This window comes from Streptomyces sp. NPDC022910, assembly GCF_055561075.1.
Genome location: NZ_JBVHHL010000035.1, coordinates 1 through 57,671 on the forward strand (window position 1 = coordinate 1; position 57,671 = coordinate 57,671).

Consider the following 57,671-nt stretch of genomic DNA (forward strand, 5'->3'; position numbering starts at 1 on the left):
GAACAAGAGGCCGCCCACTACCTCGCGGCCGAACCTCCTGCGTCACTCCAGAAAGCCAGCTAACTCAGTCTCCACGAAACCCAGGGCTTGACACTGCTCGCCACGTTGCCGGCCAAGGTGCTCTCCAAGACACGCCTCAGCGTTCCCCCTCTAGGCGTTGACGTCTTCGACGGCTCTCTGCGGGGCCTGATCCTTGCCGAGGCCGAGTTCCCCACCGATCAGGAGGCGCAGGCGTTCGTTCCTCCGCCGGAGTGCGTGGCAGAGGTAACCGACGATGACCGCTTCACAGGCGGGCGCCTGGCGGGGACCTCGCGCCGGCACCTCCTCGGGTGGCTGGCCGAATTCGGGCTCCGCCCTTGAGCGTGATCAACGCGGTGCGGCCTGGTGCAGGTGACTGAGAGCTACCTGCCGAACGGTCGTATCGGTACTTGCCGGACCGTGAAAGCCGTCCAGGTGACCACCTGCCGCCGCATGTGGGTACTCGGACTGCCGAGGCATTGAATCGGCGATTTTGCGGCTCGGTGCCCGGGGCTCGTCTTCCGGAGTGAACCTCCGTCCGGGTGAATTGTTGCTCACCCTAACGAAGTAGGAGGCAGGCAAATACCGGCACATTGGACGGCACCGTCGGGTCACTACGATCCGCTCCGAGTGGCAAGCTGACGGTCGCCGAATCAAACTGGAGCGCGTGGTTTCGTGATCACATATGAGGGCACGACCTCGTGGCTTCTCTGGATTCTCGACTCTCGGGAATTTCCGAGCTCGGGGCACCGGACCGGCCACCGGAGCTGGTTGTCGAATTTTTTCGAGGAGCTTGAATGGTGGAGAAGTCTGCCGAGGTCACGATAAGAGGCCCCGACAAGCCGGCGGCAGCCGGGTCCGGCATCCCCGACCCGGCGGCACAGGACATGGCGGCACAGGACACCGAGAGGAAACTCGCCGAAGTACTGGCTGACGTTGTGTCCCTCGAACAGGTTTCGGCCGAAAGTCACTTCTTCAACGACCTGGGCGCCAATTCCTTGGTCATGGCTCAGTTCTGCGCACGCATCAGGAAGCGGTCGGATCTGCCGTCCGCGTCCATGAAGGACATCTACCGCCACCCGACGATCCGGAGTCTGGCAGCGGGTCTCGCGGCGGCCACTCGCGCTCCTGTCGAGGCATCGCAGCCGGTGTCCACGCCGGTACCGGTGACACCGTCGGCGCAAGTGAACTCGAGGGGCACGCTCGACTACGTTCTGTGCGGAACGCTCCAGTTGCTGGCGTTCCTGACCTATTCCTTCGTCACTGGACTTGTCGCCGCCCAGGGCTACGAGTGGGTCTCCGACGGCCCAGGTCTTGTCGACATCTATCTGCGGTCCTTCGTGTTCGGCGGCAGTGCATTCATCGTGATGGTCACGTTCCCGGTCGCGGCCAAATGGATCCTCATCGGGCGCTGGAAGCCCCACGAGTTCGCGATCTGGAGTCCCGCCTATCTGCGCTTCTGGATCGTCAAGGTGCTGCTCCACGCCAATCCGATGGTCTTCTTCATCGGGAATCCGCTGTACGTGCTGTACCTGCGGGCACTCGGCGCGCGGATCGGCAAGGGAGTAACGATCCTTTCGCGCCACGTCCCGGTCTGCACCGATCTCCTCACGATCGGCGCCGGTACGGTCATCCGCAAGGACTCGTACTTCCTCTGCTACCGCGCGCACGCCGGACGTATCCAGACCGGTCGGGTCACCCTCGGCCGGGACGTGTTCATCGGCGAGAAGACCGTGCTCGACATCGGAACCACGATGGGCGACGGGTCTCAGCTCGGACACGCATCCGCCCTGTACCGCGGCCAGGTGGTCCCGAACGGCGAGCGCCATCACGGGGTCCCGGCAGAGCCCACGGAGATCGACTACGTGCGGGTCGCACCGGCCCGGTGCGGCACACTGCGCCGGACCGGCTTCGGGGTCGCCACCCTGCTTCAGCTGTTCCTCCTGTACATTCCGCTGGGCGTCGGCGGCACGTACATGCTGTTCACCGCGATTCCGGCGCTGGGCGCCCGGCTGGACCCGGACACGGCCGACATCACGGCGTCGGGCTACCTCATCGATGCCCTGGTGGTGTCCGCCGTGCTGTTCTTCGGCTTCGTCGTCGTGGGCCTCGCCGCTCTGTACACCCTTCCGCGTCTGGCGGGTGTCGCCATCAAGCCCGACAAGACCTATCCGCTCTACGGCTTCCATTACGGCGCGCACCAAGCAATCGCGCGCTTCACGAACATCAAGTTCTTCGCCTGGCTCTTCGGTGACAGCTCGTATATCGTCCACTACCTTCGCGGTCTGGGATACGACTTGTCCCGGGTCGAGCAGACCGGGTCCAACTTCGGCACGGATGTGCACCATGAATCCCCGTACCTGGTTTCCGTGGGGAGTGGAACGATGGTGGCCGACGGGCTGTCCATCGTCAATGCGGACTACTCGAGTACGTCCTTCAAGGTGTCCCGTGTGACTATCGGCTCGCGCAACTTCCTCGGCAACCACATCGCCTATCCCGCGGGCGGCAGGACCGGTAAGAACTGCCTGCTGGCGACAAAGGTGATGATTCCCCTCGACGGTGAGATCCGCGAAGGGGTAGGGCTGCTGGGCTCGCCGCCCTTCGAGATTCCCCGAACGGTGGAGCGCGACTCCCGCTTCGACCATTTGAGGACCGGGGACGAACTACGCCGCAACCTGTCCGCGAAAAACCGCTACAACCTCCGCTCGATGGCCTTCCATCTGTTCCTGAGGTGGCTGCACACCTTCGCCCTCACGACCTTGGGCCTGGTTTCTATCGGCCTGTACGGCGTCATCGGACATGTGGTGATTGCCGCATACCTGGCACTCACTCTCGGGTTCACCGCTGTCTACTTCGTCCTGGTGGAGCGCTGCATCATGTCGTTCCGCGCGTTGCGCCCTCAGTTGTGCTCCATCTACGACCCGTACTTCTGGTGGCACGAGCGTCTGTGGAAGGTGCCGGACGAATACCTCAACGTTTTCAACGGCACGCCCTTCAAGAACGTCATCTGGCGGCTGCTCGGTGTGCGTATCGGCCGCAGAGTCTTCGACGACGGCTGCTATGTGACCGAGCGGACGCTCACCACCATCGGCGACGACTGCACGCTCAATGCCGGCACCAAGATCCAGTCCCACTCGCAGGAGGACGGCACCTTCAAGTCCGACCACAGCACGCTCGGTGCCGGCTGCACCCTAGGAGTCGGCGCGCTTGTGCACTACGGGGTGACGGTGGGTGACGGCGCCGTGCTGGCACCCGATTCCTTCCTCATGAAGGGCGAGGAAGTCCCCTCGAACGCGCGGTGGGGCGGAAACCCCGCAGCGGAGATGCCGGATGCCCCCGGGAAGACCCGCCGCATCGGCTCGGCATCGGCAGCAGTCACGTCCTCGGCGGACGACGCCGCGGTGACGGGGAAGTGAGGGAGGCCATCCGATGGGAGCGCACGTGCAGACGGACCGGGAGTTTTGGAGCGGTGTGCTGACCGCCGGCGGCTTCACCGCGGTTCCCCGGTGGGTGCGGGAGCCGGTGGCGGGCGTGGCCGAGTACGAGGCGGCCGTGCCGGATGCCGTGGCGGCCAAGGTGCGTGGCCTGGCACACGATGTGGGGGTGCCGCTGAGCGCGGTACTCCTGGCCGCACATGCCAAGGTGCTCGCCGCACTGTCGGGTGAGCAGGAGGTGGTGACGGGTTACGTCGCCGGGATGAAGCGCGGGCCGCTGCCCTGCCGACTGACCGTCCCACCCGAGTCGTGGCGCCTGCTGGTGCTGAGCGTTCATCGCATCGAGGCGGACTTGCTGACACACCGTGAGTTTCCGGTGGACGAGCTGCGGCGGGAGTTGGGGGTGACCGGGCCGTCGTACGAGGTCGTGTTCGACCCCGCGGGAAGCGAGGGCGGGCTGGTCGACGACGCGGCGCTGAGCGTGGGCTGGTGTGATCGGGACGGACGGCTGGTGGTGCGGCTGCGGTATCGCACGCAGGTGTTGGACGCCGAGTCCGCGGCCCGGATCGGCGGCTATCACCTGACCGCGGTGGCATTGATGACGGCCGATGCGGATGCCGAGCACGCCCGGCAGAGTCTGCTGTCGTCCGAGGAGGTGCGTTACCAGCTCGAGGGGCTCGCGGGACCGCGCCGGAGGCTGCCGGAAGTCCGGGCGCATGAGCTGTTCGAGCAGCGGGTGCGGGAGCATCCGGAGACCGTGGCGGCCGTGCATGGCGATCGGGTGTGGACGTACGGGGAACTCAATGCGCGCGCGAACCGCCTGGCTCGGGCGCTGCTGGCGCGGGGGCTGGACCGCGAAGCCGTGGTGGCGGTGGTCACCGAACGTAATCTCGACTGGCTGGCCGCGGTGTTGGCGGTGTTCAAGGCCGGAGGTGTGTACCTGCCGATCGAGCCGCAGTTCCCCGCCGGTCGTATCGCGGCGACACTGTCGCGTGCCGGGTGCCGGCTGGTGCTGACCGAGCCCGGCAGCACACAGGCCCTTGATCAGGCCCTGGCCACGCTGCCGGGAGTCGAGGGGCTGCTGGTCGAGGCGGCGTACGCGGAGCAGCATTCCGACGGTGATGTCGGGGTGAAGGTCGAGGCCGATCAGCTCGCCTACATCTACTTCACCTCCGGCTCGACAGGCGAGCCGAAGGGGGCGATGTGCGAGCACGCGGGCATGCTCAACCACCTCTACGCCAAGATCGACGATTTGGGGATCGATCGGGGGCAGGTGGTCGCCCAGACGGCTCCGCAGTGTTTCGACATCTCACTGTGGCAGTTGCTGTCCGCGCTGCTCGTGGGCGGGCGGACACTGCTCGTGAAGCAGGAAATGATCCTGGATGTCGAGCGGTTCGTCGACACTCTCGCCCGTGGCCGGGCCGCTGTGGTGCAGGTCGTGCCCTCCTACCTGGAGGTCGTGGCGTCGTACCTGGAACAGCATCCCCGCGCCCTGCCCGACCTGAGGTGTGTTTCGGTCACCGGTGAGGCGTTGAAACGGGAGCTGGTCCAGCGCTGGTTCAGCATCCAGCCGGGGATCAAACTGGTCAACGCCTACGGGCTCACCGAGACCTCGGACGACACCAACCACGAGATCATGGACGGGGTGCCCGAGGGCGACCGGGTGCTGCTGGGCCGTGCGGTCAACAACGTGCACGTCTACGTCGTCGATGAGCATCTGTCGCTGGTGCCGCTGGGCGCCCCCGGAGTGATCGCCTTCTCCGGCGTGTGCGTGGGGCGAGGGTACGTCAATGACCCCGAGCGTACCCGCGCCGCCTACCTGGACGATCCCTACCGTCCGGGTGAGCGGCTCTACCTGGGTGGTGACTGGGGACGCTGGCACCCCGGTGGCAAGCTGGAGTTCCTCGGCCGCCGGGACAACCAGGTCAAGATCCGCGGTTTCCGTATCGAGATCGGTGAGATCGAGAACACCCTGTTGAGGGTTCCCGGGGTACGCGACGGTGCGGTGGTCGTCGCCGAGCGGGCCGGCGACAGCAAGCACCTGATCGCCTTCTACACCGGGCGTGACCAAGAGGTGGAGGTACTGCGCCAGGCACTGGGTGCAGCGCTGCCCACCTACATGGTCCCCTCCGCCTTTCACTGGCAGCACAGCCTGCCGCTGACCGGCAACGGCAAGATCGACAGGAAGGCCCTCACCGCGCTGGCCGAACAGGCCACGCCGACCGCGGGCGCCGGCACCGCCGGGGAACAGCACCACGCCCCCCGCACCCCGACCGAGCGGAAGCTTGCGGCCGCCTGGGCCGAACTGCTGGGCGTCCCCGAGCACCACATCGGCCGGCAGGACCACTTCTTCGACTCCGGCGGCACATCGCTGTCGGCAGTGAAACTCACCATTGCCCTGAACCGTGCGGTGTCACTGAAGGACATCACCCGCCACCCGGTGCTCGCCGACCTCGCCGCGCTGCTCGACGGCACGACCCAACAGCGAGCGGAGCTGCTTCAGCCCCTGTCGGAGAGGAGGGACGGCGCACCGGAATGTGCCCTGGTGTGCTTCCCCTACGCAGGCGGCAACGCGGTCAACTACCAGCCGATGGCCGGCGCCCTGGCGGGCAGCGGTCCCGCCGTCTACGCCGTGGACCTACCAGGGCACGACCTGGCCGCCCGCGGCGAGCCGTTCGCGCCGCTGGCGCAGGTCGCCGAGCAGGTCGTCGCCGAGATCACCGGGCGTGGTCTGACCAGGGTCATGCTGTGGGGCCACTCCTCGGGAGCCGCGTTGGCCGTGGAGACGGCGCGGAGGCTGCGGGGGTGTGGAGTCGACGTCCCGCGGGTGTTCCTGGGCGCGCAGTTGCTCGGCACCGTCATCGACCGGCGGGCCGCCCTCGCCGAGCTGACGGCGCAGAGCAACGCCGAGATCGCCGCGAGGCTGACCGCGGACAGCGGCTACACCGAGCTCGGTGACCTCAGTCCACAGCATGCCGAGCATGTCGGTGCCGCCTACCGGCACGACTGCGTGTCCGCCCACCGCTATTTCGCGGAAGCGCTCGAGACACCGCCGACCGTGAAGCTGTCCGCGCCGGTCACCGTGGTAATCGCCGCCGACGATCCCAACACGGCCGGATTCCGCGACCGGTACTGCGAATGGCAGCTCCTGGCCGAGCACGTGGACCTGCACGAACTCACCGAAGGCGGTCACTACTTCCCGCGTACCCGTCCGGCCGAAGCAGCACAGGCCGTCCAGGGCGCAGCCGAACTACTCGCTTCCCCATGAGCCCCTCCGGCTTCCTGCGCAGCAATTGAAAGGAAACCCAGATGTCTTCCTCCTCACCCCTCGCCTCACTGCTCGAGGTGGAGCTGGAGCCGGACAAGCCTCCGATCCTGCATGTCGAGGCACCTGGCGATGCCGTCGGCTGGACGGCCGAGCACCGCAATGCCCTACGGGCGCAGGTGACCGAGCACGGCGCAGTCCTCGTCCGCGGGCTGGCACTGCGGGACCCGGATCAGGTCCGTGCCGTCTTCACCGCTCTCGCCGGCGATCTGATGACGGAGAAGGAGGCTTTCGCCCCCCGCAAGACCTATGGCCCTGGGCTGTACTCCTCCGCCACCTGGCCGGCCAACCAGCCGATGTGCATGCACCATGAGCTGAGCTACGCGCTGGAGATTCCCGGCCTGATGCTGTTCGCGTGTCTCACCGCGCCCGGTGAGGGCGGGGCGACCGCGGTGGCCGACGCGGAACGTGTACTCCAGGCACTGCCGGCCGCGCTGACGGAGCGGTTCGAGCGCGAGGGCTGGCTGCTCACCCGCTGTTACAACGAGGAGATCGGGGCGTCCCTGGAGGAGTCGTTCGGCACCGAGAACCCCGTTGCCATCGAGCGTTACTGCCGCGCCCACGCCATCGACTTCGAGTGGCAGCCCGACGGGTCCTTGCGCACCCGGCAGCTCCGCGGCGCCGTGGTGCGGCACCCGCTCACCGGGCGGCGCTGCTGGTTCAACCAGATCGCCTTCCTCAACGAGTGGACCCTGGCCGACGAGGTGCGCGAGTACCTCGTGGACGTGTACGGCGAGGACGGACTGCCGTTCAACACCCGCTTCGGCGACGGCACCCCCATCGGCGAGGACGTCGTCCAGTTGCTCAACACCACCTACGAGGAGCACACCCGACGTGAGCCCTGGCAGGCCGGCGACCTGATGCTCGTCGACAACGTACGCACCGCACACAGCAGAGAAGCCTTCAGCGGAGAACGCGAAGTGCTGGTCGCCATGGCCGAGCCTCAGCGACTGGCCGACGGAAACCCGACCCCGGAGGCAAGCGAACGATGACGCCCACACCCTTCCCCACCACCGAGCCCGCCGCCTCGCGCCCGGCTCCGCCCCCGACCTTCGCGGTGATCTCCGGCGCCCAGGTGCACCAGGCCCTCCGTGGGCGCGAGAAACAGATCATGGAACTGGTCGAGACCACCTACCGGCTGCACGGCGCAGGGGACTCGGTCAACCCGCCGTCGTACTTCCTGCGCTTCCCGGACCGCCCCACGGCCCGGATCATCGCCCTGCCGGCCTCCATCGGCGGCTCGGTACACGTGGACGGCCTGAAATGGATCTCCAGCTTCCCGGCCAACGTGGAAGCCGGCCTGCCCCGGGCCTCCGCCGTTCTCATCCTCAACGACCACGACACCGGCTACCCCTTCGCCTGCCTGGAAAGCTCCATCATCAGCGCCACCAGAACCGCTGCGTCCGCCGCGCTGGCGGCCGACTGGCTCAGCCGCGGCAGGCCCCGCCCCACGCGGGTCGGATTCTTCGGCACGGGCCTGATCGCCCGCTACATCCACACCTTCCTGGCCGGCACCGGCTGGACGTTCGAGTCCATCGGCGTACACGACGTGTCCGCCGACAGCGCCGCCGGCTTCCGTGGCTATCTGCGGCAGTCCGGCACGGGACACGCCGGACAGGTCGTCGTGCACGACAGCGCCGAGGAGCTGATCCGCTCCAGCGACCTGGTGGTCTTCGCAACCATCGCCGGCAAGCCCCACGTCACCGACCCGGCCTGGTTCGCACACCACCCTCTGGTCCTGCACGTCTCCCTGCGCGACCTCGCCCCCGAGATCCTGCTCGCCTCGGCCAACTTCGTCGACGACGTCGAACACTGCCTCAAAGCCGACACCTCTCCGCACCTGGCCGAGCAGCTCACCGGAAACCGCGACTTCCTGGACGGCACCCTCAACGACGTCATGACCGGACGTGTGACTTCACCGACCGACCGGCCAGTGATCTTCTCGCCCTTCGGACTGGGCGTCCTCGACCTCGCCGTCGGCAAATACGTCTACGACGAGGTCGCCCTGGCCGGAAACCTCCACGTCATCGACCACTTCTTCCACGAGCTGCGGCGATACGGCTGAACGCCCTCTCCCACGGCTCTGGCACCAGGAGGCCCCCGTGCCCGTCATCTCCGCTCCCTACGCCTTCAACGAAAGCCAGCTGTATGTCGACCTCCAGTCGATTTTCGGGCGGTCCCTCTACCTGAAGTGCGAGGGCTTCAACTTCGCCGGCTCGATCAAGTTGAAGGCCGCGATCGAGATGGTGGAGACCGCCGAGCGGGACGGACTGCTGAAGCCGGATTCGGTACTGGTGGAGTCCTCGTCCGGAAACCTCGGCGTGGCGCTCAGCATGATCGCCGCGAGCAAGGGTTACCGGTTCCTGTGCGTGACGGACTCCCGTTGCAACCTGTCCACCAGACTGCTGATGGAGGCCCTGGGCAGCGAGGTGCACATCATCGCCGACCTGGACGCCAACGGCGGCTTCCTCGGCGCGCGGATCGACTATGTACGCGCGCTGTGCGAATCGGACGACCGATACGTCTGGCTCAGCCAGTACACGAACCCGGGCAACTGGCGGGCGCACTACCGCAAGACGGCGCCGGAGATCGCCCGGCAGTTCCCGCAGCTGGACGTGCTGTTCATCGGGGCAGGTACCGCAGGGACCCTGATGGGCTGCGCCCGTTACTTCCGGCAATGGCACCGGCCGGTGCGAATCGTCGCGGTGGACAGTGTCGGCTCGGTGAGCTTCGGTGGCGAGCCGGGCCGACGGATGATTCCCGGCTTGGGCATGAGTATGCGACCGCCCCTGCTCGACGAGTCCTATGTGGATGAGGTGATCAAGGTCGAAGAGGCGGACACCATCCGTGCCTGCCACCGTCTGGCCCGACACGGGTTCCTGTTCGGCGGCTCCACCGGGACGGTGGTCAGCGGCGCGCTCGACTGGCTGGCCCGGCACGAGACGCGTCACCTCACCGGCGTGGCCATCGCCCCGGACCTCGGCGAGCGCTATCTCGACACCATCTACCAGGCCAACTGGCTGCAGGACCTGTACGGCGATCAGATACTGGACTCCGAGGACATCAGCGCCTGTTCCCGCAGACCCGAGCCCAGATCACGGGCGACGGGCAGGCCGCGGAAGCCGTAGGGGCGGGAGCTTCTTGGTGTGCGGGGTCCGCCGGGAACTCAGCACCAGCGCCGTGCGTAGCCGTCCCCCGCCGCCACCAGCGCGTCCACCACGCCGGACGCTGCCATCGTGTGCCCGGCGTCGTCCACCACGGTCAACTCGCTGCCCGGCCAGGCCCGATGGAGCCGCCACACCGTGCCGAGCAGATTGCCGAAGTCGAGGGTGCCCTGGACGAGGGTGCCGGGGATGCCCTTGAGGAGGTGCGCGTCCCGCAGCACGACGCCCTCGTCGTTGCCGTCGCCGAGGAAGTGGTCGTTGCCGAAGTAGTGGGTGACGGTCCGGGCGAATCCCATGCGGAACACGCGGTCCTCGTAACGCTCGACCGACCGCGGCGGCGCCGGAACGATCGCCGTCTCCCAGTCCGTCCAGGCCCGCGCCGCCCGGGCCCGCACCTGCGGGTCGGGGGACTCGATCAGGCGGTTGTAGGCGGCCGCGAGATTTCCGTCGCGCTCGTCCTCGGGCAGTACGGCCAGGAACCGCTCGAAGGCCTCGGGGAAGATCCGACCGAGTCCCCTGGTCAGCAGGGCCACTTCGGGATTCGATCCGGTCGCGACCGCCGTGAGGACCAGCTCGGACACCGCTTCCGGATGGGTCTGCGCGTACCGCAGACCGAGCACGGACCCCCATGACACGCCCCACACCAGCCACCGCTCGATCCCCAGGTGCCGGCGCAGCAGCTCCAGATCGGCGACGAGGTGGGCCGTCGTATTGACGTTCATGTCGGTGTCGTAGGCGCTCGCGTGCGGCGTCGACCGTCCGCAGCCGCGCTGATCGAGCAGCACGATGCGGTACGCCGCCGGGTCGCAGTACCGCCGGAATCCTGTACCGCACCCCGAACCCGGCCCTCCGTGCAGCATGACCGCGGGCTTGCCCTCCGGGTTCCCGCAGACCTCCCAGTAGACGCGGTTGCCGTCACCGACATCGAGCATTCCGTGGTCGTACGGTTCTGTCTCCGGGTAGAGGCCCATCCCGGCACTCTAACGTCGCACGACGCCGCGGCCCCCTGGATTTTTTGGGGCGCTGCCGCGTCGGTCGGCCATTCGGGGAACCGGCCTGTCCGCGACACACCCAGGACGCCGCCTTCTACAGCTGCAAGCTCGCGCTGATCCCGCCGAGCGTCAGGGCTGTCGGTATGGAGCTCAGCGGCGACCTGCGGTGCGAGACCGCTCGGCTCCGCCGGAACGAGCCGTGGTTCCCGGGCGCGTTCGCGGCATTGGAGGCGCCGTGGCGGGCATGGCAACCGACGACAACTGGCAGGCCGTCGCACCGTTCTCCCACGGCCGCTGGGGCGAGGCGGCTCCAGCCCACCAGACTGCCGAGGACGAGCGGAGGAACCTGGAGTTCGTGGCTGTCTTCGATGCCGCAGGCGATTTCGACCCGGACGCCACCCGCCTGGCGCTCGCGCGATTCGAACCGCCGGTGCTCCTGCTGGTCGGCGAGGTCGATCCGGGAACCCCTCCTCGCACGATGGCAGCGTTCGCCGGGCTGTTCCCGAACGCCGAGCTCCTCGTCCAGCCCGAGGCGGGCCAATTCCCGGAGCCCGACAACTCCGACCTGTCCGTGGCGACCACCGCGGCGTTCCTGGGGTCGGCAGCAGCTCAGGTGGCCGCGCGCTGGGGCCATCGGCGTTTCCGGGGCGTGAAGGCCGGGCCGACAGGACCTCTCGGGGCCGACAGGACCCGTCGATTCAATTCGTCCAGCGCCGATTCCGGCGGCGGCGTCTGCCGGTGTCGCAGTGGGCGCGTGTGTCAGGTTGGGAGGGAGCCGAGCCAGTCCGTCAGCAACCGGTTGATCTCATCGGGACGTTCCTGATGGATCCAGTGGCCGCAGCCGTCAAGGATGTGGGACGCGGCCAAGCCCGGCAGGGTGCGCGGGAATTCCTTGATCGCGTCGGCCAGCCACGTCGTGGAGGCATCGGCGGCTCCACCGATGAACAGCGATGGCCGGGATACGGGCGCCCCGTCGAATGCGGCAAGGTCCTCCCAGTCCCGGTCCATGTTCCGATAGCGGTTCAGTGCCCCGGTCAATCCCGTCCGCTCGAACTCCCCGGCATAGACGTCGAGATCATGCTCGCCCAGCCAGGACGGCAGGCGGTCGGCCGGGAACCGGTCACGCAGTCTCCCGCCGCGGCTGACGAAGTGCGGGTCCGGCGCGCCCGGAGCCGGCATCGTGTCGGCGGACAGGGCGGCGTAGAAGCCCGCCAGCCAGCCGCGCACGTCGGGTTCGATCTCCGCCTCGGCGCGGCCCGGCTGCTGGAAATAGGAAACGTAGAACTCCTCCGGCCCTCCCATCTGCGCAAAGACGTCACTGGGCCTCGGCCCACCGCGTGGAGCGTACGGCACGCTCAGCAGCCCGACCGCGCGGAACACATCGGGGCGGAGCAGCGCGCAGGCGGCGGCGATGGACGCCCCCCAGTCGTGCCCTACGATCACAGCGTTCCGCTCGCCCAGGCCTTCCACGACGGCCACGTTGTCCTCGACCAGCTCCAGCATCCGGTACGCGTACACTGCCTCGGGCCTGGAGGAGCGGCCGTAGCCGCGAACGTCGATCGCCACGGCTCGGTAGCCGACAGCGGCGAGGGCGGGCAGCTGGTGGCGCCACGAGTACCAGGACTCGGGGAACCCGTGCACCATCACGACCAACGGCCCGCTGCCCTGCTCCACCAGGTGGATCCGACCGGCAGGTGAGGGCACCAGGCGATGGGTGAGTGTGGGCAGTTGCGACATGATTCCTCCCGGACACGGTGCGGACGGTCGGCAACCAGGTGCCGTTCTTCCGTCGTGGGTACCAACAGTGATCGTGCAGAAGTCGGCACGAGGTACGCGACGTCCGTTGCCGTTTCGGCAAAGACAGCGCCGAGCAGTCGAGGATCGACCGTCACCGTGCTCTGAGGGCAGCGAGATCCGTGCCCGGGAGATGGATCCAGCCCTCCTGCCGGGCAGCCTCGACCTGGTCGGCAGAGCGGGGCCACACGGTGTCACCGACCAGGACGGCGCGGGCGACCAATGCGCAGACGAAGGCGTCGAGATGGTCGTGGCTGTCGGCGCACCTGGCGCGGACCGGCTCTGGCAGAGTCAGCCCCAGGCCCGCCTCGACTGCGCGCACGACGTACTCCCGGAGGGCCCGCGACTCGGGCGTGGCGCTCTTGTAGCTGCGGGTGAGGCGGATACCCCACCGCCGCAGCGCGGCCGCCGGGTAGACCTCGGCAACGGGGCCGGACCCGTCCCGCGGCACGACGACGCCGGCCGCCGCCAGCGCGTCCAGCAGATAGGCCGCCCGGAGCGCCACGACGCCCAGAAGATCAGTGGACACGGACAGCGGAGGCCGCGTCGAAGTCGCCTTCCACGTGAGGTCGTCGGTCAGCCGGAAGCGCAGCGCGTCCAGGCCGGGTTTTCCGTCCGCACGCTCCTCGAACCTGACGGGAGGAGGCAGCCGCACGCCCCGGTGGTGGGCCAGGATCGTCGCCACGAAGTCCGAAGGCCAGCCAAGCGGGCAGTCGAGGCCGGTCTTGTCCGCCGACCGAACAACCGCCAGCAGCTGCTCTTCCCCCTCGGGCACCACGAACTCCGCCGTCAAACCGTTCCCGTCGCCCCAGACCACCCGGCACACAGCGGTACGCCGTGTGCTCGCAGCCAGGTCGACGCCGACCGTGACCGCCTGTCGTCGCATCATGCCGTGATCCTTCCGCAGCCCTGGCTCGGCCCACCACACCGGGCGCGACCGGGCGAAAACTTCCGGGGTCAGCCCGGGCGAGACTGCCCTCGCAATGGGCCCTGACAAGGGCGTGCGCGCCGTTCCGCCTCGAGCGCGTGCGGGCGGGCCCTCCGTTCTGCCCCGAGCCCCTCACATGGTCGGCCAGGGCGTCCGGCGACACCCTCTGATCTGGGCTTCTACGCCTGTCGTCCCTAGGATCGCCGGAAAGGGAAGGGGGTTGGATGGACCGCAACATCCGTACCGTGGAGGACGTACTCAAGCTTCTGGACGGTTTCTTCGTACCCGAGGCAGACCGCTGGACGGCCGACGCGGCTTCGTGGTGGGACGGTTTCTACGACGACCGCTCCAAGCCGGTGCCGTTCTTCGTGGCGAAGCCTGACGAAAACCTGGTCTCCTGCCTCGAACGTGGGCTGGTCACACCGGGTCGTGCACTCGACCTGGGGTGCGGCCCGGGCCGCAACGCACTCCACCTCGCCGAATCCGGCTTCGAGGTGGACGCCGTCGACCTCTCCCCCGCGGCCATCGCCTGGGCCGACGAGCGCGCCCGGGAACAGCGGACCTCAGTCAGGTTCCTCTGCGGTGACGCGTTCACGCTCGCGGACGCCGAACTGCGCGGCCCGTACGACCTGATCTACGACTCCGGATGCTTCCACCATCTGCCGCCGCACCGCCGCCTCAGCTACCTCGCCCTCCTCGATCGGGCCCTCGCGCCCGGCGGTCACCTCGCTCTCACCTGTTTCGCGGCGGGCGCGATGGGCTCCGAACTCGGTGACACGGACTTCTACCGCCAGTCCCGCCTCCACGGCGGCCTCGCCTACACCCCGGAGTCCCTGCGCTGGATCTTCTCCGACCTGGAGGAGGTCGAGCTGCGCCGCATGCGTGACGAGTCGCCGCAGTCCCCGCGCTTCGGCGAGTCCTTCCTGTGGACAGCCCTGTTCCGCCGCCCCACACGGCCATGACCATCGCACACGACTGACGGTCCTGCTCATGAGCGGCTGCAGAAGCCGGTCACCTCATACCGGACGGCGGTCAGCGCTCGAGGGCCTCGGCACCGGAGCGGATCTTGTACCGGGCGAGCGCCTGCCTCAGTTCGGCGAGCTCCGCATCCGGGAAAGCGCCGCGCCGGGCGAAGTCCAGGATGTGTTCGGGCGACGGTCTGAGCTGGTGTTGGTGCGCTGCGAGACGTCCCGCAGGACGCGCCGGGCCTCCTTCGGCGGTATGTGGCCCAGAACCACAACGGCGCCGGCGGCATGGGCGACGACGGCATGGGGCGTCACGGCGCGCTCCAGCGGCGCGTTCTCCGCGACGAGCCGCTCGCGCTCCCGAGCCGGGGCGGTGGCGGACAGCAGTCACAGAGGTCGGTGAGACCGAGGCGGGCGCCCGGGGACGCGACGACACGCTGCGCTCGTTCGCCGAAACCCCGTTCAGGCTGCTCATCGTGGTGCGCGGCGGTCACCCTCCCCACGTGCCACACAACCGTGCGGGCCGCCGTTCCCCTGTGCCGGCGGCCCGCACGGATCCTGCTGGGGCGGGCCGAAGCGGCCGCCCATCGCCCCGCGCGGGTTCGAACATGACACCGCGGAACAGCGAGCCGCGATGCCCGCGCGGCCATGCGCTCAGCCTCGACCCGATGCCGGGACACAGAGCCCACAGACATCCCAAACCGCCCGATATCCCCCACTACGGCCGCCGTAACGCCGATGCGCTGAAGTACAGCCGAGATCGTCACCGTTGCGCGGTTGAAGTTTCCAGCAATCAGGTGGTGCGCTGGTATGGGTACAACTGCGTACGCGAACGGGTGGAGAGGGATACGTGGCATACGGGCAGGGCAAGGCCTACGAACACATGCTGTCGGTGGCCGTGGCAGCGCTCCACGAACGTGAACCCGACCGCCTCTGGCCCCTGCTGGCCGCCGCCCTGCCCAAGGTGTGCGGCGGCGAGGCCCTTATCTACAAACTGGACGATTGGAGCGAGAGCAGCGGTACGGTCGGCCACGCGCCGGACGTCGCCGCGGCATTCGACCCGCTCGGGGAGGAGGCCATGGGTCTCCTGCGAGCGGGCTACCCCTTTGCGCGTCATTACGCGACCGGACCTGACCGAGCGCCTCTGACAGCACGTCAGGCGGCCGGACCCGAGTGGTCCGTGAGCCCCACCGCCCGTCTGCTCAGCGAGATCATGAGCGTGGATCACGTCCTGGCGATTCCGCTGCCTCGGACGAACAACCCGGTCACCGGGTGTCTCGTCTACCGCTCCGGTAGGGACTTCAGTGATGACCACGTCCGTATGGCCCGGCAACTGCAGTCCCTCCTGGCGGCCGTCGAGCAACAGCGGCAACTCCTCGAACGCTGGCAGCGTGCCGTCGTGCCGGTGGATGCCGCGGCCCCCCCTGATGAGCTGGCCGCGGACTGCGACCTGACGCCCCGGGAAACCACCGTCCTGCTCCTGCTCACCGACGCCCTGACCGCCGCGGCGATGGGCCGCCGTCTCGGCATTTCCGACCGTACGGTTCACAAGCACATCGAGAACATCTACCGGAAACTCGGCACACGCGACCGCATCAGCACGGTACTTCGCGCTCAGCAGCTGGGCCTTGTCCCCATGCCCGACTCGCCGCACCGTCGTCGACAGAGCGAGAACGCCTCGCGCTGAGCCGTCCTGGCTCACAGGGCGCGGGCCACGAGGAGGGCCACGTCGTCATGGTCGTCGGGGTGGCGCAGGCCGTACAGCAGGAGGTCGCAGGTCTCCTCCAGGGGACGGCTGGGTTCTTCGAGGAGGCCGAGGAGGAGGTTCAGGCGGTCGTCGATGGGGTGGTGGCGGGTCTCGACGAGGCCGTCGGTGTAGAGGATCAGCAGATCGCCGGGGGCGAGGTAGGTGAGGGTGGTCTCGAAGGGGATGCCACCGACACCGAGCGGAGCGCCGGGGGGCAGGTCGAGCAGCGCGGGAGTGTGGCCGGGACCGGCCAGCGCGGGCGGCATGTGTCCGGCGTTGGCCATATGGACCTGCCTCTCGTGCGGGTCGTACACCGCGTAGATGCACGTGACGATGTAGTGCTCCAGGTCGCAGGTGATTTTGTCCAGGTGCCGGAGTACCGCCTCGGGGTCGAGGTCGAGGTCTGCGTAGGCGCAGGTGGCGGTGCGCAGCCGACCCATGGTGGCGGCGGCGTCGATGCCGTTGCCCATGACGTCGCCGACGACCAGCGCGGTCTTGTCGTCGGCCAGCGGGATGACGTCGTACCAGTCACCGCCGACCTCGCTGGTGGCCAGGGCGGGCTGGTAACGGGTGGCGAGCTCCAGGCCGGTGTGGTGCGGCGAATGGTTGGGCAGCAGGCTGCGTTGGAGGGTGAGGGCGGTATTGCGCATGCTCTGGTACCAGCGGGCGTTGTCGATGGCCACGGCTGCGCGGCCGGCCAGCTCACAGGCCAGGACAACGTCGTCATCGTCGAATGGGAGAGGGTTTTGGGTGCGTTTGAGGTCCAGGGCGCCGAGCACTTCACCGTGGGCGATCAGGGGAACCACGAGATAGGAGTGGACGCCGGCGCGGGCCAGCAGCGAGGTGGCCTCCGGGTCGCGGGCGATGCGGCATAGATCTTGGTCGCCGACGTGGCCCACCAGAACCGGCCGACCGGTGTGGACGCACAAGGTGACCAGGCGGTCGCCCTCGTAGGTGGCGAGGTCACCGGGAGGGTCGGCGGCGCGGAGCGCCACGGTGGGATGCGACGCCTTCAGGGCCAGGGCGCGAAAGAGCTCCGGGCCGGTGTCCGGCTTGCTGGTACGGCGGCAGGCGAGGGCCGAGTCGAGGACGTCCACGGCGACCACGTCGGCGAGCACCGGGGCGGCGATCTCGGCCAGTTCACTGGCGGTCCGTTCCACCTCCAAGGTGGTGCCGACGCGGGCGGAGGCGTCGGCGATCAGGGCGAGGCGGCGTCGGGCCCGGTCGGCCTCGGTGGCCGCGCGGTGCCGCTCGGTGACGTCGACGACCGAGAGGGCCGCGCCGAGGACACGTCCGCCGGGGTCCTCCAACCGGTAGAAGGAGAGGGACCAGGCGTGGTCGTTGTCGGGGTCGGCGGGGGTGCGGCCCACGATGTAGTGGTCCAGGAGCGGGGTGCCCGTGGTCAGCACCTGGTGCAGGGCGGACTGGATGGTGTCGATGTCGGGGAAGGGCAGAGTCACCCTCAGGGGGCGGCCGATGTGCTCATGGGCGGGTACGCCGTCGATACGCTCCAGCGCGGGGTTGACCAGAAGGAAGCGCAGGTCGGGGTCCATGAGGGCCAGGCCGATCGGGGACTGGTTGACCAGCCGTTCACACAGCGCGAGGTCCGTTTCGACGCGCTGGACGGTGGTGTGGTCGGCCGCGATGCCCAGGGCGTAGACGTCCCCGACATCGTTCAGCAGCCGCATGTTGCGGAACTCCATCAGGCGGGTATGGCCGTCCTTGTGCCGGATGGGGAAGGCGCCGGCCCAGCTCCGGCCGGTCTCCATCACCTCGGCGAACAGGCCGAGGACCGCCTGCAGGTCCTCCGGGTGGACCAGCAGACGAGCCGCGTACGCGCCGAGGGCCTCTTGCGCCGTGTAGCCGAACAGTTCCTCGGCCTGCGGGCTCCAGAACACGATGCGCCCGCTGGAGTCCAGTACCACGGCGGCCACGCTGAGCAGGTCGAGCAGGCCGGTCGCCCGGAGCGGCCCTGGGCTGGGCTGGTCGTCGTCGACCTGGAAGGATTCGGTTGTCATCCCAGACCTCCCTCCACGCGCCGCGGCGCGACCTGCCGCGCTCTGCCGACACCGCTCCGTACCCGGGCCCTGGCGTCGGGTACTTCCATGCTGCTCCTGGCCGGGTACCCTGCCCAGCCCGAAGCTCGCGGGCTCATGCTCATCCTGGGCACCTCCAGGCAGGAACGGCCGTTGGCTCGCGCCACCTGTCGCAGTCCGACGCGCTGACGGGGCCGGAACGCGGGCTGATGCGGGAATGGCTGGACTGAATCACCGACCCGACTCGCTGATACGTCATGCGGGCGGCCTCACCTCACGCGGAGGGCCTCGAACACGGTCCCGGCGGCCCTGTGCCGCCAACGTCACGCCCGTATCCCGGCACTCTGCGCCACGTCCGCGAAGCGTGCGCCACGACGTACTGGAGCACCCTGCAGAGTGACCCCTATGTCATAGTATCGACACAAATATCCTGACATGGGCTTGCCGGAGCAATGATCGGGTTGACCTGTTGACCGCATCAGGCCGGTTGTCTTGATCACGCCCTGCCAGGAGTCCTCGTGCACAGGCCGAGTGAATGGGTCCGCCAGGACTTGCGTCCGGCGCCGGACCGCACCGTGCGTCCGCCGGGTCCACCGAGGCCTCGGCCGAGGTCGGCCCGCCGCCAGCGGAGCGAGCAGTGAGGTGGCCCGGCCGCCATCGAGCCGAACGGCGCCGTGCAGCGAGGCCGAGCAGCACGGGCCTGGAAGTGCCGGCTCCGCCCGCATGGATGCGCTGGCTGCCCGCCATCTACGTCGCCGGGGTCCTGGCTCTCGAACCGATCACGCCTGTGCAGTGGCCGGTGAGCTTCCTGCTCATCGCCCTCCCCGTGGTCGCCGCCTTCGCCCATGGCCCAGCCGCCGTCGCCGTCGTCACGGTCTGCGCGATCGTGTTGGAAGGCGTCCTGGCCGGCACTCCTTGCTGTGCGGGCCGCTCCGTGGGCTACCTGTGGGAACGGCACTACGTGGCCTCGTACATCTCCACCGGCTTGGTCGGCCTCCTCGGCACGATCGTGGCCGCCCACCGAACCCGCCGGGAGCGCACCCTCGCCACCGTGCGGTCCGTGGCCGAGACCGCACAACGTGTGCTGCTGCGCCCGGTGCCACACCGCCTCGGCCAGGTCTGCGTGGAGACCCTCTACCTGTCCGCCGCCGCGGAGGCACGCATCGGCGGCGACCTGTACGAGGCGGTACCCACCGCGCACGGCGTCCGTCTGCTCATCGGCGACGTACGGGGCAAGGGGCTGGTCGCGGTGGAAACGGCCGCGACCATGCTCGGCGCCTTCCGCGAGGCCGCCCACGACGAGCCGGACCTGGCCGAGGTGGCCCACCGGGTCGAGACCAGCATGACCCGCAGGGCCGCGCAGCTTCCCGGCAGCGAGGTGGCGGAGCGCTTCGTCACGGCGGTGTTCGCCGAGATTCCCGACGACGAACCCGTCGTTCGCCTCGTCAACTGCGGCCACCCGCCGCCCCTGCTCATCAGCCGTGACGAGGTCACCGAGCTGGAGTCGGACGATCCCTCACCGCCCATCAACCTCGGCGTTCTGGTCGGTGACAACTACCACGTGGAGGTGAAGCCCTTCCGCCCCGGTGACCAACTGCTGCTGTACACCGACGGCGTCACCGAGACACGTGACCCCGCTGGAAACTTCTACCCGCTCATCGAGCGCGTCCAGTCATGGTGCACGCTCCCGCCCCGTGACCTCCTCGACCACCTTCATCTGGATCTGCTCGCCTACAGCGGCGCACACCTCGATGACGACACCGCCGCGCTCGCCGCCTACCGCCTCCCCGATCCGACCCAGGACCCGACCACGTGCTAGCGGATTCGGCCGGTGGAACGGCGTCCACCTGGGTACCCGCGCTGCAGATTGCCCTCGGCTCGGTTCGACTGAGGAAAGGGGCAACGCCTTGCGTTTCCACAACCGTCAGCAAGCCGGTCAGGAGCTGGCCGCACGGCTCCTGGAGTGGGCCGGCAGCGGTGATCTCACCAACGCGATCGTGCTCGCCCTGCCGCGCGGCGGTGTTCCTGTCGGGGCGGAGATCGCCCGCGCCCTGAAGGTCCCCCTGGACGTACTGGTCGTCCGCAAGATCGGTGTGCCCGGCGCTCCGGAAATAGATATCGGGGCCATCGCCGACGACGAACCGCCGCTCTTCGACTCCGTGGGGCTGGAAGCGATGCAGCTGGACGAGCACAAGCTCGGTTCGGAGGTGGCCGGGGAACGCGCCGAGCTGTACCGGTGCGAAGGCCTCTACCGAGCAGGGCGCCCCGCTCCACACGTCACCGGACACACGGTGGTGGTCGTGGATGACGGACTGGCGACCGGCATCACGGCATGCGCGGCGCTGCGTCATCTGCGCCGCCAGGATCCAAGACGTCTCATCCTGGCCGTCCCCGTGTGCAGCCCCTATGCCGCCCGGGCGCTGCACGGCGAAGCCGACGACGTGATCTGTCTGCAGCAGCCGGAGCACCCCAGGCCGGTGGGCGAATGGTATTCCGACTTCGAACAGGTCTCCGACCAGGACGTTCTCGAAGCGCTGCGGGAACTCCACCCGGCCTGAGCCCTTCACGGGCCGCGATCCGTTTCCGGCGTGCGCGTGTGTCAGCCGTCTGCGGGTACCCGCAGAAATCGGACATCGGCAAGCCGCGGGGAGATGACCACGATGATCTCCGAGTTGGTGATGGTGCCCACCGAGGAAGCGGTGCTCACGGGTGACCTGGTGGTCCCCGGGAACGTACCGGCGGTGGTGCTGTTCGCACACGGCAGCGGCAGTTCCCGGCTCAGCGTGCGCAACCGCGCGGTCGCGGCGGAACTGCACAAGGCAGGACTGGGCACCTTGCTGCTGGACCTCCTGAGCGAGCGGGAAGAGCGCGAGGACGCCGCGACAGCTCAGCACCGCTTCGACATCCCCCTGCTGAGCCGACGCCTGGTCGCCGCCCTCGGCTGGCTGGCACAGGAGCCCAACACCAGGGACCTTCCGGCGGGCCTGTTCGGAGCCAGTACCGGGGCGGCCGCGGCGCTGGTCGCTGCGGCCGAGCAACCAGAGCGGGTGTATGCGGTCGTCTCCCGTGGCGGTCGGCCGGACCTGGCGGGCGACGTCCTGGAACGAGTCACGGCACCGGTCCTCCTCATCGTCGGAGGCGGCGACGAAGCGGTCCTGGATCTCAACCGGGAGGCCGCCACGAGGCTGTCGGCGCCCCATGAGATCCACGTCATTCCGGGTGCCACGCACCTCTTCCCGGAACCAGGCGCCCTGGAGCAGGTGGCGGAGGCCGCCGGCCAGTGGTTCCTGGCACACCTGCCAGGCCGGGAAGAGTCGGGAGATCATCGAGGCTGACGCGGTCCTCCGGAACACAGCCCCCGAAAGTTCATTTCGTCAACTAACCCGCCTAGCCTGCTGACCCTCGAGAAGGAACAGCTCACCGGCAAGCGATCACTGATGCCGGGAAAGGCGTCGCTTCGTGACCGTGACCGCCCTGGACGACAAGACCGCCCTCGCGCTCATTGACCTCCAGGTCGGCACGCTCGCCGCCCCACACCGAGCCGCATCCGGCCGCTGACGTCGTGACCAAGGCCGCCGCGCTCGCCGACGCGTTCCGGGCGGCCGCCGCGGCGGGGGCCGGCGGCCCCGTCCGTCCGCACGACTTTGGACCCTGTCGTCGAACAAGTGACCGACCACCCCGGGGACATCCTGGTGACCAAGCGGAACTGGGGCGCATTCCACGGCACCGACCTACCTCGACCTGCAAATGCTCGACGGCTCGCCAAGGTACGTTCTTGTTCGCCAAGGTACGTTCCTGAAGGGGCGTTTCGCCCGGTCCGGCGCAGCAGGTCGTCACGGTGGGCGGCCATCGACCTCACCGGCTCAAGCAGGCGGAGGGCCTGGGCATCCGGCTCTGCTGTGACCTGATCTGGCGGGTCAACTGATCCCCAAAATAGACGAGTTGACCGTCAAGTGGTACCCGGTCGTGGCCGGCTCCGGGATTCCCCCGCCCCGCGTCGCCGCGCGCCTTCACCGGCACGAACGACCGCGTGTTCGAGCACAGCAACCCCTCACTCACCTACAGCAAAGCCGCCGATGAGGCAGCCGCAGTCGCTCACGGAGGTGGTGACTGCGAACCAGCGTGAACCGGCGCCGTGAATAAATCACCCAAACAGGGGAATTCTTCACGTAGGGGGATACACCTGGTCACAGAGGGGAGACGACAGCGATGTCGTATCCGCGGCAGTCCAGTGGAATGGGCACGCATCCCGAACTGGCGGAGATGCGGGAACGGCTCGAACGCACGGCCTCCAGCGGCTCGGCGATCGCCATCGAGGGACTGATACTCCTGGCGGGCGTCTACGCCGCGATATCACCCTGGGTCGTGCACTTCTCGGCAGCGGAGCCCAACCTCACCATCAACAACGTGATCGTCGGCATCACCATCGGCCTGATCGGGCTCGCTCTGACCCTTGCACCGGAGCGCATGTTCCGCCTGGCCTGGGTGGTCGCGCCGCTCGGCGTGTGGCTCCTGATCTCCCCTTGGGTGGTCACCGCGGCCCACGGCGCAGGGGCCGGCATCATCTGGAACAACGTCTGCCTGGGTGCGGTGACGCTCCTGCTGGGGCTCGCCGCCATGGGCCTGACCGTCGGTGTCGCCCGCCGCGCTCAATGAGTCCGGAGGGCCGACGAGGACGAGCAGCGTGTCGCACCCGCGGCAGTCCGCGGGTACGGCACGCTCCGTTGTGCAGCTCGGCACGGCGGTAGTCGGTTCATCCCGCGGCCGTGTCGGTGAGTTCCACCAGGCGTGCCAGGGCGTCGCTCCGAAAAAGTGTGCGACCGAGAGCCACTCGGCGCTCGCGGTCGGGACCGGGTGTGGTGACCCGACCCAATGAGCTGAGCAGGTCGGCCTCGTCGGCCGCATGGTGGCAGAGGGCGAGGCCGGCCATCCGGCGTACGCCGTCCGTGCCATGGCCCGGCAGGGGTCGGTACCCCACCACCGGGAGTCCCGCGGCGAGTGCCTGTACCGCGGTCTGCCCCGCGGCGTTGTCGACCAGGGCTCCGGCTGCGTGCATCAGGCCGGGCATGTCGGCGGTCCAGCCCAGGGCCAGAACTCCCGGAATCTCGCACAGCCTGCGACGGAGCCGTTCGTTACGGCCGCACAGCACCACCGGGTGGAAACCGCGCGCGGCCAGCAGGCGAGCGGTCGCGGGAAGCCGGGAGCCGGCGCCCCAGGCACCTGCGGACAGGAGCACCGCCGGGCGTTCGGGAGCGTGCCGGCCAAAACGCCGTGACCACTGGGCCGCCGTGGGTGCCGGAGTGAAAAACTCCGGTGCCACGACCGGTCCGGTCGTCTCGGCGGGAGTGGCGATGTCCTGGCGCACCCAGTCCGCGGCTTCGTCCGTGAGGCAGAGGTAGCGGTCGTTGCCGCCATGGAGCCACTGCCGGTGAACGGCGAAGTCGATCAAGAAGACGAAGCTCGGTACGCGTAGCCGCCCCCGGGACCTGAGGTCGCCGGTCAGCTGCGCGGCCAGATGGAAGACAGGGACCACCACGTCCGCTCGGGTGCGGTCGACGAGTTCTGTCAGGCGATCGCCTGCCAGGCGGGCCAGCGGGACGCCGCTGGGGCGGTGCCCGGTCCCGCGACGCAGAAACATGCCGTACAGCAAGGCGTACGCGCAGGGGAAGCACCGTACGGATGACCGGTAGCCGCGGCGGAGGCCGGTGCCCAGCCCGTGTGGCAGCAGACCGAGGACATCGACGACATGCGCCTCATGGCCGTGGCAGCGCGCGCGCCGGGCGAGTTCGGCGGCGACCGTGTCGTGTCCGGATCCCATGCTGGCACTGACGATCAGTATCCGCCGCGAGGGCTTATGGCCGCTCGCGTCGCCTGCCGTCGCGCCGCGGGGGAGAATGCACACACTGGTACCGATTGTCCCCAGCCATGGTTTTCCAAACGCACCCAACCGTTCCGAGTTTCCGAGCGTGACGAGCGGGATACCGCCGTCCGCTTCCTTCGACTGAACCCGGGAGCAGTCGCCTTCCGCCCATCACTCCGGTGTTCGCCGTCGCAGCTGAGGTCATCCGCCATGTTTCATGCCCCCTCGCGTGATCGTTCCGCTTCCGCCCTCTCCATGGACGCAACGCCCCAAGCGGGTACGCCTTCCGGTGGCCAGACGGCTGAGCGGGGCACTGCGCTCGTGACGGGCGCATCCTCCGGCATCGGCGCCGCCGTCGCCCGTCGGCTGGCCACCGAGGGCGGGTGGCGCATGGTGCTGAACGGGCGGGACGAGACGCGGCTCGCGCGGGTCGCCGTCCAGGCGGCGGCCACGGTCTTCCCCACGGATCACACCCTGCCGGGTGCCCACCGGCAGCTGGCCGAGTTCGCCCTCGACCGCCTCGGCCGCGTGGACCTGCTGGTGGCCTGCGCCGGAATCGGCTGGGCCGGAGACTTCAGCAGCATGCCCGCACGCGCCATCGACGAAGTGATCGACGTCGATGTGCTCGCCACGGTGCATCTCGTACGGCACCTGCTCCCCCACATGGTCGAAGCGGGCTCCGGACGTGTAGTGATCATCGGATCCCTCGCAGGCACGGTCGGCGTACGGGGCGAGGCCGTGTACTCCGCGGCCAAGGCGGCGCTCGGCACCTTCGCCGACGCCTTGCGATACGAACTGCGCGGCACCGGGGTGGGAATCAGCCATGTGGTGCCCGGCGTGGTGGACACACCGTTCTTCGATCGGCGCGGGATGCCCTACCTGCGGTCGAGGCCGAGGCCGGTGCCGCCCGAGCGCGTGGCGGAGGCCGTCTGGTCCGCCGTCTCCCGGGGTCGGGACGAGGTCTTCGTACCCGGCTGGCTGCGCCTGCCCGCCCGGGTGCGTGGAGTAGCGCCGGGACTGTACCGGCGGCTCGCCGCCAGGTTCGGATGAGTGGCACAGGTGAGCTACCTGACCGTCCTGCTCGCCCTGCTCGCGGCGCTGTCCAACGCCTCGGCATCGGTCCTGCAGCGCCGGGCTGCGACGGACGAGCCAGAAGGCGGCCGAGGGGTGCGTCAGGCGGTGCGGTGGCTCGCCCGTGTGCTGCGGCGACCGCACTGGCTGGCGGGTGCGGGGCTGCTCGCCCTGTCGACCGTTCTGCAGGCGTCCGCGCTGGCCGTGGGCAGCCTCTCCCTCGTCCAGCCCCTGATGGCAAGTGAGCTGCTCTTCACCCTCGCCGTCGGCAGCGTGGTCTTCCATCGCCGCCCCAGCCGTCGCACATGGCTGGCGTTCGCGGCCCTTGCCATCGGCCTCGCGCTCTTCCTGGGCGGGGCCGAGCCCTCCCCCGGCCGCTCCACGGCCTCGCCGGGTCGCTGGCTCTCGGCGGGAGCGACGGTACTGTGCGTCGTCGCCCTGCTCGTCGCCGTGGCCCGTCCGCTCAGGGGCGCACCGCGGGCCGCGTTGATCGGGCTGGCGAGCGCGGTGTCGTTCGCCGCCACGGCCGCGCTCCTCAAGGAGGTCACGGGAAGACTCGCGCAGGATCCGGGCGCCGCGTTCGCGCAATGGCCACCGTACGCGACTGTTTGCGCCGGAGCGGTCGGGTTCCTGCTGTTGCAGAGCGCGTTGCGGGCCGGAACCCTGACGGCGTCTCAGCCGGCTCTCACCCTCGGCGACGCCCTGGCCAGCGTCGCGCTGGGGTGGGCGCTGTTCGGCGAGCAGATCGCCCTCGGAGTGCGGGTGCTGCCCGAGGTGGTCGGCGTCGCGCTCATCGGGGCCGGAAGTATCGGACTGGCGAGCTCCCCCTCGGTCTGCGGTGCCTGGGACACGACGCCGGGAGGGCGGAACGGAAGGGACCCCGGAGCCCAGAGACCGGCATCCCAGAGGTCGTGAATCCGAACGCGGCCCATGACGCAAGGAGGCGGATGCCCGCATGCCCCATTCCCACGGCCATGCCCCCGTCCGGCGGGCCGCCGTCGTCCTGGTGCCGTTCGCCGCGGTCGCGGCCGCGCACATCGCCCCGGCCGTGACCTGGCTGCCGGGCCTGCGACGCCGTTTCTTCCCCCGGCTCGCCGGCACGGGCCGTCCCGACCACATCGCTCTCACGTTCGACGACGGGCCGGATCCGAGGTCCACGCCGCACTTCCTGGACGCGCTGCAGGGTCTCGGGGTGCGGGCGACCTTCTTCGTGCTGGGTCAGAACGTCGTGCGGTACCCGGCGCTGACCCGCGAAACCCTGGACCGGGGGCACGAACTCGCCGTACACGGCTGGGCCCACGACCGCCCCTGGCTGCCCGCTCCCACACGCGACACCACCGACCTGGTGCGTGCGGTCCACGCCTTGTCCGACATCGCGGGCAGCCGGCCGCAGTGGTACCGCCCGCCGTACGGGATCCTCACCTCCGGCCGGTGGGCGGCCGCCCGAAGGGCCGGACTGCGGCCGGTGCTGTGGACCGCCTGGGGCAGGGACTGGACCGCCGACGCCACGCCCGCCTCCGTACGCTCGGTGATCGAAGCCGACCTGCGCGGAGGGGGCACCCTGCTCCTCCACGACTCCGACCAGACCTCGGCCGCCGACTGCTGGCGTGCCGCGCTCGGCGCGCTTCCCGACATCGTCAACGGCTGCCGCGCCGCGGGCCTGTCCGTCGGTCCGCTCGCCGAGCACGGCTGCAACGGTAGGCGCCAGGTGGTCGACTCCGACGAGCGGTAGTTCCGGGCATGCCGGGATGCGGCGTCTCGACGGCAACCCGAGCAGGCCCACCGTCCCCGTTCGGGAGCACGTGATGCTTGACATCGCCGAGGAGCTGTACCGCTGGACGAGGAGGGCCGGGACTTCGCCGTCGCCCGGGTCGTGCGGGGCCCGGCCGAACTCCTGGGCAGGGCCATGCCCGTGCACTCCGACAGGGGGTACGAGGGCGGTTTCGGTGGCCACGCGGAACTGGACCGGACGGTGGCGGCCGAGGCCCGGGCCATGCTGGCCACCGGCCGCACCGGCACGGTCGGCCTCTCGTAGGACGGATCGCCCTGCCCCGGCGGCCTCACACTGTTCGTCGAGTCGAACGTGCCGCCGCCTCGTATGACCGTCTTCGGGGCGATCGACTTCGCCGCGGGACTGGTGCGTGCGGGCAAGTTGCTCGGTTACCAGGTGACCGTGTGCGACGCACGTCCCGTCGTCGCCACGCGAGCCCGCTTCCCCGACGCGGACGACGTCGTGGTCGACTGGCCGCACCACTACCTCCGGCGCACCGCGATCGACGGGCGCACGATGCCGTGCGTGCTCACACACGACGCCAAGTTCGACGTGCCCCTGCTGAAGGCGGCCCTGCGGCTGCCGGTCGCGTTCGTCGGCGCGATGGGCTCGCGCCGCACCCACGAGGACCGCAACCGACGGCTGCGTGAAGCGGGCGCGAGCGAGCGGGAGTTGGCCCAGCTGAGGTCGCTGATCGACCTCGACCTCGGCACCCGTACGCCTGAGGAGACCGCCCTGTCGATCATGGCGGAGATCGTCGCAGCCCGGCGAGGAGGGACGGTGTCCCGCTGACCGGTGCCAAGACACCGATCCACCGTGACGGGGAAGAGAGCGGGAGAGCATCGCCGCCACCTGACGAGCCGGGGTACGTCTCAGCGACCCCGGCAACCGCCCTCCTCCGGCTCGGCATCGCGCGCCGTCGGCCAGGTCGAGGTCAACCTCAGCTTGAGGCCTGACCGGCTTCCTTAAACGTACGATCGAGTGAAGGTGAGTCCGTCTCGGGGCACGGACACCGGAGAGCGGGGCGGATGAGCGGTCCGTGCTGAACCTGAGGGACGCGCAGCGCAGGGCTCCGGGACGGATCCCTCGGCCGTACGAGGGATCCGTCCCGCAACAGCCGAGGCGTATCCGTCCCGGTGCCTCCTGGCTCGGATAGCTTTCCCGGGAGCCGACCGGAGAGCTCGGAGCGTGCAGATGGACCGCAATCCGCCGATCGCCGACCACGGACCGGTGGGCGACCTGCAGACGGCCGCTCTGATCTCCGCCAAGGGTCTGCTGAACTGGTTCCCGGCTCCCCGTTTCGACTCCCCCAGCATCTTCGCCGCCCTGCTGAGCCAAGACCGCGGCGGTCACGTCCGGTTGGCGCCGGAAGCGGACATTGTGACCTGTCGCCGGCTGTACTGTCCGGACACCGCTGTGCTGGTCACCCGGTTCAGGTCGCCCGACGGTGTCGGCGAGTTGATGGAGTGGATGCCACCGGACACGTCAGGCCGCCCTTCCGCCCGCCACACGCTGCTCCGGATCATCCGCGCGGTGCGGGGCACGGTCCGCTTCGCCCTCGACTGCCGGCCGCGCTTCGACTATGGACGCGCCGAGCACGAGTTCCAGTTCGATACGCGGGGCGCGGTGTCCCGTGCATCCGGGATCGCGCTGCATCTCCAGGGCACCTTCCCTTTGGAACGCGCGGGCCGTGACGTACGCGGCGCGGTGACGCTCAACGCCGGCGAGGCCGCCGGTACCGTCCTGACCGCGGCCGACCACGTCGGCCTGTTCGACGAGGAGATCGGCCCGTCCGACGAACAACTGGGCAAACTCCCGCAGGCCTTCACCCATCTGTCGCTCATCATGGCGGGCTGCACCCTGGACGACGACGCCCTCGATGCGAAGCGGAGCATCTGAATGACGGGCGACCGAAGCCTCCCGTCGATCGGCGCAGCCGATTTCCAGTCGCTGTACCAGCGAGTCCGCCGTGAGGCACCGGGAGGGCGGGTCGGCCGCGGCGCGCTCGACCTGATCACTCCGGAGCACGTGGCCACCGCGGCCCGCGAGGTCCGGACCGGGCGTCACGTGAGCCTTGCCGCACCGGTGGAGACGCTCCTCGAACCGGACAACGCAGAGCCCGCATGTCACCGTATGACGGGAGCCATCGCAGGCACCATCGACCGCAGCAAACTGCAGTTCGCCTTCGACCATTTCGACATGAACATCCACAGCAACGTCGACAGCCACCTGGACGCGCTCTGTCATGTCATCTACCATGGCACGCTGTTCGGGGGTATGGACGCCACCAGTGCCACGCCCCGCGGCGGCGAGGTGCTCTCCGTCGCCCTGGCCAAGGACGGCATCGTCGGCCGTGGTGTCCTGCTGGACATCCCCCGGCTGCGCGGCGTGAAGCGGCTGGAGCCCGGCGACCAGGTGACCGCCGAGGAACTGGCCGAGGCCGAGGCCGCGCAGGGTGTCCGCGTCGGCACCGGTGATCTGCTCTTCCTCCGGGGCGGCCACCGCCGCCGCCGCACCGGGGTCGGGCCCTGGGAGACGGCCGTGGCCCGGGCCGGACTCCACCCGGGCGCGGCGGAGTTCCTGGCCGAACGGCAGGTCGCCGTCCTCGGCAGCGACGGCAACAACGATGCCGCGCCCAGTACCACGGAAGGCGTCGACTTCCCCCTCCACGTGCTCGCGATGCATGCGATGGGGATCCACCTCCTCGACTATCTGCAGTTCGAGGACCTCGTGCCGGTCTGCGAGGAACTGGCCCGCTGGTCGTTCCTGTGCGTGATCGCCCCGCTCCGACTGCCGTACGCCACCGGCTCGCCGGTCAACCCGATCGCGGTCCTCTGACGTCGCACCCTCCGACGCCGCGGTGGTCATCGAGCACCGCAAAGAGCACCGGAGCACCCATGCCCGACGTGCCGCCCGGCCGACCGCCCTATAGCGTGCAGATGACAGGACCTGCCCTGCACGAGGCGGCCACTCCCCCACGAGCTGCCCCTCACCACGTGTCCGCGGCCGGGAGAACCGGGCTCCGCCAGGGCAGGCAACGACTCCAGAACGGATTCCCCGTGGCCGGCGATCAGCACTGCGACGTCGTCGTCATCGGCTGCGGCGCGGGCGGCGGCACCCTGGCACACCGACCGACGCCCACCGGGAAGCGCGTACTGATCCTCGAACGCGGCGACTGCCTGCCTCGCGAGCGGACACCAGCTTCTTCCCGGGCATCGGGGCGGTGAATCCGTCCCTGACGGCCATCGCCGACGCACTGCGGGTCGGCGATCACCTTGCCGACATGCTGCGCTGACGCGGGCGTACCAGGAGTGCCGCAGGGGGGCGTTCACAGGAGGGTCAGAGATGACGACACGGCAGATGGACGCGCTGGTGATCTTCGGGGCCACCGGTGACCTGGCGAAACGGGAGACGTTCCCCGCCCTCGTGGGACTGGTCGAGCGCGGTGTCCTCGACGTTCCGGTGGTGGGCGTGGCGAGGTCCGGCTGGAGCCTGGAGCAGTTCCGCGCCTATGCCGAGTCCTCGCTCACCCTCAACGGCGTGGATCCCCGGTCGCAGGCGGCCGTCAAGTTGCTCGGCCTGCTGCGTTACGTGGACGGCGACCTCGACGACGACTCCACCTACACAGCGATGTCCGAGGCCATGGGCAGCGGCGAGCGCGCCCTGTTCTATCTCGAGGTGCCTCCCTCTCTCTTCGGCCGGATCGCCCAGGGCATCGCCACCGTGGGACGCGCGAAGGGTGCCCGCATCATGGTCGAGAAGCCCTTCGGCCACGACCTGGACAGCGCGCGGCGCCTCAACGCCACGATGCAGGAGTACTTCCCCGAGGAAGCGATCTACCGCGTCGACCACTGGCTCGGCCTGGACCCCGTGGAGAACGTCCTCTTCACGCGCTTCGCCAACTCGGTGCTCGAGCCACTGCTCAACCGCACGTATGTGGAGAGCATCCAGATCACCATGGCGGAGGCCTTCGACGTGTCCGACCGGGGCCGGTTCTACGACCGCACCGGCGCCATCCGCGACGTGATCCAGAACCACATGCTGCAGGTACTGGCCACCGTCATGGCCGACCCGCCCTCCGGTCAGGGGCTGGAGTCCTGGGCGGACTCCAAGGCCGAGGTCCTCTCCTCGCTGGAGCCGCTCACCCCCGACGACGTCGTGCGCGGACAGTACGAGGGCTATCGCGAGGTGGAGGGAGTGGACCCCAAGTCGACGGTCGAAACCTACGCGGCGATCCGGCTCGCCGCCGACTCCTGGCGCTGGGCCGACGTCCCGATCCTCATCCGCGCCGGAAAGTGCCTCCCGGTGACCGCCACCGAGGTCACCATCCGCTTCCGCCGTCCTCCGCACGACGTGTTCGGGCTCCGCCCGGCACCCGCCGCCAACACGCTCCGCTTCCGCGTATCGCCCGAGACCCGTGTGGTCCTGACCCTCGCGGGCAAGAAACCCGGGGAGGGCCGGCAGCCCCAGCACGAGGACCTGACCTTCAGCCGGCAGCCGGGGTCGGACATGCGCCCCTACGACCGGCTCGTCGGCGCGGCCCTCGACGGCGACCGCTGGCTGTTCGCCCGACAGGACACCGTGGAGGCCGCCTGGCGCGTCGTCGACCCCGTCCTGGGCGACATCGTCCCCGCCCACCCCTACCCCAGGGGCACATGGGGGCCCAAGGAAGCCGACGGACTTCTCCCCATCGGCGACAGCTGGCACGACCCCGCCGACTGAGCAGCACCGTTCCCGGCAGCCCGTCGGCGCTCGCCCGGGCGCCCGCAGGATTGCGGGCCTGGCTGTCACGGGCGAGGCTGGGGGCATGTCCGAGCGTCGCGTGATCGTATCCCCGCCCTCCGAGACCGGCGGCCGACGTGTCCGAGCCGACGGCGAGATCCTCGGGATGGCGTACAACCTGCACGATCTGGCGGTGCTCCTTCAGCGTGCAGGGTTGGAGGGCTGGGACGAAGTGGATGTCGCCGAGTCGCCCCTGATCGAGTGGCACGGCGGTGGGCCCGAGGTGTGGCCGAGAAGTGGCTGACAGCGCCCCTCGGCGGGGTGCGGCCCCCAGTCCCGGCAGATACTCGACCCGTCACGGGACACCAGGCGCACCCGCGACGGGAGGTGTGGCGCATGCAGACACCTGTCCGCATGCGGCTCGGCCGGGCCCCGGCGTGGCTGCGTGCGCACGATCCGGAGCTGGCGGCGACCCGTCGGGCCGTGCGGACGGCACTGGCGATGCCCGCCCTTTTCGCCCTGTGCAGTCAGGTGATCGGCTCGCCGACGATGGCGACCTTCTCGGCGTTCGGCTCCTTCTCGATGTTGCTGCTGGCGGAGTTCACCGGCCCGATGGTCCAGCGGCTGCGGGCACATCTGGGCCTGGCCGTGGCCTGGGCGGTGCTCATCTGCCTCGGTACGCTCGTGGCCCGCGAGACCTGGCTTGCGGTCGCCGCCACGGTCGTGGTGGGCTTCCTGATCCTCTTCTCGGGCGTGGTCAGCTCCGTCCTGGCAGGGGCGACGACCGCGCTCCTGCTGGCCTTCATCCTTCCCGTCACCTCTCCCGCACCGCTGGCGCAGGTGCCCGAGCGGCTCGCCGGAGCGGGCCTCGCGGCCGCCGCGGCCATGCTCGCGATCTCCCTGCTATGGCCCCGGCCGACCGCCGACCCGCTCAGCGCGCCCGCGTCCCATGTGTGCCGCGCGGCCGCGGCGCAGCTGCGCATCGACGCCTCCCGCCTGGCCGGCGGGCCGGACGTGCCCAGCGCCCGGCAGTGCCGCGCCGCCGCCGATGAGGCTTCCGCAGCGTCCGCCGAGCTGCGCCGCGCCTTCGACGCCACCTGCTACCGGCCCACCGGGCTGTCCGCCGGCTCACGCGCCCTGGTCCGTCTGGTCGACGAACTCACCTGGCTGTGCTCCATCGTGGCCGACAGCGCCGCCCCGGACGAGGACCGCCCGGCCTGCGACCCCGCGGCCCACTCCGTGCGCAGGGCCGCCGCCACGGTCCTGGACCGGTCGGCCGACCTGCTCGACACACCGCACGACCCGCCCGGCACCCTCCGTGCCGCCGCGGCGGCGCTGCGCTCGGCCATGGTGGACATGGAGCGCAGCGCCGGCACCCGGCTGCCCCTACGCCGGCCGAGCCCCGGCACCGCGTCGGCGGTCCGCACCTTCCTCGGCACCCTGGACCTCTCGTTCCGCGCCCAGGAACTCGGGTTTGTGACCCTCCAGATCGCCGGGAACGTGGACCTGGCGGCGGCGGCCGAACAGCGCAGCTGGCCGGAGCGTCTGCTCGGCCACGAACCCGGTGCGCTGAGCGCACCGCTGGCGGCGGCGCGCGAGCGGGCCGCCGCACACCTGGAGCCGCACTCGGTCTGGCTGCACAACAGCCTCCGGGGCGCACTCGGCCTCGGTGCCGCGGTCGCTCTCGCGGACCTGGCCGGTGTTCAGCACTCCTTCTGGGTGCTCCTGGGAACCCTTTCCGTTCTGCGTTCGAACGCGCTCAACACGGGTCAGAAGGCGCTGCGCGCCCTGGGCGGTACGATCGCGGGCTCGCTCATCGGGGCCGGAGTGCTGCACATCTTCGGGCACCACGGCACGTCTCTCTGGTTCCTGCTGCCTCTCGCGGTGCTCGTCGCCGGCATCGCTCCCGCCGCCATCTCCTTCGCCGCCGGCCAGGCAGCCTTCACCATCACCCTCGTCATCCTGTTCAACGTCGGCCATGACCCCAACTGGCACATCGCGCTCCTGCGTCTTCAGGACATCGCCATCGGCTGCGCCGTGAGTGTCCTGGTGGGCCTGCTCTTCTGGCCGCGCGGAGCCGCGGCCGCGGTCGACCAGGCCCTCGCCACTGCGTACACGGACAGCGCCCGCTACCTGGCCGACGCGGTGAAGTACGCCGTCGGCCGCTGCGGCCCGGACCCCCCACCGGCCGACACCCCCCTGCGATGGGGCCGTCAGGCAGCCGCCTCCTCCCGCAGACTCGATGACGCCTTCCGCAACTTCCTGGCCGAACGCGGCCCGAAACCAATCCCGTTGGCGGACATGACCACCCTGGTCACCGGCGTCGTAGGGCTGCGCCTGGCCGCGGACGCCGTCCTGGGCCTGTGGCAGCGTGGCGGCGCACAGCACACCGAAGCGGGCCGCGCCGACGCCGGCCTCGTCCTGCTGAGCGCCGCGAGCCGGGTGTCCGACTGGTATCGGGACCTGGCCGCAGGCCTGACCCGGCACACGCCCCTGCCGGATCCACTACCGCGCAACCCCACAGCCGACGCGCGTCTGGTCGAGTCCCTGCGTCAAGACCTGTACGACGGGCAAGGGCAGGCCACCGCCACGGCCGTGCGCATCATCTGGACCTCCGACCACCTCGACGCCGCCCGCCGCCTCCAGCCCGGCCTGGCAGCCGCGGCCGGTAACGCCACCGGTGCTCGGTGAAGGAGACCTGCCCGCCAACAGCGTGCTCTCACAACGCCATTGGCCCATCGCGTGGGCTCTGCGGCTTGATAGCGTCAACCGCGTGCCGTGCCGACCGGCGCGTGTGCCGTTTCGACCGAGAGAGACCTGATGTCCCCGACGATCCGCAGGGCTGTCATCCCCGCCGCCGGACTCGGCTCCCGCCTGCTGCCCCTGACCAAGGCCACACCGAAGGAAATGCTGCCGGTCGGCGACAAACCGGTGATCGAGCACACCGTGCGTGAACTGGTGGACTCCGGTATCACCGACATCACCATCGTCGTCTCGGGGGGAAAGTCCCTCATCCAGGACCACTTCCGGCCCAATCCCGGCCTCGTCGCGCAACTGCGCGCCGACGGCAAGACGGCGTACGCGGACGCCGTGGAGGAGGTCGCCGAACTGGCTCGCAGAGGCCACATCACATATCTGGACCAGCACGGCCCGTACGGAAACGGCACCCCGGTGCTCAACGCCGCCCGCAACATCGGCAACGAACCGGTGCTGGTGCTCTGGCCCGACGACGTGTTCGTGGCCGACGTACCTCGTGCCCAGCAGCTGATCCGCGCGTACGAGCAGACCGGCTGCCCCGTCCTGGCCCTCATGCCCATGGACCCCGCCGACTCCCAGCGCTACGGGGTGCCCATCGTCAAGGAGGACCTGGGCGACGGTCTGCTGCGCATCACCGGCCTGGTCGAAAAGCCCAAGCCGGATGACGCGCCGACCTCGTACGCGGCCATCGGCGGCTACGTCATCACCCCGGGAATCATCGACGAGCTGCGTGATCAGACCCGGCGCTGGTACGAGCACCGTGAAGGCGAGATCTATCTGACCGACGCCATCAACGCCTACGCGGGCACCCGCGCGGTGTACGGGCAGGTCATCCAGGGCCGTTGGTACGACACCGGCAATCCGGCCGACTACCTCGTGGCCCAGATGGCCTCGGCCCTCGCTCACGCCGAGTACGGGCCCATCCTGCGCGGCCTCGTGCGGGCACTGGACGACGACTCAGCGGCCGGTGATCCCGTGTGACCGCCGCGGGCGGTTCCCTACTCGATCGACTGCCGGCCGTTTTCCGGACCGTTCCGTATGTGGGCTCCCGCTTCCCAGGGTCGACGGCGGTGTCCGCCACGCCCGGTTTGACCGCGGGCGCGAACTGCCAGTGGTACGCGTACGAGGTCCTGCGGCACTTCGGTCTGGCTCCTCCCGCTCTGCGTTCGAGCGATCTGTGGGCGGATACCCGGGCCACCACCCGAGTGCCGGCTGCCTGGCCGCTCGACCTGCTGCTGTTCAACGCCACCGATGATGCGTACGGCGCCCATCTGGGGGTGTGGACGGGCAAGGACCACGTGCTGCACCTGTGTGCGGAGGTGGGACGTCCGGCGGTCTGGAGCATGGAGGAGTTCATGACGAGGGAGCGCTACAAGGTCCTGGTCGGCATCAAGCGCGTGATCGCCGTCGCACCTGCTGGTCAGGCGTAGGCCGGCAGGACAACGGCCGACGTTCGGCGGCACCGGCAGCCACGCCAGGGCATGCTGGAGGGATGATCGTGCTCGCCGCGTTGTTCGCGGTCATGGGAGCCGCCAGCAACGCGGCGGGGACGGCGTTTCAGCGCAAGGCGGCGTCCACGGTCGCGCAGGGCGGCGGTCTGCGACTCATGCTCGAACTCGCACACCGTCCCGACTGGCTGATCGGAATCGGCGGGGTCGTCGGCGCCGCGCTCTTCCAGGCGCTCGCCCTGGTGAACGGACCGATGGCCCTGGTGCAGCCCCTCTTCGTCCTCGAGCTGCCCTTCGCCCTGCTGATCGCCGCTCCGCTCATGCACCGCCGTCTGCCGCCCGCGGCCTGGTGGGCGATCACCGGAGTGGTCGCGGGGCTTGCGCTGGTCCTGGGAGCCGCCGCGCCTTCCGGCGACGAGGACCAGGCCTCCATGCTGCGATGGATCCCGGTCCTGGCGCTCTGCCTGGGGGCCATGGCCGCGGCGGTCGCCGTGGCCCGCCCGGGCCGCCCGCCACTGTTCCGGGCCGCCGTGCTGGCCACAGCCTCGGCCATCGGCAACGCCCTCACCGCCGCACAGCTGAAGTCGGCCACGGGCACGTTCGCCGACCACGGTCTCCGAGCCTTCCTGACGTGCTGGCAGACCTATGGATTCGCGTTGACCGGAGTCTGCGCCATCCTGCTACTGGAGAACGCCCTCCAGGCGGGGTGGCTGGCGGCGTCACAACCTGCCCTGACCATCGGTGATGCCACAGTGAGCCTGCTGCTTGGCATCACGCTGTTCGGGGAGGAGATCCGGACCGGCTGGTGGCTGCTGCCGGAGGCGATCGGGGTCGGGTTCATTGTGTGGGGGGTCCTGAGGCTGAGCCGGGTGGTGCCCGCCCTCCACGCGGCGACGGACAGCATCAGCGCATGAGGCACGCCTGCGCGCTGCCGGCCCGCTCTTCTGGCGAGCGGCGTGGCCGAGCAGCAGCAGGCCTCCTGCGGCCCTGGCTCCCTTCACGCATCGTGAGGTGGCATCGCACGCATGCATCCCGTTTGTCATAGTCTTTACATATGTGCAGGCTCTGACGGTGAGTATCCGCGAGTAACTTCACTGGTGTGAATTGAGCAAGAATGACTGGCTCTGAGTGGAACCTTGGTCACGACGGGGGCTCGTCCGAGGCGGCCACGGCCACCATCAGCCCTGGGGGCGCCATCACGGGCTGGAGCCAGGGAGCCGAACGGCTGCTGGGCTACCCCGCAGCGGAGATCGTGGGGCGCCCCGCGACCGATCTCCTGGTTGCCCGGGAGCCGTCCGACGCAGCGGGTCTCTCCCTGATCGACTCCCTGGAATGGAGCGGCACGGCGGTACTCCGGCACCGCGACAGTCACCGCGTCGCACTCGCCCTGCACGCCTACCCCTCGCTCGACGGCGACGGCAGAGCCCAGGGCTTCGTCGTGACGGCCACCACCGGCTCGGCCGAGGCGGAACGCGATCAAAGGATGGTGGTATGGGCTTTCGCCCAGTCCTCCATCGCCCTGTCCACCTACACCACCGCATCGCGCTCGTGGCAGCTGAACGCGGTCGCGTCGGAAGGCGTGGGGGACGAGGCCGATGTGCCGCGCCGATCGCCGTACGCCGACCTTCTCGGCGAGAGCCGCGGCGACGAGGGCTTTCTGCGGTGCGTACAGCAGGTCGCCGAAGAGGCGAGGCCGATGCGCTACGAGTGCCACCTCCCGGCGGCGCCCTCCTACCGCCAGCAGGCCTGGGTCATCGAGCTGTGGCCCGTCAGGAACCCGGCCACGGGCCGGGTGTGCGGCGTCGGCACCGCGACGTTCGAGAGCAGCGAGCACCATTCGGCCCGGCAGCGGCTGGCACTGCTCAACGAGGCGGGAACCCGCATCGGCACCACCTTGAACGTGACCCGCACCGCCGAGGAACTGGCCGATCTGGCGGTTCCGCAGCTCGCCGACTTCGTCAGCGTGGATCTGCTCGACTCCGTGACCCGCGGCGACGAACCGGTCGCGGGGCCCGTCGACGCATCCGTCGTACTGCGGCGCGTCGCACACCAGTCCGCATCACAGGGTGTGCCCGAGGCGGCCGTCGACCTCGGCGCCATCGACACCTATCCGCGGTTCGCGCCTCCCGCCCGCGCACTGGCCAGCGGACGCCCGGTGCTCAGTGCGAAGAACGACCCCGACTTCGTCCGGTGGATCGCCGTCGACGAGAAACGCTTTCGCCGCGTGCACGAGTTCGAATTTCACTCGGTCATGTCGATACCGCTCCGGGCACGGGGAATCCCCCTCGGGGTGGCGGTTTTCGCCCGCCTGAAGGACTCGGCCCCCTTCGAGCCGGACGATCTCATCCTCGCCGAGGAACTCGCCGGCAGGGCGGCCGTCGGCGTGGACAACGCGCGCCGCTACACACGCGAGCGCACCAACGCGCTCACCCTCCAGCGCAGCCTGCTGCCTCGCACCCTGCCCCATCAGGCGGCCGTCGAGGTCGCGTACCGCTATCTGCCGTCCGGAACGGGCGCCGGAGTGGGCGGTGACTGGTTCGACGTAGTGCCCCTGTCCGGCACCCGGGTCGCTCTGGTCGTCGGAGACGTGGTCGGGCACGGCATCCATGCCTCGGCCACCATGGGGCGGCTGCGTACGGCCGTGCGCACCCTCGCCGATGTGGACCTGCCCCCGGACGAACTCCTCACCCACCTCGACGACCTCGTCACCCACCTCACCACGGACGACGACAGCGTCGTCACGGACGAGCCGTTCACGGGTGGGACCGGCGCCACCTGCCTGTACGCCGTCTACGACCCGGTCTCCCGCACCTGCACCCTCGCGAGCGCAGGCCACGTTCCGCCCGCCGTGCTGTTTCCCGACGGCACGGTCAACGTGGTCGACCTCAGCCCGGGCCCCCTGCTCGGCGTCGGTGGCCTGCCCTTCGAGTCCACCGAACTCGCGCTTCCCGAGGGAAGTCTGCTCGCCTTCTACACCGACGGCCTGATCGAGGCCCGCGACCGCGACGTGGGCCTCGGACTCGAGCGGTTGTGCGAAGCCCTGGCGTTCCCCGTCCCCTCGCTCGACGTCGCCTGCGATCGCATCCTGGAGTCGATGCTGCCGGAAGGCCCGGTCGACGACGTGGCCCTGGTCCTCGCGCGCACCCGGGCGCTGCACGCCGACCAGGTCGCCGCCTGGGCGCTGCCGTCCGACCCCGCGATCGTCGCCGACGCCCGGGCCCAGACCTCCCGCCAGCTCTCGCTCTGGGGGCTGGAGGACGCCGCGTTCGTCACCGAGCTGGTGGTCAGCGAGCTGGTCACCAACGCCATTCGGTACGGAGAAGTCCCCATAGGGCTGCGGCTGATCAGGGACCGCACCCTGATCTGCGAGGTATCCGACGCCAGCAGCACCGCGCCCCATCTGCGCCGCGCGCGCACCTACGACGAGGGCGGACGCGGCCTGCACATGGTCGCTCAGCTCACCCAGGGCTGGGGTACCCGCCAAACCCCCACGGGCAAGACAATCTGGGCCGAGCAATCCCTCCCCGTCGGCTGACCATGACCGAACGCACCGCATACCGACCGCAGGAGGCGCATCGCCCGAAAGCGACTCCTCGGCCGACGACGAGGAATCCAGGGCCCGCCACGACGGCGCGTCGGTCGGCCAGGGCGGCGCACGCGTCGAAGAGGGAACCAGCACCTTGGGCACTACGCACACACTGGGCCTGGTCCACCCTCCGGCCGGGCGCCACCGGGACGGCACCAGCATGCAGCTCGCCTTCGTCGGCGGAGTCAGCATTCCGGTGCACTGTGTCTTCGCCGCCTTCCAGCGCTTCATCGTCGGGGGTCTCGCCGCAGGCAGCGTCCGGGGGCTGACCGCGGCCGTCCGGCACCGCGGCGGACCGCCGCACCTGGGCGTTTGTGGGCAGGGCCCACGGGGACTCGGGTGCCGGAGGTGGTCGTCGTGCCCGAGCCCGGAAGGACGCAGGATTCGCGCTACGACGCTGCGGGCGATGTGCCGCTCAGGGGCTATGCCCTGCTCGCGACGGCCTTTTCGGCGGGCGTCGCGTTGTTCACCCTGGTGGCGCGCCGCCGCGGAGTGCGGCTGCCACAGACCGTTCCGCCCTGGGACGTCGCCCTGCTGGGAACAGGGACGTTCAAGGCGTCCCGCCTCCTGACCAAGGACAAGATCACCAGCTTTCTGCGGGCACCGTTCACCCGCCGCACGTCCGACAGCACGGCCAACGAGGTGAGGGACCGACCGCGCGGGACGGGGGCACGACGCGCCGTGGGCGACCTGGTGGTCTGCCCCTTCTGCACCTCGGGCTGGGTGGCCGCGGCTCTGCTCTGCGGCTACGTCTCCGCGCCCAGGGCCACGCCTCGTCTGTGCCGGCCTCAGTGCCGTCACGATCTCAGACCTGCTGCAGTACGCCTGGAGCTGGACGGCACAGTCGGTCGAGGACTGATCGCGGCCGTCGGGCCGGTGTCGCCCACCCGCACGCACGGAGTCAGTCGTCCTCGGCCAGGCGGGCCGCGGTCTCCAGCAGCAGGGCGTGGACGAACGCCTGCGGGAGGTTGCCGCGCAACTGACGCTGGGCGATGTCGAATTCCTCCGCGTACAGACCCGACGCCCCGCAGGCGGCACGGTTGCGTTCGAACCAGCGGTGCGCCTCGACCGGGCGTTGCTGCTGCTGTTCGGCGAGCGCCATGACGAACCCGCACAGCAGGAACGCGCCCTCGGCCTCCTCCAGGGGCCGGTCGTCGTGGCGGAAGCGGTACATGAAGTGGTCATGAGCCAGCCGGCGGCGACAGCAGGCCAGGGTGGCCCGCGTGCGGGAATCGTCCGCCGGCAGCGCGCCGCGTACGGCGGGCAGCAGCAGCGCGGCATCCACGTCGGGGTCGTCGGGTGCGCGCTGCCAGTGGCCGTCGGGATGCACACAGGTCGCCGACGTGTCCGCGAGGACGGTGTCGGCGAGCCGGGTACAGGTGCCGGCGAGCGGGTGCCGCGGTGCCGAGGCGGCCATGGCGCGCAGTCCGGCCACGCAGGTCAGCCTGCTGTGGGTCCAGGCCCGGGCGCCCAGCTCCCAGATCCCGGCGTCGTGCTCGCGCCGGCGCTCGGCGATGGCGTCCACCGCGAGTTCCACGGCCCGCCAGGCGGGGGCGTCCAGCCTCTCCAGGCGTTCGGCCGCCGCGAAGAGGAGCAGGGCTTCGCCGAAGCAGTCGAGCTGGAACTGCTGCCGCACCCGATTGCCCACCCGGCTGGAGGCGCCCGGGTAACCGGGCAGGTCGAGTTTCCGCTGATCGGGCACGGGGGTGCCGAGTACGGTGTAGGCGGGGGCGAGATGCGGGCCGTCGGTGAGCAGGCGCTCGCCGACGAAACGCACGGCGGCGTCCAGGAGCTCAGGAGCCCTGGCGGCGGCCGCCGCCTGCCCGGCGTAGCTCTGGTCTCGGATCCACACATACCGGTAGTCGTAGTTGCGCCCTGCTTCCGCGCGTTCGGGGAGGCTGGTGGTGGCTGCCGCCACCATGCCTCCGCCATGGGTGGTCAGGCCGCGCAGGACCGCGTAGGCGCGCCGGGCGTCCCGCGCGGCGATCGTGTGGTCCAGCGCGGGCACGGCCCGCCGCCACGCATGTTCGGTCGCGGACCACGTCTGCTCGGCCCGCGGGGCCGTTCGGGGCAGCGGCGAGTCGGAGCACTCCAGGACGAGGTCATGGGATTCGCCGGGCTTCAGCAGGATCTCGGTGGTCAGTCCGTGGGCGCGGGCGACGGCGGCCGGAGCTCCCTGCCAGCGCAGGCGGTGAGAGCCCGCGTTCAGGTACCAGGCGCCCTCGTCGCTGCGGTGCGCCGAGATCGGGAAGCTGCGGCCGTAATCGGCGTGCGGATCGAGTACGACCCGGACGTGGGCCGGTCCGTCCACGGCGCGCAGCTGTCGCAGGAGCACGAGGCGGTTGGGCTCACCGGGAAAGGCGAGCGCCTCGCGGCACTCGATGACGCCGTCCGTGGTGACCCAGCGGCTGCGCCAGATCAGAGTGCCCTCCTCGTAGTAGCCACCGAAGACGTGGCGGCCCTGCGGGGTGAGGGCGTACACGCCGAGGCCGCCGACGAGGGAGGCGAAGACGGCGTCGTCGTGCCAACCGGGTGCGCACAGCCAGCCGATGTCACCGGCCGGACCGATCAGCGCGCCGCGCTCCCCGTCGGCCAGCAGCGCGTAGTCGTGCAGCGGGTGGGGCGGGAAGGACGTGCTCATGGGTGCTGCCTCCTGGTTCAGGCCGGACCAGCCCCGCGTCTCCGACCGGGTGCTGTCGGCGGCCGACCTCAGACGCGACAAGGACCTCCTTCCCTGCTGCCCGCCGGCGCGGCACGCAAGGAAGCCTGCCCACCGGCACGACAGGGTGATCGCTCACCCTTGTCCTCGGGCGATGAGCAGGGCGACGTCGTCCTCGCCGCCGGGTGGCCGGAGGATGTCCAGGACGCGGTCGCATGTCTCTCCCAGACCCTGGCCGCACGTAGCGGTGAGGGCCTCGAGAAGGGTGTCCAGGCGGGCGTCGATGGGTTCGCTCCGGGTTTCGACCAGACCGTCGGTGTAGAGGACGAGCTGGTCGCCGGGGCGGAAGGCGATGGTGGCGGCCTCGAAGGGGACCCCGCCGACACCCAGCGGCGCGCCGGTGGGCAGATCGAGCAGCTGCGCCGCCCGGCCGGGCCGTACGAGGGCCGGGGGCAGGTGACCGGCGAGGCAGAGGTGGCACTGGCCCTGGTGGGGGTCGTAGACGCAGTAGATGCAGGTCGCGAAGGTCTGCTCGACGCCCTCGGTCAGGTGATCGAGGTGACGGAGGACCTCCGCGGGTGCGAGGTCGAGCTCTGCGAAGGCGCGGGTGGCGCTGCGCAGCTGGCCCATGGTGGCCGCGGCGTTGACGCCGCTGCCCATGACGTCCCCGACGACCAGAGCGGTCTTGTCCCCGTGGAGGGGTATGGCGTCGAACCAGTCGCCGCCGATCTCGCTGGTGGCCCCGGCGGGCTGGTACCGGCAGGCGATCTCCAGGCCGGGCCGGTGGGAGGGGGGTTCGGGGAGCAGGCTGCGCTGGAGGGTGAGGGCTGTCTGGCGCTGGGCCTGGTACCAGCGGGCGTTGTCGATGCACACGGCGGCGCGGGCGGCCAGCTCGGAGGCGAGGAACGCGTCGTCGTCGGTGAAGGGCGCCGGGTTGTGCGTGCGTTTGAGTTCGAGGGCCCCGAGGACCTCGCCGCGGGCCACCAGCGGTACGGCCAGGTAGGAGTGCACGCCGGCCGCCGCGAGGAGGGAGGCGGCCTCCTCGTGCTGAGCGATGCGCAGAAGATCCCGACGGGTGGTGTGGGCCACCATGACCGGGCGGCGGGTGTCGACGCATTGGGTGATCAGTGGGTCGCCGTCGTAGGTGGCGACTCCCTCGGGCGGGTCGGCCGCAGGGACCTCCTCCGTGGGGTTGCCACTGACGGCGAGGGAACGGAAGCGGGCCGAGGCCGAGTGCGGCGCGGTCCGGTCGCTGAGGACCCTGGCGAGTACGGCCACAGCGGCGATGTCGGCGACGTCCGGCACGACGACGTCGGCGAGTTCGCGGGCCGTCTGTTCCAGGTCGAGGGTGGTACCCACGTAGGCGGATGCCTCGGCGATCAGGGCCAGACGCCGACGGGCCAGTGCGGCCTCGGCGGCGACAGTGTGGCGCTCGGTGATGTCGATGACGGAGCCGGCCATGCCGAGCACTCGCCCGCTGGAATCCTCCAGCCGGTAGTACGAGACGGACCAGGCGTGTTCGTGGTCCGGGTCGGGAGGAGGCCGGCCGACGAGGTAGCAGTCCACGGTCGGCACACCGGTTTCCAGAACACGGCGCATACCGGCCTCGACGGCGTCGCCGTCCAGGAAATGGAGTACCTCCCGGACGCGCCGCCCCCGATGGTCGGCGACGGACAGGCCGTGGATCCGTGCCAGAGCCGGATTCACGCTCAGGTACCGCAGGTCGGGGTCCAGGATGGCCAGCCCGATCGGGGACTGTGACACCAGACGCGCGGTCAGCGCGACGTCTCTCTCGACCTGCTGCACGGTTGCCTGGTCCGTGGCGAGGCCGAGGGCGTAACTGTCACCGAGGTCGTCCAGGAGCCGCATGTTGCGGAACTCCACCAGGCGGGTGCTGCCGTCCTTGTGTCGGATCGGGAAGGCCCCGGCCCAGCCGACGCCGGATTCCATGACCTCGGCGAACAGCCTGGCCACCTCACCCCAGTGCTCCTCGTGCACCATCAGCCGCGCGGCGTACTGGCCCAGTGCCTCTGCTGCGGTGTAGCCGAACAACTCCTCGGCCTGAGGGCTCCAGAACACCACCCGGCCCTTCGCGTCCAGCACCACCGCGGCGACGCTGAGCAGATCGAGCAAGCCACTGGGCGGCGCCGCGGGGCCGCCCGTCGGCCGGCCTCGGCCTGCCCGGAAGAAGTCCGCCGTGCCCATGTTCCGATTGTCCTCTCCCAGCCGGTGCCACGGCTCGAGCGCGTGAATGAGCGCTGAGCCTTCTTACATAGTGGTCCCAGACTCAGGCGACACATCTGTAACCGGCTGAAGCTCCGGACCGGATACGGCCTGCGCGGGCTTCACGTCGGGGCGTTCGCTACGTGGTGTGCCAGTCCGGTTCCACGCGGTCGAGGAGGGTGTGGAAGGCTGCGCCGGCCCGGTCCCAGTCGCCGTCCGCCAGGGGTGCGACGAGAAGGCCGAGGGTGGCGTCGACCAGCAGGGTGGCCTCCGTTCAGGCGCGCACATCGGCCGTGCCCAGGTCACGGGCCCGTTCGACGCGCCCCGCGCCCGCGCCACCGTATGGGACGCCTCCTGGCCGCTGCCGCGGGAACTGACCTCGGTCCGCCAGGCCCGGCGGCTGGTGACCGCGCAATTGACCGACTGGGCTCTTGAGGAGCCGGTCGAGACCGCCGAGCTCCTGGTCAGCGAACTGGTCACCAACGCACTGCGGCACACGCGCGGCCCGCTGCGGCTCAACCTGCAGGTGTGCGGTTCCCGACTGCGCTGCGAAGTCGAGGACACCGAGACCGCCGGCCCCGTACGCCATCCTCGATGCCGACGCGGAAGGCGGGCGCGGTACCGAACTGCTGGACCTCCTCACCGAATCCTGGGGCAGGTGTGCGGGTCCGACCCCGGCTCCTCGCTCTCCGTGAGTCACCCGTATGCCGTACACCACCGAGCCTCCGGCGTCCGGGCGACGGACGCTGATCGGGGTACTCGGAACCCTCCACGACGTCGGCGACCCGGTGCCCTGAGCAGGGGCCCCGATACGCGGTCACCACGTAGGAAGGAGATCTGAATGGCCAGCGCTTCGTCACGGAACTGGGAACATGCCGTCGTCACCGGCGGCGCCGGCTTCGTCGGTTCGCACCTGTGCGCCGCCCTGCTGGACTCGGGCGCTGCGGTCACCTGCGTGGACGACTTCAGCACCGGTCGGCGCGAGAACGTGTCCGCCTTGCTGAACCGCCCCGGATTCACGCTGATACAGGCGAATGTCGCCGAAGGACTCGCCGTGGAACGGCCTCCCGATCTCATACTCCACTTCGCCTCCCCGGCGTCCCCCGCCGATTATCTGCGTCTTCCCCTGCACACCATGGACACGGGCAGTCTCGGTACGCGCAACGCTCTGGACCTGGCCCATCGCTCGGGCGCCCGCTTTCTTCTCGCCTCGACATCGGAGGTCTACGGGGATCCGCAGCAAAACCCCCAGGACGAGCGGTACTGGGGCCATGTGAACCCGGTCGGACCGCGGAGCGTGTACGACGAGGCGAAGCGGTTCGGTGAGGCGCTCACCACCGCTCACGCCGAAGCGAAGGGCACCGACACGGCCATCGTGCGGCTCTTCAACACCTACGGTCCGCGGATGCGCGGCCACGACGGCCGGGCCGTTCCCACGTTCATCCGGCAGGCACTCGCCGGTGAACCCCTCACGGTCACCGGCGACGGACGGCAGACCCGGTCGCTGTGCTACGTCGAAGACACCGTCCGCGGCATCCTCGCGGCGGCCGCACACGGCCTGCGCGGCCCGGTCAACATCGGCAATCCCGCCGAGATCACCATGCTCGACCTCGCCCGCCTCGTCATCGGCCTCACCGGCTCCAGGTCGGAGGTCCGCTTCATCGAACGGCCGACGGACGATCCTGCCGTGCGCTGCCCGGACATCACGCTGGCCCGCGACAAGCTCGGCTGGGAACCCCAGGTGGACGCCGAGGAAGGCCTGCGCCGCACGATCGACTCGTTCCGCTCCACCGACGGCCGCTGACGCCGCGCGAGGCGAGTGCCCGCTCCCGGCGGTCCCCTGCGGGAGCGATGACCCCTCGTTCCGTGCGGCTGCTCGACCCGGGCATCTCGCCCGTTCCGAGCCCTCTGCCCGTCCAGCCCGACGCGTTCCGTCCGCCCACCACCTCGCCGAAAGGCCTGGGATCCCCCCCCATGCGCATCCTCGGAATCAACGCTCTCTTCCACGACCCCGCCGCCGCTCTGGTGATCGACGGCCGGACCGTCGCGGCCACCGAGGAAGAGCGGTTCTCCCGACGCAAGCACGGGAAGCGCCCGGTGCCCTTCTCCGCCTGGGAGTTGCCGGAGAAGGCCGCCGCCTGGTGCCTGCGGCGTGCCGGACTGCGCCCCCAGGACCTCGACGCCGTCGCCTATTCCTATGATCCGCAGCTCGCCCGGCCCGCCGGGACCATGGGCCTCGACGATCCCTGGGACCATCTCCGGCAGGCCTACGCGCGCGAGGCTCCCGGTTTCCTCAAGGCCGCACTTCCGGGTCTCGACGCCGGTTTGGTTCGCTTCGTACCGCACCACATGGCGCATGCCGCGTCCAGCGCCTTCGCCGCGCCCGACGCCGGGGACTCCTCCGTGCTGGTACTGGACGGCCGTGGGGAGCGCGCGTCGCACCTCGCCGCGCGCCGCGTCGGGCACCGGCTGGAGGCCCTGTACGCGCAGGAGCTGCCCCACTCGCTGGGCCTGGTGTACGAGGAGCTCACCGGCCACCTGGGGTTTCTGCGGTCGTCCGACGAATTCAAGGTGATGGCCCTCGCCTCCCACGGAGCGCCGCGCATGCTGCCCGAACTGCGCCGTCATGTGTACCCGACGGGCGACGGCGGGTTCCACGCCACGGCGGTGCCCTGGCACGAATTGTGCCCGCCTCGCGGTCCGGACGAGCCGTGGACCCAGGACCACGCCGATGTGGCCGCCAGCGCCCAGGCCGTCCTGGAGGAGACTCTGCTCGACCTCGTGCGCTGGCTGCACGGCAGGACGCACGACAGTGTGCTCACGCTCGCCGGGGGCGTCGCCCTCAACTGCGTCGCCAACTCCCGGATCGCCCGCGAGGGCCCCTTCTCCCGGGTGTGGGTGCAGCCCGCCGCGGGTGACGCGGGTACGGCGCTGGGCGGCGCGCTGCTGCTGGCCGCCGGCGGCGGGGACGAGCCGGAGGCCATGACCGGCGCCGATCTGGGCCGGGACTGGTCGGACGCCGAGCTCGGAGCATGGCTGAAGACGGCGGCCGTGCCGTTCGAGCGGCCGCCGGACATCGCCGCGACCGTGGCCGAGACCCTTGCGGACAACGGGATCGTCGCCTGGTTCCAGGGCCGCTCCGAGTACGGGCCCCGGGCGCTGGGGCACCGCTCGTTGCTGGCCCACCCTGGGCACGCGGGCAATCTCGAACGGCTCAACGACGTCAAGGGGCGTGAGCAGTTCCGGCCGGTGGCGCCCATGGTCCCCGCCGACCGCGCTCCCGAGCTCTTCGACGGCCCGCTGCCCAGCCCGTACATGCTGTTCGTCCACGACGTGGCCGAGTCCTGGCGGGACCGTATCCCGGCGGTCGTGCACGTCGACGGGACGGCCCGCATCCAGACGGTAGACCCGGCACGGGAACCACTGGTCGCCCGCATGCTCGCCGAGTTCGAGCGACTCACCGGGCTGCCCGTGGTGGTCAACACCAGCCTGAACACCGCGGGCCGGCCCATGGTGGACGACCCGCGCGACGCCCTCGAGTGCTTCGGCTCCGCGCCCGTCGACCTCCTCGCCATCGGCCCGTACGCGGTCAGGCGCGGTGACTTCTTCCGCAGCGGTGACGGGAGGGGAGCGTGATGCACCGGCACCGAGATGGGGTCGTGGGCGCCGACGAGGCCTACGCGGTGGTGATACCGACGCTCGGACGCGCGAGCCTCAGTGCCTGTCTGCGTTCGCTGGCCGAGGCCGGTGGGCCCCGGCCGGTACGGGTGATCCTCGTCGACGACCGCCCGGACACCGCGGGTGCAAGCCTCCTGGTGGACGTCCCCGGACCCCTGCGTGCGATCACCACTGTGGTGAACGGCGACGCCAGGGGCCCGGCCGCGGCACGCAACACCGGGTGGCAGGCGGCCGGCCGCGTGCCGTGGATCGTCTTCCTCGACGACGATGTGATGCCCGGTCCCACGTGGGGGGACGACCTGGCCCTCGATCTGGCCGGGGCTGCGGACGCCACGGCAGCGATCACCGCCCGTATCGACGTACCGCTCCCGACCGACCGCCGGCCCACGGACTGGGAACGAAACACCGCCGGGCTCGCCACCGCCCGATGGATCACCGCCGACATGGCGTACCGCCGTGAGGTACTGGAGGCCGTCGGCGGCTTCGACGAACGGTTCCGGCGCGCCTTCCGGGAGGACGCGGACCTGGCGCTGCGGGTGATCGCCGCAGGGTGGACGGTGACTGCCGGGACCCGCACCACGACCCACCCCGTACGCCCCGCCGACCGCTGGGTCTCCGTACGTCTTCAGGCGGGCAACGCGGACGACGTGCTGATGACACGGCTGCACGGCCGTGCCTGGTGGGGCCGGGCGGGCGCGCCACGGGGGCGGCTGCCCGGCCATCTGGCGGTGACCGGAGCGGCGCTGGCGGCCCTCTCCTGTGCCGTCCTGCGCAAGCCCGGTGCCGCCGCGGTCTGCGCCGCCGCCTGGCTGGCCGGGACCGCCGAATTCGCCCTGGCCCGGATCGTGCCGGGGCCGCGGACCTGGGACGAGATCATCACCATGGCGATCACCGGCGTGGTGATACCGCCGGCCGCCACCTGGCACTGGATGCGCGGTCAGGTCGTCCACCGGGGAACGCCGCCGTCGCCCGTCGCGGACGAGGCCGGTGCGCCGCCGCGTGCGCGGCGGCAGCCGCTCCAGGAACGGGTGCACCCATGACCGAACCTCCCTCCACGCCCGGGCGGCCGAACGCCACTGCGCCATCGACGGCCGGACCCTGGCTGTTCGACGGGCCACCGGCCGCCCGGCCGCCCGGATACGACCCGGGCAGTGCGCTTCCGGCAGCGGTGCTGTTCGACCGGGACGGCACGCTCGTGTACGACGTGCCCTACAACGGCGATCCCGCACGTGTCGAACCGCTGCCGACGGCGCGGGACGCCGTGGCCGCCGCGCGTGCGCGGGGCGTCGCGGTCGGAGTGGTGAGCAATCAGTCGGGGGTGGCCCGCGGCCTGCTGACGCTCTTTCAGGTAGAAGCCGTACGGCAGAGGGTGGAGGAACTGCTCGGCCCGTTCGGCGTGTGGGCGGTCTGTCCGCACGGGCCGGACGACGGCTGCGGCTGCCGCAAACCCGCTCCGGGCCTGGTCGTGTCCGCGAGCGCACGACTGGGCGTCCCGGTCGAGCGCACCGTCGTGATCGGGGACATCGGCGCCGACATGGCGGCCGCCCGTGCCGCGGGCGCCCGGGGTGTGCTGGTCCCGACCCCCGTGACCCGGCCCGAGGAGATCGAGGCCGCCCCCACAACGGCCCACGACCTGCTGGCGGCAGTGCGGCTGGTGCTGGCCCCGGACCCGGGCGCCGTGCGTCGTGCAGAACCGGGGCCGAAGCGGACCGGCGTCGCCGACACGGCCGGTGGTGACAAGGCCCGGCACGGCACCGATGGCGTCGTCCGGACGGCGGGTGGGCGACGATGACCCGTTCCGGAAGCCTTCCCCGCACCCTGGTCGTCCGCCTGGACAGTGCCGGTGACGTGCTGCTGGCGGGCCCCGCCGTGCGTGCCGTGGCGGCCGGTTCCTCGTACACCGCCCTGCTGTGCGGGCCACGCGGTGTCGAGGCGGGGAAGCTGCTGCCGGGCGTGGACGGCGTGCTGGAGTACGACGCCCCCTGGGTGGGTCTCGAGCCGGCGCCGGTTTCCCGGGCGGCGACCCGGCGCGTGCTGGAAGCGCTGACGGCGGGCGGCTTCGATCGCGCCCTGGTGCTCGTCTCCTACCATCAAAGCCCGCTGCCGATCGCGCTGCTGCTGAAGCTGGCCGGGGTCGGCTGGACGGCGGCGGACAGCGAGGACTATCCGGGCGCCCTGCTGGATCTTCGGCACCGCCGGCTGCCGCACCGGCACGAGGTCCTGGCCGCGCTGGACCTCGCGCGGGACGCCGGGTTCGCGCTGCCGCCCGGCGACGAGGGCGCGCTGCGCGTCGAGACCCCGCCCGACACCACGCGCCTGACGGGCTCGGAACCGTACGTGGTGCTCCACCCCGGGGCCGCGGTACCGGCCCGGGCGTGGAGCCCTGAACGGGCGGCCCGGGCCGTGGCCGCCCTCGCGGCCGAAGGCCACCGGGTGGTCGTCACGGGGGGCAGGGGCGAGCGGGAACTGACCGCGCAGGTCGCCGGAGCACACGGACTCGACCTCGGCGGGGCCACCGATCTACGGCACCTGGCGGGCGTGCTGGCCGGCGCCCGGGCGGCCGTGGTCGGCAACACCGGGCCCGCGCACCTCGCCGCCGCCGTGGGGACACCCGTCGTCTCGCTTTACTCACCGGTGGTACCCGCCGAGTGCTGGGGTCCCTACGGCGTCCCGCACGTCCTGCTCGGGGACCAGTCCGCGGCGTGCGCCGGCAGCAGGGCCCGGCTCTGCCCGGCACCGGGGCATCCGTGTCTCGACGGGGTGAGCGACACCGAAGTCGCCGCCGCCGTGGCCGAGCTGTGTGACAAGCGACCGTCCGGAATGAACAACTCGAATCGGACACGGGAGACGAAGCGCGCGGATCCCGACGCGGACCCCTCGTCCGGGCCATGCGATGTGCCCGGCCCGGTCGGCGGGCCCGAAACGGAACGAGGAGCGACCGTATGAACATCCTGCTGTGGCATGTGCACGGCTCATGGACGACGGCATTCGTCCAGGGCCCTCACACCTACCTCGTTCCCGTGACACCTGGCCGTGACCCCGACGGGCTCGGGCGGGCCCGAACGTTTTCCTGGCCCGCGTCGGTACGGGAGGTGACCACCGAGGAACTGCGGGACGCGGAGGTGGACCTGGTCCTCCTGCAACGGCCGCACGAGCTGGAACTGGCCGAACGCCGGCTCGGCGGTCGCCGCCCCGGCCGTGACGTACCCGCGGTCTACCTGGAGCACAACGCACCGAACGGCGCCGTGCCCGTCACCCGGCACCCGTTGGCCGACCGCAACGACCTGACACTGGTTCATGTCACCCCCTTCAACCGCCTGTTCTGGGACTGCGGCAGCACCCGCACCGAAGTGATCGAGCACGGGATCGTCGACCCGGGACACCAGTACACCGGTCGGCTCGCCCGCGCTGCCGTCGTCGTCAACGAACCGGTGCGGCGCGGCCGTTACACCGGTACGGACCTGCTGCCCGTCCTGGCCGAGGCGGCACCCCTGGACGTCTTCGGCATGGGCACCGCCGGCCTCGCCGCTCACCTCGGGCTGGACGATGACCAGTGCCGGACCGCCGACCTGCCCCAGGCCGAGTTGCACCGGGCCATGGCGCAGCGCCGGCTGTATCTGCATCCGGTGCGCTGGACGTCGCTCGGTCTCTCGCTGCTGGAGGCCATGCACCTGGGGATGCCCGTGGTGGCGCTCGCCACCACGGAGGTGGTGGAGGCGGTCCCCCGCGGCGCCGGCACGGTGTCCACCCGCCCCGATGTCCTGGCCCGGGCCGCCCGGCACTATCTGCACGAACCCGAAGCCGCGTCCGCGGACGGCGCCCGGGCTCGTCAGGCCGCCCTCGGACGGTACGGGCTCAAGCGCTTCCTCGACGACTGGGAGCGCGTGCTGAAGGAGGCGCGCTCATGACCTCGTCCTTCCGGCTCTTCGACCCCGGCTCCGCCGACGCGGACGGCCCCGGTTCCCTGTCGATCGCGCTCGTCTCGGAACACGCGAGCCCGCTGGCCACCTTGGGAGAGGTGGACGCGGGCGGACAGAACGTCCACGTCGCCTACCTCGCAGGCGCGCTCGCCGACCGGGGCCACCGCGTCACCGTCTACACCCGTCGTGACTCCGAAGGCCTGCCGGACCGCGTGCCACTGCGCGACGGCGTGGAGGTACACCATGTGCCCGCAGGGCCACCGGAGCCGATACCCAAGGACGAACTCCTTCCTTACATGGGGGACTTCGGGCGCTTCCTGGCCCGGGTCTGGCGGGTTCGGCCGCCCGACCTGGTGCACTCGCACTTCTGGATGTCGGGGCTCGCCTCCCTGCGGGCCGTACGCGAGCTGGGGCTGCCTCTGCTGCACACCTACCACGCGCTCGGAACCGTGAAGCGACGGCACCAGCAGCTGGCGGACACCAGCCCGCCGAAGCGGATCGCCCACGAGACCCAGGTGGGCCTGGGCTGCGACGGGATCATCGCCACCTGCCGGGACGAGGTAGTCGAACTGGGCAGGATGGGCATACCCGCCGCCAAGATCAGCATCGTGCCGTGCGGGGTGGACACCCAGCTGTTCATCCCACGAGGACCGGCCGCCGAGCGCGGCACCTACCGGCATCAGCTGCTCCAGCTGGGCCGCCTGGTCCCGCGCAAGGGCGCGGCGATCGCCATCGCCGCACTGGCACGGCTGCCGGAGACGGAGCTCGTCATCGTCGGCGGACCCGCGGCGGATCGGCTCGACGACGATCGGGAGGTGCGCCGGCTGCGCGGCATCGCCCAGGAGGCCGGTGTCGCCGACCGGGTCCGGTTCACGGGCGGGGTGCCCAGCCACGAGGTGCCGCCGCTGGTGCGCGCCGCCGACGTGGTGGTGTGTCCCGCGGACTACGAACCCTTCGGCATCGTCCCGCTGGAGGCGATGGCCTGCGCCAAGCCCGTCGTCGCCAGCGCGGTGGGCGGCCAGCTGGACACCGTCGCGGAGCCGAGCACGGGACGCCTGGTGCCTCCCCGGGACCCCGAAGCCCTGGCCCGGGCCGTCGGCGAGCTCCTCGGCGATCCCGAGGAGCGGGCGGCCTGCGGCGCGGCCGGCCGGCGTCGCGTCCTGCGCAGGTACGGCTGGGGGCGGGTCGCCGCGGCGACCGAGAGGGCATACTGCGCCGTCCTGGACGCCCAGCCCGCCGCCACCGGGGTGATCTGACCCGTCACCGTTCCTGGCCCGGGTCCCACGCCCGGCGGTCGACAGCGTTCCCGACCGACCGCGGAGCACCGACATCCGAAGGAGGTGCGGGTCCGGCCGCCGTCCTCAGCGACGCGGCGCGCCCCGATCAGCATGACCGAATCCTCTGCATCCCCCGCACTCGATGCCGCACATCTGCACTGCCGGTCGCTGGAGCACGCGCTCGTCCGGTTGCGCCGCAACGGCCTCGACCGGATAGCGGACTGGGGCCGCCGTCTGGCCACCGTTCTGCCCGCGGGCGGCCGCCTGCTGGCCGCCGGCAACGGTGGCAGCGCCGCCCAGGCCCAGCATCTGACCGCCGAGCTCGTCGGGCGGTACCGCCAGGAGCGACCGGCCTACTCGGCCATCTCCCTGCACGCGGAGACCTCCAGCGTCACCGCCATAGGCAACGACTACGGCTTCGACCATGTCTACGCGCGGCAGGTGGCAGCCCACGGCCGCCCGGGGGACGTGCTCGTGCTCCTGTCCACGTCCGGGCGAAGCGCCAACCTGATCACCGCGGCCGTGACGGGCCGGGCGGCCGGGCTGCGGGTATGGGCCCTGACCGGGGCCGGCCCCAACCCGCTCGCCGAGGCGGCCGACGAAGCACTGTGCATCGACGCCGACACCACGGCAACCGTCCAGGAGGCTCACCTCGTCGCCGTGCACCTGCTCTGCGAGAGTTTCGACGCTGCGCTGGCCAAGCCGACGGCGAACGCCGGCCGTACGGGCCCGCACCGAGCGGTCGGGGTCCGCAGGAGTGCGTCATGACGGACCCGAAGCCGCTCGTGGTCGTCGGAGACGTCCTGCTCGACGAGGACATCGAGGGAGTCGCCACCCGGCTGGCCCCCGACGCCCCCGCCCCCGTCGTCGACGTCACCGACGACCGGTCTCACCCCGGCGGGGCCGGGCTGGCCGCCGTGCTGGCGGCCCGGGGCGGCCGCGAAGTGACACTGGTGACCGCGCTCGGCGACGACCCCGCCAGTGACGCCGTACGCCGTGATCTGCGCGGACGGGTCCGGCTGGTGGAGATACCACTCAAGGGCAGCCTGCCGGTGAAGACACGCGTACTGGCGGGCGGGCGGCCGCTGGTGCGGATCGACCGGGGCGGCGGGACACCCGGTGAACCGGACGGCGCGGTGCGGGACGCCCTGGCGCATGCGCACGCCGTACTCGTAGCCGACTACGGACGGCGGACGGCGACCGCGGTGCGGGAACATCTGGCCGCGGTGGTCTCCCGTACGCCGATGGTCTGGGACCCTCACCCCAAGGGCGACGCTCCCGTGCCCGGAGCCCGGCTCGTCACTCCGAACGCGGCGGAGGCGCGCGCCCTGTGCTCGTGCGAGGGTGAGTCGTTGCGTGCTTATGCCGAGCGAGGGGCGGAACTGGCGCAGCGCTGGCAGACGGCCGGCGTCGCCGTGACGCTCGGCGAACAGGGTGTGCTGCTGGCCAGGCCGGGCACGGGTACGCCGATGCTGGTTCCGGCGCCCTACCGGGCCATTGGGGACTCCTGTGGTGCGGGCGACTGCTTCGCCGCCACGACGGCCGCCGCCCTCGCGGACGGCGCGCTCCCGGAGGAGGCCCTCCAGCGAGCCGTCGCTGAGGCAGCCGCGTTCGTGTCGGCGGGCGGTGCCGGAAATCCGGCGCTGTGGCGGACGGCGCCTTCACCGGCCGAGGACATGCCCAGGACCGACGCGTTCGCGCTCGCGGAGGCGGCCCGGGCACGCGGCGGCACGGTGGTGGCGACCGGCGGCTGCTTCGATCTGCTGCACGCCGGTCATGTCGGCCTGCTGGAGAGCGCCCGCCGCATCGGCGACTGCCTGATCGTCTGCCTCAACTCCGACGCGTCACTCGCGCGGCTCAAGGGCCCGGGGCGCCCGCTCACTCCGGTCGCGGACCGAGTCCGCGTCCTCGAGGCGCTCGGCAGCGTCGACGCCGTGGCGGTCTTCGATGAGGACACGCCGGAAGCGGTGTTGAAGCGCCTGCGGCCCGACGTGTGGGTGAAGGGCGGCGACTACTCGGCCGAGGAGCTCCCCGAGGCGGAGGCGCTGCGTGCATGGGGCGGGCAGGCGGTGGTCCTGCCCTACCTCGACGGCCGCTCCACCACCCTGCTCGCCCGCCGGGCCGCGCAGGCAGCCGTATCCCTGGGTCCGTCTCCGTCGTGACGCGGACCGAGCGGGCATCCGTGATCCAGGGGGCCGACGAGACGGCCCGGCCCCGGGCGCTGGTGCTGCGCGCACTCGGACTGGGCGATCTACTGACCGCGGTGCCCGCGCTGAGGGCGCTACGACGGCATCTCCCCCACCACGAGATCGTGCTGGCCGCACCCGAGCGGCTGTCCGGGGCCGCCGCCGCGACCGGCCTGGTGGACCGGTTGCTGCCCGCATCGGCCGCCGGCCGGGCGGTGCCCGCCGAGCTGCCGTGGGCCGGAGCGGCGCCCGACCTCGCCGTGGACCTGCACGGCAACGGCCGGCCGAGCCATCTGCTGCTCGCGCGGCTCGGGCCCGGGCGGCTCCTCGCCTACGCCCACCCGCAGACGCCGGACATCTCCGGTCCGCTGTGGCGGGAGGACGAACACGAACGGGAGCGCTGGTGCCGCCTGCTGCGCTGGTACGGCATCGAGGCGGACCCCGCCGCCCTGCGGATCCCGATACCCGCCGTGCCCTCCCCCGCCCCCGGCGCCGTCGTGGTGCATCCCGGTGCCGACGCGCCCGCCCGCTGCTGGCCGAAGGAGCGGTTCGCGGCCGTGGCACGGGAAGTGCGCCGGTCGGGGCATCATGTCGTGGTGACCGCCGGTGCGGGAGAAGGGGAATCCGCCCGATTCGTCGCGGCGCGGGCGGGACTGCCGCAGGCCGCGGTCCTGGGAGGTGCCGGTGACGTGCCGTTCGACCAGCTGGCCGCCCTCGTCGCGGGGGCCCGGTGCGTCGTGGTCGGAGACACCGGGCTCGCCCATCTGGCCACGGCGTTCGGCACTCCCTCGGTCGTACTGTTCGGTCCGGTGGCCCCTCGGCTGTGGGGGCCGCCGGACGACGCGCGGCACCGCGTGCTGTGGCATCCCGGGGACGACGACACCCCCCGCCCCGGCGACGCCCACGGCCGTCAGCCGGATGAGCGGCTCTTGCGGATCAGCGTCGGCGAAGTCATCGAGGCCGTCCGCGCACTGCCGGCACCGCGACCGGAGGCGGAGTACCAGCGCGGCGGCAAGGGTGACGGGCCCCTCGCGACGGGCGTGCGCACTCGCGGGTAGCCGGGCCTGGCCGCCCCTGCCCGGCGGGCTCAGGCGGCGGCGCTCAGCTCCGGCTGTCCCAGCACACCGCGGTCCCCCGACCGCACGGGCGCCGTCGTCGCGGCGCGGCGTCCGCGCAGCAGGAAGCCCGCTCCGATCGATCCGGCGATGATCAGCCCACCGGCCGCGAGGGCGCCGCGCGCTCCGGCCAGCTGCATGAGGAGACCGAGCGCGGGCGGTCCGCCAAGGCCCCAGACCGTGCTGATGGTGCTCCACACGCCGAGCACACGGCCGCGCATGTGGGCGGGCGGATCGGTCTGCAGCACGGTTGTCCCGGCGGTGTCGGAGACGGTTTCCACCACGGCCATGGGGAGGACGAGCACGAGCAGCACGGCGAGCGACGGCGACAGACCCGCCACGACCTGGAGCAGGCCGCCCGCGGCGGCCAGCGTGCCCACCAGCCGCACGGAAGGGCGGCGCAGCCTGGCACCGAGGACCGCGCCGACGATGCCTCCGACTGCGAGGACGGTGGAGACCGAGCCGAACGATTCGGCGCCGCCGGCGAGCGGGCCGGTGACGAGCACGGCCAGGGTGAGGCCGTAGTTCCGTCCGAAGACCGCGCTGATGCCGGTGATGCCGGCGAGCGCGACCAGTCGTGGACGGCGCAGGAAGAAGGCCAGGCCCTCCCGCACGGTCATGTCCTGAGCGGAGGCCTTGCTGCCGCGCTGGGCGGGAATGGCCGGCGCGCGTTCACCGGCCCGACGCACGGCACCGTATGCCGGGCGCAGGAAGGGGATGATCGAGGCGACGAAGAGGAAGGAGACGCCGTTGGCGGCGTAGGCAGCGGCGGTGCCGAAGAAGCCGACCGCGATACCGGCGAACGCGGTACCGGCCAGCCGGCCCGCGCTGTGCACGAGGGAGCCCACACCGATGGCGGAGGGCACGTCCTCCTTGCGCACCAGGTCGTTGCCCAGCAGCGCGCACGCCGGGGCGTCGACCGTGGCGACAAGCCCGGTGACGGCGGACAGCGCCAGCAGCACGGTCAGGTCGAGCCGGCCGACCGCGACGAGGAC

General features: G+C 70.8%; 43 protein-coding genes and 3 pseudogenes (1 of these 46 running past the window's edge). 38 read left to right on the plus strand and 8 right to left on the minus strand.

The features are described 5' to 3' along the window. Positions 1 to 87 precede the first annotated feature (87 nt). From ACZ3TS_RS27890 to sbnA, 6 genes are all read left to right on the plus strand, one after another. Positions 88 to 360, plus strand: a complete 273-nt coding sequence (locus ACZ3TS_RS27890; RefSeq protein ID WP_467623131.1) for a CYTH domain-containing protein — start codon at positions 88 to 90, stop codon at positions 358 to 360. Positions 361 to 815: 455 nt separating this feature from the next. Next, positions 816 to 3,434 (plus strand): Pls/PosA family non-ribosomal peptide synthetase, encoded by a 2,619-nt coding sequence (locus ACZ3TS_RS27895; RefSeq protein ID WP_467623133.1) that lies wholly within the window; start codon positions 816 to 818, stop codon positions 3,432 to 3,434. A gap of 13 nt (positions 3,435 to 3,447) precedes the next feature. Then, entirely contained in the window at positions 3,448 to 6,720 is a 3,273-nt protein-coding gene (locus ACZ3TS_RS27900; protein WP_467623136.1) for a non-ribosomal peptide synthetase, read from the plus strand. Positions 6,721 to 6,761: 41 nt separating this feature from the next. Further along, positions 6,762 to 7,769, plus strand: a complete 1,008-nt coding sequence (locus ACZ3TS_RS27905) for a TauD/TfdA family dioxygenase (RefSeq protein ID WP_467623139.1) — start codon at positions 6,762 to 6,764, stop codon at positions 7,767 to 7,769. Next, positions 7,766 to 8,842, plus strand: a complete 1,077-nt coding sequence (gene sbnB, locus ACZ3TS_RS27910; protein WP_467623142.1) for a 2,3-diaminopropionate biosynthesis protein SbnB — start codon at positions 7,766 to 7,768, stop codon at positions 8,840 to 8,842. Before ACZ3TS_RS27905 ends, sbnB begins: the two co-directional genes overlap by 4 nt. Positions 8,843 to 8,879: 37 nt before the next feature. Next, positions 8,880 to 9,905: a 2,3-diaminopropionate biosynthesis protein SbnA gene (gene sbnA, locus ACZ3TS_RS27915; protein ID WP_467623145.1), complete on the plus strand. Its 1,026-nt coding sequence runs from the start codon at positions 8,880 to 8,882 to the stop codon at positions 9,903 to 9,905. Positions 9,906 to 9,943: 38 nt separating this feature from the next. On the opposite strand, the gene pip is transcribed toward sbnA, so the two are convergent. Further along, complete coding sequence (gene pip, locus ACZ3TS_RS27920) at positions 9,944 to 10,912, minus strand: prolyl aminopeptidase (RefSeq protein ID WP_467623147.1); 969 nt, start codon at positions 10,910 to 10,912, stop codon at positions 9,944 to 9,946. Positions 10,913 to 11,177: 265 nt separating this feature from the next. On the opposite strand from pip, the gene ACZ3TS_RS27925 reads away from it, so the two are divergent. Further along, entirely contained in the window at positions 11,178 to 11,756 is a 579-nt protein-coding gene (locus ACZ3TS_RS27925; RefSeq protein WP_467623149.1) for an alpha/beta fold hydrolase, read from the plus strand. Here ACZ3TS_RS27925 and ACZ3TS_RS27930 read toward each other — a convergent pair. Further along, positions 11,693 to 12,670, minus strand: coding sequence for an alpha/beta fold hydrolase (locus ACZ3TS_RS27930; protein ID WP_467623151.1), 978 nt, complete (start codon positions 12,668 to 12,670; stop codon positions 11,693 to 11,695). The genes ACZ3TS_RS27925 and ACZ3TS_RS27930 overlap by 64 nt on opposite strands. 151 nt (positions 12,671 to 12,821) lie before the next feature. Then, positions 12,822 to 13,616 carry a DUF429 domain-containing protein gene (locus tag ACZ3TS_RS27935; RefSeq protein ID WP_467623152.1) on the minus strand — a complete coding sequence of 265 codons (795 nt, stop codon included), beginning with the start codon at positions 13,614 to 13,616 and terminating at the stop codon, positions 12,822 to 12,824. A 263-nt stretch (positions 13,617 to 13,879) separates the two neighbouring features. Between ACZ3TS_RS27935 and ACZ3TS_RS27940 the strand changes: the two genes are divergently transcribed. Together ACZ3TS_RS27940 and ACZ3TS_RS27945 are read left to right on the plus strand one after the other, a co-directional pair. After that, positions 13,880 to 14,617, plus strand: a complete 738-nt coding sequence (locus ACZ3TS_RS27940; RefSeq protein ID WP_467623154.1) for a class I SAM-dependent methyltransferase — start codon at positions 13,880 to 13,882, stop codon at positions 14,615 to 14,617. An 886-nt stretch (positions 14,618 to 15,503) separates the two neighbouring features. Continuing rightward, positions 15,504 to 16,307 (plus strand): response regulator transcription factor, encoded by an 804-nt coding sequence (locus ACZ3TS_RS27945; RefSeq protein ID WP_467623277.1) that lies wholly within the window; start codon positions 15,504 to 15,506, stop codon positions 16,305 to 16,307. Between the two features lie 11 nt (positions 16,308 to 16,318). On the opposite strand, the gene ACZ3TS_RS27950 is transcribed toward ACZ3TS_RS27945, so the two are convergent. Next, positions 16,319 to 18,385: a SpoIIE family protein phosphatase gene (locus ACZ3TS_RS27950; RefSeq protein WP_467623157.1), complete on the minus strand. Its 2,067-nt coding sequence runs from the start codon at positions 18,383 to 18,385 to the stop codon at positions 16,319 to 16,321. A 745-nt stretch (positions 18,386 to 19,130) separates the two neighbouring features. Between ACZ3TS_RS27950 and ACZ3TS_RS27955 the strand changes: the two genes are divergently transcribed. From ACZ3TS_RS27955 to ACZ3TS_RS27970, 4 genes are all read left to right on the plus strand, one after another. Beyond that, the gene (locus ACZ3TS_RS27955; RefSeq protein WP_467623159.1) at positions 19,131 to 20,222 is read left to right on the plus strand and encodes a PP2C family protein-serine/threonine phosphatase; all 1,092 of its coding nucleotides are present in this window, start codon (positions 19,131 to 19,133) and stop codon (positions 20,220 to 20,222) included. 88 nt (positions 20,223 to 20,310) lie between these two features. Then, positions 20,311 to 20,961, plus strand: coding sequence for a phosphoribosyltransferase (locus ACZ3TS_RS27960; protein WP_467623161.1), 651 nt, complete (start codon positions 20,311 to 20,313; stop codon positions 20,959 to 20,961). 102 nt (positions 20,962 to 21,063) lie between these two features. Then, on the plus strand, positions 21,064 to 21,738 hold the full coding sequence (locus tag ACZ3TS_RS27965) for a dienelactone hydrolase family protein (RefSeq protein WP_467623280.1): 675 nt from the start codon (positions 21,064 to 21,066) through the stop codon (positions 21,736 to 21,738). Positions 21,739 to 22,612: 874 nt separating this feature from the next. Continuing rightward, the gene (locus ACZ3TS_RS27970) at positions 22,613 to 23,059 is read left to right on the plus strand and encodes an SPW repeat protein (RefSeq protein WP_467623162.1); all 447 of its coding nucleotides are present in this window, start codon (positions 22,613 to 22,615) and stop codon (positions 23,057 to 23,059) included. A gap of 97 nt (positions 23,060 to 23,156) precedes the next feature. On the opposite strand, the gene ACZ3TS_RS27975 is transcribed toward ACZ3TS_RS27970, so the two are convergent. Next, positions 23,157 to 24,221, minus strand: a complete 1,065-nt coding sequence (locus ACZ3TS_RS27975) for an MGDG synthase family glycosyltransferase (RefSeq protein ID WP_467623164.1) — start codon at positions 24,219 to 24,221, stop codon at positions 23,157 to 23,159. Between the two features lie 297 nt (positions 24,222 to 24,518). On the opposite strand from ACZ3TS_RS27975, the gene ACZ3TS_RS27980 reads away from it, so the two are divergent. The 14 genes and pseudogenes from ACZ3TS_RS27980 to ACZ3TS_RS28045 form a co-directional block, all read left to right on the plus strand. Then, positions 24,519 to 25,313, plus strand: coding sequence for an SDR family NAD(P)-dependent oxidoreductase (locus ACZ3TS_RS27980; RefSeq protein WP_467623165.1), 795 nt, complete (start codon positions 24,519 to 24,521; stop codon positions 25,311 to 25,313). 9 nt (positions 25,314 to 25,322) lie between these two features. Then, complete coding sequence (locus ACZ3TS_RS27985; RefSeq protein ID WP_467623167.1) at positions 25,323 to 26,249, plus strand: DMT family transporter; 927 nt, start codon at positions 25,323 to 25,325, stop codon at positions 26,247 to 26,249. A 40-nt stretch (positions 26,250 to 26,289) separates the two neighbouring features. Further along, entirely contained in the window at positions 26,290 to 27,066 is a 777-nt protein-coding gene (locus ACZ3TS_RS27990; RefSeq protein ID WP_467623169.1) for a polysaccharide deacetylase family protein, read from the plus strand. A 123-nt stretch (positions 27,067 to 27,189) separates the two neighbouring features. Further along, positions 27,190 to 27,944, plus strand: a pseudogene (locus tag ACZ3TS_RS27995) (XdhC family protein); the annotation flags it as partial. A 355-nt stretch (positions 27,945 to 28,299) separates the two neighbouring features. Continuing rightward, positions 28,300 to 29,004, plus strand: coding sequence for a trehalase-like domain-containing protein (locus ACZ3TS_RS28000; RefSeq protein WP_467623171.1), 705 nt, complete (start codon positions 28,300 to 28,302; stop codon positions 29,002 to 29,004). Then, positions 29,005 to 29,943 (plus strand): cyclase family protein, encoded by a 939-nt coding sequence (locus ACZ3TS_RS28005; protein WP_467623174.1) that lies wholly within the window; start codon positions 29,005 to 29,007, stop codon positions 29,941 to 29,943. Between the two features lie 507 nt (positions 29,944 to 30,450). After that, a complete protein-coding gene (gene zwf / locus ACZ3TS_RS28010; protein ID WP_467623176.1) occupies positions 30,451 to 31,827 on the plus strand; it encodes a glucose-6-phosphate dehydrogenase in 1,377 nt (458 codons plus the stop codon). 85 nt (positions 31,828 to 31,912) lie between these two features. Next, entirely contained in the window at positions 31,913 to 32,131 is a 219-nt protein-coding gene (locus tag ACZ3TS_RS28015) for a hypothetical protein (protein WP_467623179.1), read from the plus strand. A gap of 92 nt (positions 32,132 to 32,223) precedes the next feature. Further along, the gene (locus ACZ3TS_RS28020; RefSeq protein WP_467623181.1) at positions 32,224 to 34,518 is read left to right on the plus strand and encodes an FUSC family protein; all 2,295 of its coding nucleotides are present in this window, start codon (positions 32,224 to 32,226) and stop codon (positions 34,516 to 34,518) included. Positions 34,519 to 34,647: 129 nt separating this feature from the next. Next, positions 34,648 to 35,565: a UTP--glucose-1-phosphate uridylyltransferase gene (locus ACZ3TS_RS28025; protein ID WP_467623184.1), complete on the plus strand. Its 918-nt coding sequence runs from the start codon at positions 34,648 to 34,650 to the stop codon at positions 35,563 to 35,565. 89 nt (positions 35,566 to 35,654) lie between these two features. Beyond that, the gene (locus ACZ3TS_RS28030) at positions 35,655 to 36,014 is read left to right on the plus strand and encodes a hydrolase (protein WP_467623186.1); all 360 of its coding nucleotides are present in this window, start codon (positions 35,655 to 35,657) and stop codon (positions 36,012 to 36,014) included. Between the two features lie 62 nt (positions 36,015 to 36,076). Next, the gene (locus ACZ3TS_RS28035; protein WP_467623189.1) at positions 36,077 to 36,946 is read left to right on the plus strand and encodes a DMT family transporter; all 870 of its coding nucleotides are present in this window, start codon (positions 36,077 to 36,079) and stop codon (positions 36,944 to 36,946) included. Between the two features lie 200 nt (positions 36,947 to 37,146). Beyond that, positions 37,147 to 39,567, plus strand: coding sequence for an ATP-binding SpoIIE family protein phosphatase (locus tag ACZ3TS_RS28040; RefSeq protein ID WP_467623192.1), 2,421 nt, complete (start codon positions 37,147 to 37,149; stop codon positions 39,565 to 39,567). 543 nt (positions 39,568 to 40,110) lie between these two features. After that, positions 40,111 to 40,332: pseudogene (locus ACZ3TS_RS28045) on the plus strand (DUF1360 domain-containing protein); the annotation flags it as partial. A 187-nt stretch (positions 40,333 to 40,519) separates the two neighbouring features. Here ACZ3TS_RS28045 and ACZ3TS_RS28050 read toward each other — a convergent pair. Beyond that, positions 40,520 to 42,259 (minus strand): glycoside hydrolase family 15 protein, encoded by a 1,740-nt coding sequence (locus ACZ3TS_RS28050; protein ID WP_467623195.1) that lies wholly within the window; start codon positions 42,257 to 42,259, stop codon positions 40,520 to 40,522. Positions 42,260 to 42,412: 153 nt separating this feature from the next. Then, on the minus strand, positions 42,413 to 44,482 hold the full coding sequence (locus tag ACZ3TS_RS28055; protein WP_467623198.1) for a SpoIIE family protein phosphatase: 2,070 nt from the start codon (positions 44,480 to 44,482) through the stop codon (positions 42,413 to 42,415). Between the two features lie 197 nt (positions 44,483 to 44,679). On the opposite strand from ACZ3TS_RS28055, the pseudogene ACZ3TS_RS28060 reads away from it, so the two are divergent. From ACZ3TS_RS28060 to ACZ3TS_RS28110, 11 genes and pseudogenes are all read left to right on the plus strand, one after another. After that, a pseudogene (locus ACZ3TS_RS28060) lies at positions 44,680 to 45,195 on the plus strand (ATP-binding protein). A gap of 146 nt (positions 45,196 to 45,341) precedes the next feature. Next, positions 45,342 to 46,304, plus strand: coding sequence for an NAD-dependent epimerase/dehydratase family protein (locus tag ACZ3TS_RS28065; protein WP_467623200.1), 963 nt, complete (start codon positions 45,342 to 45,344; stop codon positions 46,302 to 46,304). A gap of 170 nt (positions 46,305 to 46,474) precedes the next feature. Further along, a complete protein-coding gene (locus ACZ3TS_RS28070) occupies positions 46,475 to 48,136 on the plus strand; it encodes a carbamoyltransferase family protein (RefSeq protein ID WP_467623282.1) in 1,662 nt (553 codons plus the stop codon). Then, the gene (locus ACZ3TS_RS28075) at positions 48,136 to 49,218 is read left to right on the plus strand and encodes a glycosyltransferase family 2 protein (protein WP_467623203.1); all 1,083 of its coding nucleotides are present in this window, start codon (positions 48,136 to 48,138) and stop codon (positions 49,216 to 49,218) included. The genes ACZ3TS_RS28070 and ACZ3TS_RS28075 overlap by 1 nt, the downstream gene beginning before the upstream one ends. Further along, positions 49,215 to 49,970 (plus strand): HAD-IIIA family hydrolase, encoded by a 756-nt coding sequence (locus ACZ3TS_RS28080; protein WP_467623206.1) that lies wholly within the window; start codon positions 49,215 to 49,217, stop codon positions 49,968 to 49,970. The genes ACZ3TS_RS28075 and ACZ3TS_RS28080 overlap by 4 nt, the downstream gene beginning before the upstream one ends. Next, a complete protein-coding gene (locus ACZ3TS_RS28085) occupies positions 49,967 to 51,124 on the plus strand; it encodes a glycosyltransferase family 9 protein (protein WP_467623209.1) in 1,158 nt (385 codons plus the stop codon). The genes ACZ3TS_RS28080 and ACZ3TS_RS28085 overlap by 4 nt, the downstream gene beginning before the upstream one ends. Beyond that, positions 51,121 to 52,086, plus strand: coding sequence for a glycosyltransferase (locus ACZ3TS_RS28090; RefSeq protein WP_467623211.1), 966 nt, complete (start codon positions 51,121 to 51,123; stop codon positions 52,084 to 52,086). The genes ACZ3TS_RS28085 and ACZ3TS_RS28090 overlap by 4 nt, the downstream gene beginning before the upstream one ends. Then, positions 52,083 to 53,354: a glycosyltransferase gene (locus tag ACZ3TS_RS28095; RefSeq protein WP_467623214.1), complete on the plus strand. Its 1,272-nt coding sequence runs from the start codon at positions 52,083 to 52,085 to the stop codon at positions 53,352 to 53,354. The genes ACZ3TS_RS28090 and ACZ3TS_RS28095 overlap by 4 nt, the downstream gene beginning before the upstream one ends. A gap of 132 nt (positions 53,355 to 53,486) precedes the next feature. Continuing rightward, positions 53,487 to 54,143: a D-sedoheptulose-7-phosphate isomerase gene (locus ACZ3TS_RS28100; RefSeq protein ID WP_467623217.1), complete on the plus strand. Its 657-nt coding sequence runs from the start codon at positions 53,487 to 53,489 to the stop codon at positions 54,141 to 54,143. After that, complete coding sequence (rfaE2, locus tag ACZ3TS_RS28105) at positions 54,140 to 55,537, plus strand: D-glycero-beta-D-manno-heptose 1-phosphate adenylyltransferase (RefSeq protein WP_467623220.1); 1,398 nt, start codon at positions 54,140 to 54,142, stop codon at positions 55,535 to 55,537. Before ACZ3TS_RS28100 ends, rfaE2 begins: the two co-directional genes overlap by 4 nt. Continuing rightward, positions 55,534 to 56,619 carry a glycosyltransferase family 9 protein gene (locus ACZ3TS_RS28110; protein WP_467623223.1) on the plus strand — a complete coding sequence of 362 codons (1,086 nt, stop codon included), beginning with the start codon at positions 55,534 to 55,536 and terminating at the stop codon, positions 56,617 to 56,619. The genes rfaE2 and ACZ3TS_RS28110 overlap by 4 nt, the downstream gene beginning before the upstream one ends. A gap of 29 nt (positions 56,620 to 56,648) precedes the next feature. Here ACZ3TS_RS28110 and ACZ3TS_RS28115 read toward each other — a convergent pair whose 3' ends face one another. Next, positions 56,649 to 57,671, minus strand: the 3' portion of a protein-coding gene (locus ACZ3TS_RS28115; RefSeq protein WP_467623285.1) for an MFS transporter. The gene runs 246 nt beyond the window's last position; only the last 1,023 of its 1,269 coding nucleotides appear in the window; its start codon lies beyond the right edge, outside the window; its stop codon occupies positions 56,649 to 56,651.

What these genes read in the sequence shown, in the direction of transcription:
- ACZ3TS_RS27940 (WP_467623154.1), top strand. Translation starts at nt 13,880, where the DNA reads ATGGACCGCAACATCCGTACCGTGGAGGACGTACTCAAGCTTCTGGAC.
- ACZ3TS_RS28055 (WP_467623198.1), bottom strand. Translation starts at nt 44,482, where the DNA reads ATGGGCACGGCGGACTTCTTCCGGGCAGGCCGAGGCCGGCCGACGGGC.
- sbnB (WP_467623142.1), top strand. Translation starts at nt 7,766, where the DNA reads ATGACGCCCACACCCTTCCCCACCACCGAGCCCGCCGCCTCGCGCCCG.
- ACZ3TS_RS27895 (WP_467623133.1), top strand. Translation starts at nt 816, where the DNA reads ATGGTGGAGAAGTCTGCCGAGGTCACGATAAGAGGCCCCGACAAGCCG.
- ACZ3TS_RS27970 (WP_467623162.1), top strand. Translation starts at nt 22,613, where the DNA reads ATGTCGTATCCGCGGCAGTCCAGTGGAATGGGCACGCATCCCGAACTG.
- pip (WP_467623147.1), bottom strand. Translation starts at nt 10,912, where the DNA reads ATGGGCCTCTACCCGGAGACAGAACCGTACGACCACGGAATGCTCGAT.
- ACZ3TS_RS27925 (WP_467623149.1), top strand. Translation starts at nt 11,178, where the DNA reads ATGGCAACCGACGACAACTGGCAGGCCGTCGCACCGTTCTCCCACGGC.
- ACZ3TS_RS27955 (WP_467623159.1), top strand. Translation starts at nt 19,131, where the DNA reads ATGCGCTGGCTGCCCGCCATCTACGTCGCCGGGGTCCTGGCTCTCGAA.
- ACZ3TS_RS28065 (WP_467623200.1), top strand. Translation starts at nt 45,342, where the DNA reads ATGGCCAGCGCTTCGTCACGGAACTGGGAACATGCCGTCGTCACCGGC.
- ACZ3TS_RS27980 (WP_467623165.1), top strand. Translation starts at nt 24,519, where the DNA reads ATGGACGCAACGCCCCAAGCGGGTACGCCTTCCGGTGGCCAGACGGCT.
- ACZ3TS_RS27935 (WP_467623152.1), bottom strand. Translation starts at nt 13,616, where the DNA reads ATGATGCGACGACAGGCGGTCACGGTCGGCGTCGACCTGGCTGCGAGC.
- rfaE2 (WP_467623220.1), top strand. Translation starts at nt 54,140, where the DNA reads ATGACGGACCCGAAGCCGCTCGTGGTCGTCGGAGACGTCCTGCTCGAC.
- ACZ3TS_RS28015 (WP_467623179.1), top strand. Translation starts at nt 31,913, where the DNA reads ATGTCCGAGCGTCGCGTGATCGTATCCCCGCCCTCCGAGACCGGCGGC.
- ACZ3TS_RS28070 (WP_467623282.1), top strand. Translation starts at nt 46,475, where the DNA reads ATGCGCATCCTCGGAATCAACGCTCTCTTCCACGACCCCGCCGCCGCT.
- ACZ3TS_RS27990 (WP_467623169.1), top strand. Translation starts at nt 26,290, where the DNA reads ATGCCCCATTCCCACGGCCATGCCCCCGTCCGGCGGGCCGCCGTCGTC.
- zwf (WP_467623176.1), top strand. Translation starts at nt 30,451, where the DNA reads ATGACGACACGGCAGATGGACGCGCTGGTGATCTTCGGGGCCACCGGT.
- ACZ3TS_RS28050 (WP_467623195.1), bottom strand. Translation starts at nt 42,259, where the DNA reads ATGAGCACGTCCTTCCCGCCCCACCCGCTGCACGACTACGCGCTGCTG.
- ACZ3TS_RS28095 (WP_467623214.1), top strand. Translation starts at nt 52,083, where the DNA reads ATGACCTCGTCCTTCCGGCTCTTCGACCCCGGCTCCGCCGACGCGGAC.
- ACZ3TS_RS28025 (WP_467623184.1), top strand. Translation starts at nt 34,648, where the DNA reads ATGTCCCCGACGATCCGCAGGGCTGTCATCCCCGCCGCCGGACTCGGC.
- ACZ3TS_RS28085 (WP_467623209.1), top strand. Translation starts at nt 49,967, where the DNA reads ATGACCCGTTCCGGAAGCCTTCCCCGCACCCTGGTCGTCCGCCTGGAC.
- ACZ3TS_RS28000 (WP_467623171.1), top strand. Translation starts at nt 28,300, where the DNA reads ATGGACCGCAATCCGCCGATCGCCGACCACGGACCGGTGGGCGACCTG.
- ACZ3TS_RS28005 (WP_467623174.1), top strand. Translation starts at nt 29,005, where the DNA reads ATGACGGGCGACCGAAGCCTCCCGTCGATCGGCGCAGCCGATTTCCAG.
- ACZ3TS_RS28040 (WP_467623192.1), top strand. Translation starts at nt 37,147, where the DNA reads ATGACTGGCTCTGAGTGGAACCTTGGTCACGACGGGGGCTCGTCCGAG.
- ACZ3TS_RS27975 (WP_467623164.1), bottom strand. Translation starts at nt 24,221, where the DNA reads ATGGGATCCGGACACGACACGGTCGCCGCCGAACTCGCCCGGCGCGCG.
- ACZ3TS_RS27945 (WP_467623277.1), top strand. Translation starts at nt 15,504, where the DNA reads ATGCTGTCGGTGGCCGTGGCAGCGCTCCACGAACGTGAACCCGACCGC.
- ACZ3TS_RS28020 (WP_467623181.1), top strand. Translation starts at nt 32,224, where the DNA reads ATGCAGACACCTGTCCGCATGCGGCTCGGCCGGGCCCCGGCGTGGCTG.
- ACZ3TS_RS27950 (WP_467623157.1), bottom strand. Translation starts at nt 18,385, where the DNA reads ATGACAACCGAATCCTTCCAGGTCGACGACGACCAGCCCAGCCCAGGG.
- ACZ3TS_RS27930 (WP_467623151.1), bottom strand. Translation starts at nt 12,670, where the DNA reads ATGTCGCAACTGCCCACACTCACCCATCGCCTGGTGCCCTCACCTGCC.
- ACZ3TS_RS28090 (WP_467623211.1), top strand. Translation starts at nt 51,121, where the DNA reads ATGAACATCCTGCTGTGGCATGTGCACGGCTCATGGACGACGGCATTC.
- ACZ3TS_RS28080 (WP_467623206.1), top strand. Translation starts at nt 49,215, where the DNA reads ATGACCGAACCTCCCTCCACGCCCGGGCGGCCGAACGCCACTGCGCCA.
- ACZ3TS_RS27900 (WP_467623136.1), top strand. Translation starts at nt 3,448, where the DNA reads ATGGGAGCGCACGTGCAGACGGACCGGGAGTTTTGGAGCGGTGTGCTG.
- ACZ3TS_RS28035 (WP_467623189.1), top strand. Translation starts at nt 36,077, where the DNA reads ATGATCGTGCTCGCCGCGTTGTTCGCGGTCATGGGAGCCGCCAGCAAC.
- ACZ3TS_RS27905 (WP_467623139.1), top strand. Translation starts at nt 6,762, where the DNA reads ATGTCTTCCTCCTCACCCCTCGCCTCACTGCTCGAGGTGGAGCTGGAG.
- ACZ3TS_RS28100 (WP_467623217.1), top strand. Translation starts at nt 53,487, where the DNA reads ATGACCGAATCCTCTGCATCCCCCGCACTCGATGCCGCACATCTGCAC.
- ACZ3TS_RS28075 (WP_467623203.1), top strand. Translation starts at nt 48,136, where the DNA reads ATGCACCGGCACCGAGATGGGGTCGTGGGCGCCGACGAGGCCTACGCG.
- ACZ3TS_RS27965 (WP_467623280.1), top strand. Translation starts at nt 21,064, where the DNA reads ATGATCTCCGAGTTGGTGATGGTGCCCACCGAGGAAGCGGTGCTCACG.